The organism is Arenibacter sp. P308M17, from assembly GCF_003426735.1.
GTDB lineage: Bacteria > Bacteroidota > Bacteroidia > Flavobacteriales > Flavobacteriaceae > Arenibacter.
Map to the genome: position 1 here is coordinate 115,343 of NZ_QVON01000008.1, position 57,671 is coordinate 173,013.

Here is a 57,671-nt window from a genome sequence, read left to right on the forward strand (position 1 = left end):
AGCATTTTGTAACCTTCGTGCCATAGAATTAACAGATAGTATTTCAGTAATGAACAATGCCCAGATTAAAAGGGTCTCCGATAAAGCTAGAAATCCCCTGAATAAGGCCAACAAGGAGGAACTTGGATATATCACTACTTTTAAAGAGAAGCTTGCCTCCGGTATTGAAGTAGATCCCATTGTAGTTCCAGGCAACGAAGAAGTAACGGTATATTATCCTATAATTACAAATGCCATGTGCCTTCAATGCCATGGGAAACCCAATGAACAGGTCAGGCCTTCCACAATGGCCACTTTAAGAAAATTATACCCGGAAGATAAGGCTGTCGGTTATAAAGTAAATGAGGTCCGCGGACTATGGGGTGTGGTTTTTGATAAAAATAAGTAGATATTTCTTTTGGTCCTTTAGTTTTATAGATTGAATGTCCTTATTGCCTTGAGAAGAAAATGTACCTAATTTCGATATCGGGCGTAGCGCTATTTAGCAAGAAATAAGAATGTGAAGGCATTTAATGAAAAGAATTTGTTTCACATAAAGCCCATATACTATCCCAAAATATATTTTATAAATGTTTGGAAATAAATTAAATAACAAAGAATTATTGGCATTGTCCTTTTGGAATTAAAAAAATTTGTACATTTATTAACCATTTGGTTAAACTATTTAGTTAATGAAAGATCAGAGCACAGAAGAAAACATATTAAAGGCGGCCATAAGCGTCTTCCAAAAGAAAGGTATGGCAGGAGCCCGTATGCAGGAGATTGCGGATGAGGCAAAAATTAACAAGGCCATGCTGCACTACTATTACAAGAGTAAGCAAAAATTGTTCGAGGCGGTATTTAGGCAGGCCTTTGAAAAGTTTGCTCCCCATATCAACCAGGTCTTTAATTCCGATAAAAGCGTTTTTGAAAAAATAACGGAATTTACAGATAGCTATATTTCCTTTGTCATGGAGAATCCATACCTCCCCAACTTTCTTATTCAGGAAATAAATAACAATCCGGAGTTTGCCGATATATTTTTTGGCTCCGAAATCGCACCCAACCCCTTGCGCTTTAAGAAGCAGATAGCGGAGGAAATTGAGATGGGAATTTTAAGGCCCATAGACCCTAAACAATTGTTGTTAAACCTTTTTTCCTTGACCGCATTTTCATTTGTAGGGACTGGCCTGGTCCGTGGAATATTGAACTTGGACGAAAAAACATTTAAATCCATGATGGAGGAACGTAAGATTTTGATTCCAGAGCTTTTAATTAATTCTATTAAAAAATGAAACATACATGCATAGTTTTAAACGCACGGGGTAAAAGATTATTTGGATGTTGCACCCGCCAGTCCGCCCGTTCCGGTACGGACAGGAATGACTTTGTCGGCCTAGTGCTCCCACTGAAAATCAATAAATAAATACACATGAAAAGACTTTTTTTAATATTAATTTTCACTATACCTCTTGGCGCCTTGGCCCAGCAAACCCTAAGGTTGGAAGAGTGTTTTGAACTTGTTGCGAATAATTATCCTTTAGCCAAACAAACCGGATTATTGGAAAACCAGGTACAATTGGATATTGAAGCCTTAAGAACGGGGTATTTGCCCAAACTGGACCTGAACGCTCAGGCCACCTACCAGTCCGATGTAACAAGTTTGCCGATCCAGCTTCCGAATGTAACCTTAGAACCTCCCAATAAGGACCAATATCGTGCCACCTTGGATGTAAACCAAATGATTTACAACGGGGGTTTGATCAATGCTTCATCCAAGGTGAAGGAGTTAGCCTCAAAGGTAAACCAACAGCAGTTGGAAGTGAGCCTCTACGGATTAAAAAGCCAGGTCAATTCCATTTACTTATCGGTCTTATTGCTACAGGAAAACCAGGCATTGCTCCAAGCCAAGGAAGAGCAATTGAAGGCTCGTTTAGAAGATGTTAAGGCCGGCGTAAAATATGGGACTTTGTTGGGGTCTTCTGAAAAAACACTGGAAGCGGAACTCTTAAAATTAAGACAACAGTTTACGGAGTTGAGGTATAATAAATTGGAGTTGTTACAACGGTTATCCTTGCTTGTTGGTATGGAATTATCGTCCAATGTAAGCCTTGAAAGACCAGCTATTTTTATGTCGGAAACCCAATCCCAACGACCAGAAATTCGGCTTTTCGATCTTCAAAAGGATCAGATAGATTTTTCCTCCAAACTAATTTCAAAGACCAATCTCCCAAAAATCAATGCTTTCGCCCAAGGGGGTTATGGCAATCCGGGGCTGAATATGTTGGACAATTCTTTTAAAACCTTCTATATGGCAGGTTTAAAATTGAATCTGAACATTTTTGACTGGAACAAGACTAGGACCGAGAAAAAATCCCTTGAAATAAACAAGGAAATAATAGATACCCAAAAAGAGACCTTTGAACTGAACAACAATTTGGAATTGGTAAAACTCAAGTCTGAAATTGATAAGATCGATGCCTTGATTTTCACCGATAGGGAGATTATAGTACTACGGGAAGATATTCTAAAAACAGCGGAATCCCAATTGAACAACGGTGTAATTACAGCATCGGCCTATATTACCGAATTTACAAATTTATATGAGGCAAAAAGCAATTTAAATCTACACGAAACACAATTGCTATTGCACAAAATTCAATACGAAATTACTAAAGGAAGCTATTACAATAACTGATATAAACAATACCTGAGTAAAATGAAACATCCATATTTAATATTAACAAGTCTTCTCATAAGCATTTTAGGTTCATGTACCGGCAGTGGGGATAAAGCAGATGGTTACGGTAATTTTGAAGCTACGGAAATAACTATTTCAGCAGAGGCCAATGGAAAAATTTTGTTCCTGGATGCGGAAGAAGGAAATTTGCTGGCCCAGAATAAGGTTGTTGGCGTTATAGACACCGTTCAACTTTCCTTAAAGCGCGACCAATTATTGGCTTCCAAAAACACCATTTTTTCAAAATCCAGAAATGTGCTATCACAAAGGGAAGTGCTTAAAGAACAATTAAAAGTGGTCCAAAATGATAGGACTAGGATAGAGAACCTATTGCAGGCAAAAGCTGCAACTACCAAACAATTGGACGACATTAATGGACAGATCAACATTATCAAAGAACAGATTAAGAGTGTGGAAACTCAAAATTCTCCCATTATCAATGAGATAAAAAGTATAGAAATACAAATACGGCAAATTGAAGACCAGATCAATAAAAGTGTCATTCAGAACCCTGTGAAGGGCACGGTCCTGGTTAAATATGCCGAACCCAATGAAATTACTGCATTTGGGAAACCCTTATATAAAATAGCCAACCTGGAAGACATGATTTTAAGGGTCTATATCAGTGAAAACCAATTGTCCAAACTGAAAATTGGGCAGGAGGTAAGCGTAAAAATTGATGCAGGCGAGGAGATGAAATCTTATCCAGGGGTAGTATCCTGGATCGCGGAAAGCGCAGAATTTACTCCTAAAATTATTCAAACCAAAGAAGAACGTGTCAATCTGGTCTACGCAGTTAAAGTTAAAGTCCGTAATGATGGAAGTTTAAAAATTGGGATGCCTGCAGAAATGTGGATTGTCACAAAAACTAATGAAGAATGAAAACTACCTTGATCATCGCGACCATAGTTGCTAGCCTCATAGGCATCCTATCCGTATTCTCAGGCTCCATGGTCCTTTTGGGACTACGTTCCGTGGATTATAGGGTATTGGATTGGTTGGTGATCTACAACGTTGCCCTTGGAATTATATCCATTTTGGTGGCCTATCAAATAGGTAAGCAACACAGCAGGTCTAAATTAATGATAATGACCATCCTGCTTTTGCACTTTTTGGTATTGGTCTATTTGTACTTTTTTAATGATATGGTAGCTGATGAGAGTATAAAGGCAATGGCCTTTAGGGTAGGCATATGGGCAGCAATACTAATTCTGGTACTTCTAAACCATACAAAAACATTAAGCAACAATATAAAATAATGAACCATGAAATTAACAATCACCTTCCTGATAGTGCTATCCTTAGTTTTTATTGAGCGGTTAAGAAAATGAGCATCATTCTAAACAATATCAGCAAATCGTACAACAAAGTAAAAACTGTGGACGATATTTCCTTTGATGTAAAGCCAGGGGAACTGTTTGGTTTGATCGGTCCGGACGGCGCAGGAAAGACAACACTTTTCCGAATCTTGACCACCTTATTGATTCAGGATAAGGGAAATGCTACCGTTGCCGGATATGATGTTCTAAAGCAATACAAGGATATCAGAAATCACGTGGGTTATATGCCGGGGAGGTTTTCCTTGTACCAAGATCTTACGGTGGAAGAAAACCTTAATTTTTTCGCTACTATTTTTGGAACTACAATAGCGGAGAACTATGATTTGATCAAGGATATTTATGTCCAATTAGAACCATTTAAAGATCGTAGGGCAGGAAAATTATCGGGTGGGATGAAACAAAAACTGGCCCTATGCTGCGCTTTGATCCATAAACCCAAGGTGTTGTTTTTGGATGAGCCTACCACAGGGGTAGATCCCGTTTCCCGTAAAGAGTTTTGGGAGATGTTAAAACGGTTACAGCAAAAGGATATCACTATTTTGGTGTCTACCCCGTACATGGATGAAGCCGAACTTTGTGATAGGATTGCGTTGATCACCAACGGAAAAATATTGCAGATCAATACGCCCAGGGCAATTATCGCATCTTTCCCAAAGAAAATTTTTAAGGTACGTAGTTCCAACACCTATAAATTAATCGAAGACTTGAGAATTTACCCCGATATCCATAGCGCTTATCCATTTGGAGAATATCTTCATTTTACCCCTAAGTCCGAAGCATTTAGGCCAATGGATTTAACTAGGTATTTGGAGGAAAGACAGCATAGGGATATTGAGGTTAAAGAGACGGTGGCAACTATTGAGGATACCTTTATGGATCTATCTAAAGTAAATGAATAGATGACAAAAGATAATATGATACAGGTCGAGAACTTGACCAAAATGTTCGGGGATTTCACCGCTGTAAATAACATCTCATTTGAGGTGGGAAAAGGTGAGGTTTTTGGATTTTTGGGTGCCAATGGGGCCGGAAAGACAACTGCTATGAAAATGTTGATTGGAATATCCGAACCTTCCCACGGTAATGCCACGGTGGCCGGTTATAATGTGCTTACTCAGGCCGAACAGGTAAAAAAGAATATTGGGTATATGAGCCAACGTTTCTCCCTGTACAATGATTTGACCATTAAGGAAAATATTGTCTTTTTTGGAGGTATATATGGCTTGTCATCGGCAGACATCAAAGAAAAATCGCAAGCCATGATCAATGAACTGGGATTGCATGATATGGCCGATTCCCTAGTGGGTTCCCTTCCTTTGGGATGGAAACAAAAAGTAGCCTTTTCCGTTGCCCTGCTCCACAATCCAAAAATTGTTTTTTTGGATGAACCCACTGGAGGAGTAGACCCCATAACCAGGCGCCAATTTTGGGAAATGATCTATAAGCAGGCCAATAGAGGGGTTACCATTTTTGTAACCACCCATTATATGGATGAGGCCGAATATTGTGATCGGGTGTCCATTATGGTGGCCGGAAAGATAGAGGCTTTGGACACGCCAAAGAATCTAAAACATCAGTTTCAAGTGGATTCCATGAATCAGGTATTCCTAAAACTGGCAAGGAACATAGAATAATAAAGGCAAAATGAACAGATTTATAGGATTCATCAAAAAGGAATTTTACCATATTTTAAGGGATAGGCGTTCGCTGTTTATCTTGTTCGGTATGCCTATAGTGCAGGTGATGCTTTTTGGTTTTGCCATTACCAATGAGATCAATAATGTAGATATCGCCATTTTGGATCATTCCAAGGATGTAAATACCAAAGAGATCATAAATAAAATAGCAACTTCAAAATATTTCAGTATCAAAGGGTTTATAAGCCATGAGGATGAGATCGAACCTACCTTTAGAAAAGGCAAAATAAAGGCAGTACTCAATTTTGAAAAGGATTTTAGCAAAAACCTGGTTACCCAAAAAAAAGCTACCGTTCAAATTCTTACGGATGCCACCGATCCGAATACGGCGAATACGATAAGCAATTATATAGGGTCTATTTTACAGAATTACCAACAGGAATTAAATCAAGGACTAAACCTTCCTTACCAAATAATACCAAAAACAAGGATGGTATTTAATCCGGAACTAAAAAGTGTATATATGTTTGTGCCAGGGGTGATGACCATTATCCTAATGCTGGTATCGGCCATGATGACCTCAATATCCATTACCAAGGAAAAGGAATTGGGAACCATGGAAATTTTGCTGGTATCTCCTCTAAACCCGTTCCAAGTTATTGTGGGGAAGGTAGTTCCTTATATTTTGCTGTCCATTATTAACGCCGTGGTGATTATTCTTTTAAGCATTTTTGTTTTTAAAATGCCGGTGCAGGGCAGTTTGTTTTTATTGGGGGCAGAGAGTACTTTATTTATCATAAATGCGCTGTCGTTGGGCATTCTAATCTCCACAATTGCCGCGACCCAACAAGCAGCCATGATGACCTCATTAATGGGACTGATGTTGCCGGTTATATTATTGTCCGGTTTTATTTTTCCTATTTCCAGTATGCCTTTACCATTACAGATGATCAGTAATATAATTCCTGCCAAATGGTTTATAATCATCATAAAGGGAATAATGCTAAAAGGAGTGGGATTGGCCTATGTCTGGAAAGAAACTGTAATATTGATTGGAATGACCATATTTTTTATAGGCTTGAGCGTAAAAAAATATAAAATAAGATTGGAGTGAAGGTAATTTGGCAGGTAGTTAAAGACAATGCAAATGAATTATGGTCAAAAGATAAGGCCTTAAAAATCAATTTAAATTTCATCATCCCAATACTAACTTCTTAATACTTAGTACTTAAAAGTATATGAACATCATCCGCTATATCATCCAAAAGGAGTTTAAACAGATCTTTAGAAATAAGGCGATGTTGCCCATTATTTTTGTCTTGCCGTTGATACAACTGATCATTCTGTCCAACGCCGCCACCTTTGAAGTAAAAAATATAAAGTTTGCCTTTGTTGATAATGATAAAACTTCGCTTTCAAGAGAGTTGGTGGAAAAATTTGAAGCCTCGACCTATTTCAACGTGGTGGCCCAATTTCCATCGGCTAAACAGGCAGGTATGGCAATGCTGGAGGGCAATGTGGATGTAATTCTAGAGATTCCCTCTTATTTTGAAAGGCAGCTTCTTAAAAATGAAAAAGCAGATCTGTCGGTTATAATCAATGCTATTGATGGAGCAGCTGCGGGGGTGGAAAATGTGTATATCAATCAGATTGTGCAACAGTTCAATAAAAAGGCACTGGTAGAATTATCCCTTTTTAACAGGTCGGGGAACCAGCCGATGAATATTGAAACCATCCCGTCTTTCTGGTACAATGAGACCTTGAATTACAAAACCTTTATGGTACCAGGAATATTGGTCCTCTTGGTGACCATGATTACCCTTTTTCTATCTGGAATGAATATTGTTCGGGAAAAAGAAATTGGTACTTTGGAACAAATTAACGTTACCCCCATAAAAAAACACCAGTTTATTATTGGAAAATTATTTCCTTTTTTGGTTTTGGGTATGGTCTTGTTGACAGTGGGTCTCATTATTTCTAAACTATTGTTCCACATTCCAATAGTCGGAAGCATAACCTTAATGTATCTCTATACCATTATCTACATTTTGGTGATTTTGGGCATGGGTCTCTTTATTTCCAATTTTACGGATACCCAACAGCAGGCCATGTTTATAGCCTGGTTTTTTATGGTTATTTTTATTCTTATGAGCGGTTTGTTTACCCCTATAGAAAGTATGCCGCAATGGGCACAGCTGTTAACGGAATTCAATCCTATTAAATATTTTGTACAGGTAATGCGAATGGTCATGTTAAAAGGGGCCGGCCTTTCCGATATTTACCCCCAAGTATTGAAAACATTGGTATTTGCCATAGTCATGAATGCTTTGGCAGTGATGAGTTATAAAAAAGTAAGTTAATGGAAAATAACCACAACAACAACCGTTTACAACCAGAAGAGTCACGTTTTCTAAGTGGGCCGCGCTCCAGGTTTAAAGAACTGTTTTTTACTTTTAGGGTACAATACAGTTTTATCAGGGCATTTAGAAAAATGCACTTTATTGGCCCCTGCGTAACGGTTTTTGGATCGGCCAGATTTGACAAGACCAATCCATTTTACAAAAAGGCCGAACAGGTTGGTGCCGCCTTGGCCAATATGGGGTTTACGGTGATGACGGGCGGGGGTCCCGGCATTATGGAAGCCGCCAATAAAGGGGCTTATGAAGCGGGAGGTTATTCCGTAGGCTGCAATATAATACTGCCCTTTGAACAAAAACCGAACCCCTATCTCCACAAATGGATCAACATTAGGTATTTTTTTGTACGAAAGTTCCTGTTGATCAAATATTCGTATGCCTTTGTGGTTATGCCCGGCGGCATGGGTACATTGGACGAGCTTTTTGAATCCATTACCCTGATACAAACCAAGATGATCCAAAATTTTCCAGTAGTCATTTTCGGGTCCGAGTACCATAAAGAGCTCTGTGAACACATAAGGATTATGGCGGAGAATGAAAGTATAAGCCCTAAGGACATGGAGTTGTTGTTCGTAACCGACTCTGTGGAGGAGATGGCAGCGCACATAAAGACCCATGCTATTGAAAGGTTTAAATTGGTTAAAAAACCTCAAAGACCTAATTGGTTGTTTGGGGAAAAATAGGCATCGCAGGATTGAGCTATAAAAGATTTATTTTACATGGCCTTAGGTTCTTCAATTAGGGGTCACTTCCTTTTCTTATAGAAAATATATGTAACTCTGGAATCATGTTTATTTGGCATCTGTTAGTTTAGGCTCATAATTGGTTTTTTTAAAACGCCAATTATTGAAATGGTTTTATAATGTCTCTGTAACAAATGTTGCTGTGGAAATAATTTTAAAGTCTCAAATTTATATTCGCAATAATATTTAACATGCTGATAATAATCATATTAAGTGTTTGGGCGAAGCATTAAATTTATCTTTAATAAATCCGATCGCAATGTCAAAAATAGTCATTCTGGGTGCTGGAATCTCAGGTCATGTGGCCGCAGCGCACCTCCGTAGAAAACTATCCAAGGAACACGAAGTTTTAGTGGTCTCCCCCAATAGCAATTACCAATGGATCCCTTCCAATATTTGGATAGGAATTGGAAGAATGGAACCAAAGGATATTATCTTTCCTTTGGCCCCACTTTACAAAAAGAAAAAAATAGGGTATATGCAGGCAAAGGTGGTCACTTTTCATCCCGAAGGGGATAAGGAAGTGGAAAAACCTTTTGTTATGGTGGAATATGTTACGGAGGACCAAAAAGGGAAACAGGAAAAGGTTACCTACGATTATCTGATCAATGCAACAGGTCCCAAACTGGCCTTTGATATGACGGAGGGTCTGGTACCTGGCACCAACAAGGCCTATTCTGTTTGTACCTACCATCACGCCAACCAGGCTTGGAAAGCTCTTGATGATTTGATACAGCAGATGAAACAAGGTAAAAAGGCCAAAATATTGATTGGTACCGGCCATGCCAAGTCTACCTGCCAAGGTGCTGCTTTTGAGTACATTTTAAATGTAGAACAAGAATTAAGACGGCATAAGGTCCGGGATATGGCAGAATTGGTCTGGATTGCCAACGAGCCGCAATTGGGGGATTTTGGAATGGATGGGATGCTTTTGAGCTACGGCAACAACATCATGAAGTCGAGCGAAATGGTAGAAATGGTTTTTGAAGACCGTGGCATAAAATGGATCATTGGTGCCGGGGTAAATAAAATTGAAGATGGATTGGCTCACTATGAAACCTTGGATGGGGAATACCATAGGGAAACATACGATTTTGCGATGTTGATTCCTGCTTTTTCGGGCCATGGCTTTAAGGCCTTTGATAAGAGTGGCCAAGATATTACGGAAAAATTGTTCAAAGGTTTTATGATCGTAGATGCCGACTATACCCCTAAACCCTATGAGGAATGGTCCGTTCAGGATTGGCCGGAGACCTATCAAAATCCTTCCTATCCCAATATATTTGCCCCGGGCATAGCTTTTGCGCCCCCGCATGCCATATCAAAACCCAGGGTAAGCAAAAATGGTACGGCTATTTCTCCATCGCCTCCACGAACGGGGATGCCGTCCGGCATAACCGCAAAGTTGGTGGCCGACAATATTATAGATACCATAAAGAATGGCAAGACCTCCCTACATCACCGGGGCTCCATGGGCAATATGGGTGCCGCATGTATAGCCTCTGCAGGTTATGGGATGACCAAGGGAAGCGGTATTAGTATAACCACTTTTCCCATAGTCCCGGATTATAATAAGTATCCCGATACCCAAGGACGGCAATTGGGGAAAACCTTCGGAGAAATTGGTTTGGCGGGCCATTGGCTTAAGTTGGCTTTACACTATGCCTTTTTGTATAAGGCCAAAATGAAACCTTTTTGGTGGTTGATTCCGGAATAAAAGCTGTTTCCAATAACGATAGGGACGCCATATGGCAATTACAAAACCCATTAACCCAAAAATCAAGAATATGACACGCAGAATATCAAAATCCAAGCGCTTTTATATGATGAACCCTATTGTCCAATTTTTTAAATTCATTTGGTTGGGCATAAAAATAATGTTGATCGTAGCAGGTGGTCATGGGGGCACCCGAAAAGCAGCATAGTAGCGTATCTCCACAACAGAAAGATACAAAGGCACTTTGTATAGGAAAGTGCCTTTTTTTGTCGGTAACATTAGTTACTGTGCAATCTTTTTTCTCCCCCTAATTTTGTCCTAAATAATTAAAGCGATGAAGAATATCATTTATATACTGTCTTTTTTGGGAACCTTGTCCTTGGTTCACGCTCAGGAAAGGGTATTGATCAGCAAGGAAGAAGTGTTGGCCAAAGTGAGGGAAAACAACAATACCATTAAAATGTCCCAACAGGATGTGTTGGCCGCCAAAGGAGATTTTAATCAGTCCAATGCAGTGATATTGCCCAATTTAAGCGTCTCCCATACCGCTATGGCTACCACCAACCCCCTAATGGCATTTGGTTCCAAATTGAACCAGGAAATTTTGATCCAAGCGGATTTTAATCCCCTTTTATTAAACAACCCTAGTCAGATCGAGGATTACGCCACGCGCATAGTTGTGCAGCAGCCTTTGGTAAATCTGGACGGAATTTTTCAGCGTAAGGCGGCAAAAGCCAAATTAAATGCTGTGGAATTAAAAGCCGATAGGACCAATGACTATATGGAGTTGGAGGTAGAAAAGACTTATATGCAGTTACAATTGGCCTATAAGTCCGTAAACGTTTTGGAGGAGGCAAAAAAGGCGGCATTGGAAAATAAACGTTTGGCAGACAATAGTTTTAAACAGGGGTATCTTCAAAAATCGGATGTGTTGGCCGTAGCCGTTAGGCTAACCGAAATAGACAATCAGTTGCAGTGCGCCAGGAGCAATATCCACAATGTTTCCAATTACCTATCCGTCTTGATGAACGATAACAGTTATGCTGTTTTACAACCATCGGATTCCTTGACCCTTGTGGTCACCAACATTTATACGGAAGGATTGCCAGAAAATAGAAAGGACCTGCAGGCCATGACCTTGTCCACCGAGGCATACCAACAAATGTACAGGGCCGATAAAATGGGTTTTCTTCCCAGCCTTAATGCTTTTGGAACCTATGAATTGCACGATGACCACCTTTTTCAGGGCAATGCCAATGGATATTTGATAGGGGCAGAATTAAAATGGAACATTTTTGAAGGCAGCAAACGTTTTGGAAAGCTGCAAAAGAGTAGGGCCGAATTTGAAAAATCCAAGCTGGAAATGAATCAATATAAAGCCGAAAGTCAGGTGGAGTTGAATAGGGCCATGCGTTTGCTTCAAGACGCCAAAAACAATTTGGAGCTTACCTCTTTAGCATTGCAACAGTCGGAAGAATCCCTCCGTATCCGGACCAATAGATTTAAGCAAGGCTTGGAAAGAACAACCGATCTATTAAATACCGAAACCCAATTTTCACAAAAGAAATTGGAATATTACACAACTATTTTCAATTATAATTACGCCTTGGCCTATGTAAGGTTTTTGACCAAGGAATAGCCACATACCGTTAACAATATAAGAAACCATAAAAAGGAACACTTGCAATCAACACTAAAAATTAAACGAAAAACATGGAATGGGCATAACCGAAAACTGGTCGCAAACACGATTGAAGATTTGCGAATTACACCCGCCTGTCCGCCCGTTCCGGTACGGACGGGAACGAAGAAGTCGGGCAGGTCTAACCATTGAAAAACAATAAATATCTAGATATGAAAACAAAATTATACATAGCAACACTCTTCATCCTCGCCATAACGATTGGTAGTTGTGGGAACGATGATAAAATTGTAGCGGAGAATGCTCCTGCCGTAGCCGTTGAAGTGGGTAAGGTTTCTGAAGGAAACAGCAGTCCTTTCCTATCCGCCAGTGGAAAGATAGAGGCGGTAAACAGTGCCAATATTAGTACCCGAATGATGGGTTACGTAGATAAAATCTACGTGCAGGTAGGGGATAAAGTTAATAAAGGGCAGCAATTGATAAGTATCAATAATGCAGATATATCTGCCAAATTGGCCCAGGTAGATGCTGGGATTACCGAAGCAATGGTTGCTTTCAACAATGCTGAAAAGGATTACAATAGATTTACGATCTTGTTTAATGAGAACAGTGCTTCCCAAAAGGAGGTGGATGATATTACGGCCAATTACAACATGGCCAAGGCCAGATTGGAAGGGGCCAAACAAATGAAGAACGAGGTAAACGCCCAATTTTCCTATAGTAATATACGTGCTCCTTTTAATGGCGTGGTCACTAACAAATTTATAAAGGTCGGAGACATGGCAAGCCCTGGGATGCCCTTAATGGAAGTAGAAATCCCGGGGAATTTTCAGGTTGTGGCCATGGTACCCGAATCGGATATCCTACAGATTCAACCGGGATCCGAAGTGGAAGTAGTGATTAAGACCTTGGACGAATCCTTAAAAGGAACTGTAGCGGAAGTGAGTACATCTGCCAAAAATACTGGAGGACAATATATGGTTAAGGTAATGTTGGACGAATCAAAGTCCAATTTACTTTCTGGTATGTACGCCACGGTACAATTTCCAACAGCTAAAAAAGCGAATACCAATAGCGTGCTTATTCCTGTAAAGGCACTAGTGAACAACGGACAGTTATCCGGGGTGTATACGGTTAGTGAGAGCAATACGGCACTTTTGCGCTGGTTGCGGTTGGGCAGGACTAATGGCGATAGCGTAGAGGTATTGTCAGGACTTTCCACCGAGGAACAATATATAATATCGGCAGAGGGGAAATTGTATAACGGGGCCAAAATCAGTATTCAGTAACTCGAGATTGAATATTCGGGTAGGCGTTGGGCCTGCCTACGACTGTCAGGGATTGAAGCGTTTACCCCAAGACTTTTAGCGGATTTAGGCTAAAAAGGGAGTTGAAACAAAAGGAGAGCGTCATAGCGGAGCAATGCTGTAAGGTCTCCAAGACCTCCATTCCTGCAAGGTCTCCAAGACCTCCATTCCTGCAAGGTCTCCAAGACCTCCATTCCTGCAAGGTCTCCAAGACCTTGTAGGAATAAGAAAATAGGAACAGGGTCATTCAAGAATAAGCGAAGGTAACGCCCAAAAACATTAACAACATATAAAGATGAAAGAAGGATTAGCAGGCAAAATTGCCAAAGCATTTATAGGATCTAAATTAACGGTGCTTCTAATGATCGTTTTCATGGTCATTGGGGTATACAGTTCGTTCCTGATTCCAAGGGAGGAAGAGCCACAGATAGATGTACCCATGGCGGATATCTTTGTAGGCTACCCAGGGGCTAGTCCTACCGAAGTGGAGAGCAGGGTAACCAAACCCCTTGAAAAGTTAATTTCCAATATTAAGGGCGTAGAGTATGTGTATTCTACTTCCATGGAGGAACAGGGAATGGTTATAGTGCAGTTTTATGTAGGTGAGGATATTGAACGATCGTTTGTGAAACTCCAGAACGAGATCAATAAGCATATGGACGAAATGCCGGAAGGCGTTACCTTCCCTTTGATAAAAACCAGGGCTATAGATGATGTTCCTATGTTGGGACTTACCTTATGGAGTGAAAGTTATGACGATTACCAACTAAAGCAAATTGCCCAGGAACTTACGGATGAAATTGAAAAAGTAAACGATGTGTCCGCCACCCAAAGAATTGGTGGGCGAAACAGGCAATTAAGGGTGGTATTGGACAAGGATAAATTGGCGGAAAGCGGATTGGATTTTCTATCCGTAGCCCAAATGATCAAAGCCAATAACCAACAAATCAGTGGAGGTACTTTTGTTAAGAATGATACCGAGTTTATGGTGACCACCGGTAAATTCTTGGAAACTGCTGCCGATGTGGAAAATTTGGTGGTAGGCGTACAACAGAACCGTCCCATTTATTTGAAGCAGATTGCCAGTATACAGGATGGTCCCGAAATTCCCAAGGAATACGTATCCCTAGGTTTTGGACGGGGAAGTGAAAAGGGGGAAACCTATAAATCCGAATATCCTGCCGTAACCATTTCTATAGCCAAGCGAAAAGGGGCGGACGCCATGAATATTTCGGATATTATTTTGGAGAAAGTAGCTCATTTAAAAAAGAACCTTATTCCGGACGATGTGCATGTGGAGGTGACCCGCAACTACGGGGAAACGGCTTCCCATAAAGTATCGGAATTGTTGATGCACCTCATCGGCGCCATAATAGCCGTAACTTTAGTGGTAATGTTGGCCATGGGATGGCGTGGAGGATTGGTAGTGTTTCTTTCCGTACCCATCACCTTTGCCCTGACTTTGTTGAGCTATTATTTGTTGGACTATACCCTGAACCGTATTACCTTATTTGCATTGGTTTTCGTAACAGGTATTGTGGTGGACGACTCCATTATTATTGCGGAAAACATGCACCGGCATTTTAAAATGAAACGCTTGCCCTTTAAACAGGCGGCCTTGTATGCCATTAATGAAGTGGGGAATCCTACTATACTGGCCACTTTTACGGTAATTGCTTCCGTATTGCCCATGGCATTTGTCTCCGGTCTAATGGGACCTTATATGTCACCGATGCCCATTGGCGCTTCCATTGCCATGTTGTTGTCCCTTTTTGTGGCCTTGACGATCACGCCTTATTTGGGATATATATTTCTTAGGGAGAAGGATAAAAAGGGAGGGAAAAAGGTAGAAAAGCCTTTGGAAGAAACCTTAATCTATAGAATGTACCAAAAGTTCGAAAATCCTTTGCTTGAAAACAAGAAAAGACGTTGGTTGTTTTTGGGAATAACCTTCTTGTTGTTATTGGGATCCATTGGGATGTTCTTTACCAAATCCGTAGCTGTAAAAATGTTGCCGTTCGATAATAAAAACGAATTTCAGGTGGTCATAGATATGCCCGAGGGGACTACTTTGGAGCGTACGGCAGTGGTGGCCAAGGAGATTGCACAATATCTGAATACCCGTCCGGAAGTGGTCAACTACCAAAGTTATGTGGGTACTTCCGCACCAATTACCTTTAACGGACTTGTACGTCATTACGATATGCGTGGTGGAAGTAATATGGCCGATATTCAGGTGAATTTGTTGGATAAGGGAGATCGAACCGCCCAAAGTCATGGGATAGCCAGTTTATTACGTCCAGAAATACAACGTATTGGGAACAAATATAATGCCAACGTAAAGATTGTTGAGGTACCGCCGGGACCTCCCGTTCTTTCTACCATTGTGGGGGAAATATACGGTCCGGATTACGATACGCAAATAGATATTGCCAATCAGGTGCAGCAGATTTTGAAAAATACCCCGGACGTGGTGGATGTGGATTGGATGGTGGAGGCCGAACAGGTGGAATATAAGTTTATCATAGACAAGGAAAAAGCAATGCTTTATGGTGTGGCACCAGAGCAAATTGCACATACTATGAATATGGCCTTGTCAGAAAGGGCGGTGACCAACCTGTACGACGAAAATGCTTCCGATCAAATAGGGTTGATTTTGGCCTTGGAGGAAAAGGAAAAATCCACTATCCAGGATATTGCCCAATTGAAGCTGAAATCCCAGTTAGGGAATATGGTCCCTATAGCGGATTTGGTAACCATAGAGCAAACCACAAGGGCCAAGAGCATTTATAGAAAAAACCAAAAGAGGGTGGTCTATGTACTGGCCGATATGGCCGGGGAACTGGAAAGTCCGGTGTATGCCATTTTGGGCATGACCGATAAGTTAAAGGCAATGAATTTGCCAAAGGGCTATTCCATAGATGAACTGTATATAAAGCAACCCGATTTCGAAGATAATTATACTGTAAAATGGGATGGGGAATGGCAGATTACCTTGGAGGTATTCCGGGATCTGGGATTGGCTTTCTTAGGGGTAATTTTCATCATATATATATTGATCGTGGGTTGGTTCCAGAATTTTAAGGCCCCTGTAGTAATGATGGTGGCCATACCACTTTCCTTAATAGGGATTGTATTGGGGCATTGGCTGTTGGATGCGTTTTTTACAGCAACCTCCTTTATAGGAATGATTGCCTTGGCGGGGATAATGGTACGGAATTCGGTGTTGTTGATAGATTTTATCAATCTGCGATTGGCTGAAGGTATTCCTCTGAAGCTGGCGGTAATAGAGGCTGGTGCCGTAAGGACTACCCCTATTCTGTTAACAGCGGGAACCGTGGTAATTGGGGCATTTGTAATCCTGTTCGATCCCATTTTCCAAGGACTGGCCATTTCTTTGATGGGTGGTACCATTGTATCCACGATACTTACATTGTTGGTAGTGCCTTTGGTGTACTATATGATAGAAAGGAAGAACTTTAAATAATTGGAATTTAATAATATATGTAATTATGAAATTACTCATAGTAACCGTTGTGGAAGAGTACGCCAAGGAAATGCTACAACTTTTTAAAAAAGCCAATATTGAAAGCTTCAGTGGTTCCGATATTGATGGGTATAAAAACCCTGCTTCCGTGTTAATGGCAGCAAATTGGTTCCCAACTGAAAAAGGAGGAGTAGGATCCACTATGTTTTTCTCCTTTACCACAGAAGAGAGTATTGAGGTGCTTTTTCAACTTATCTCCAAATTCAACAATAATTTGGAAACCAACAATCCCATAAGGGCTGTTGTGGTTCCCATAGAAAAGTATATTTAATAACCTTTAAAAAATAAGATTATGATGAACAGATATATCAGGGCAATAGCCGGAGCTTTTGTAGTTGTTAGTGTTCTTTTGGCCGTATACGTAGACATAAATTGGTTGTGGTTTACCGCTTTTGTTGGGGTAAACCTTTTCCAATCGGCCTTTACCGAATGGTGTCTTATGGAAAAGATTTTATTTAAACTGGGGGTAAAAAAGGAAGGCGATAGCTGTACTGTTAAGGAGTAATGGAACAAACCTTACGGAACCTTCCTTGATACTTGGATCAATGGTAGCATAAATTAGGAAAAAAAAATACCCCGGGCTGTGTTTCCCAGGGTATTTCAAAACTAACTAAACTCAATTTTTAATTACCAAGGTTTATCTACTCCTTGCAATATCCATGGTTTGGACCATGGTGTGTCGTTTTCGTATTTTCCGGGCACATCGTTGGTGTAGCTCGTTGTTTCCAGGGTAGATAATGCCGCATTGTAATTGGCTTCATTAATGTTCCTTTCTTCATCCGGATACTGAAAACGAACCGGGATTACGGCAGATAGGGCAAATGGTCCGGTCTGTAGATCTGGAAGTCCGGTGCGTCTCCAATCCAAATAGGACTCAGAAGCGGTAGCAAAGTTGGCAATCCATTTTTGTTCCATAATCTGGGCCAAGGTACCGTTATAAGCAACTTCGGCATTATCTATATAATCTGCATATTCACCCCCAATTCCCCAGGTTTCCAAAGATGCTTGTACCCCTTTGTTATAATTTCCTTCTGCATCGGAGCCCCAACCTTTTAGAGCGGCTTCGGCCTTTAAGAAACAAACCTCTGCATAAGACATTACCCTGGCCTTTAAAAACTCACCACTGGCGTCTTTAAACTGATCGTTCATCAAGGAAACATGTACATTGCCACCCCCTTGTACCGGATTAGGGTTCAGGTTATAGCTATATGGTTCCGATCCTTGATAGGAAACGGGAATACCTACATAAGTACTACTGGTATCTATTAAACTTAACCCGGCCAAACGATCGGCTTTCCAGGTATTTTTGTCATATATCTTTAGACCGTTGTCGGCAAGGGTCTCTTCATTGATATAACGTACGCCATCCACTACTACATCATCTTCCCCACCAGGAACGTCTGCGGCAGCCACAACTTTAATTGGAATTGCAACAGGTGCAAACCAAATGTTGGCTCTTGGGTCATTCAGTTCCCGTAATCTATCGGTAAAAGTAGTACAGGGCTTAACACGATTGAAGGCGGATGGTCCTCCTATTGCGCTGTTACTTGGTTGGGCAGTTTCATTGGATATACCTGTATAGGCCAAAGCACACTCCTCATCCACACTGCTGATCAAAGGTTTTGCCAAGGTGGCCGTTACGCCCGCTTGTGCATAAGAGGGGTCTTTCTCTGACAAGCGCATGTAATAACGTAGGGCCAAGGAGTTGGCATATTTCATCCATTTTTCGGCATCGCCTCCAAAGAAAATATCCTGACTTGGACTAATGGACTCCAAATTGCTCATATTGTTCGAAATGGAGGCAGCAGCGGCGACAAAATCGGCAATAGCCCCTTTATAAACGGCTTCTTGGGAATCGTATGTTGGTAAAATAACATCTTCGTCAGCTTGTATGGCATTAGAATAAGGTACATCTCCATAGTAATCTGCCAAGGTAACAAAGTTCTGCGCCATTAATATTTGGGCAATGGCCTCATGTAAAGTATACCCTAATTCTTGAGACCGTTGTAGGGCCAGTTTGGCACTACGCAAGTTTCCGTAGTAGGTGTTCCATCCGTTACCGTCCCAATCGTAATTGTTATTGCCCCAAGAATCCTTTTGGGTGTATTGCACAAAGGCAGACAGTTCTCCACTATAGCCTTTATTACCCACGTCCAAAGCGGTATTCACCATCACTTGCGTTAGTAGAAAACTTGGATTGCCTTGGCTAGGATCTACCCCGTTAGGGTTTTGGTTTATTTCTGTAAGCTCATTGTCGCAAGAAGTAGCGGACAGTAGACAAACTACAAGAAATAGTTTAAATATCTTATTTATTTTACTCATGATTTTTTGTTTTTTGTTTAAAGTGCCTAATTAGAAACTTACGTTAAGTTTGAAACCTACTGGGATGGTAAAAGGACTTATGTTAAAGCGCTCTATACCTTGCTTAAATTGGATACCACTTCCTCCTTGTGTACTTGATTCCTGCTGGAAAGCCATCTCAGGATCGATTCCTATATCGGCCTTGGTCCATAGGATAATATTTCGGCTAAATAGGGAGATATTTAGATTTTGAAGCCCTATTTGCTTTATATGTTTACTTGGCACGGAATAAGTAAGGGAAATTTCCCTTAGTTTTAAGAAATCGGAATCAAAAGTTGCATTTCTGGTAAAGTCCCATCCGTAGTGATCTTGGTATCTTGTATATACAGTACCAGGGCCACCAAGGTTTTCAGCAGTGGCCACAAAGTTGCCGTTATCGTCATATTCTCCTTGAACCCCAGGCATAAACACCCCATCGTTTAAAGTAATGCCTCCTTCAGTAACAGGAAAACCACCATCTGCTGCGGTAGGGCCACCTACCAATACATAGAATTCACCATCTTCTGATAAGAATTGGTCTGCATTTTCCCTTAAGTACGCAGGAATATCGGAAATGTCGTTAAAATTATACAGTTTATCGAGCCATCGTTGGGTGTGTAGGTCAGACTCCCCGTATCTGTGGGTCTGGGAAACAAACTGTCCGCCTTTTCTCCAGTCAAAATTCATGGAGATGCTCCAGTTCTTATAGGAAGCAGATGTTGTCATCCCTAAAGTGAAATCGGGGTTAAAGTTACCAATTATTGGGGCAACCCTATTTCCGTCTGCATCTTCCCTTGTTCTATCACTGTTCTCGAAACCGGAATCATCAATAATGGGCCAACCATGATAGGGAGAGTTGGGATCATCAACACGCACTAGGGCGGCATCAAAAATATTTCCTATTTCTTCACCCACCCAGGTAATGGCACCACCACGTGCATCGGTCCATAACGTAATGGAATTCATCCCTTCGGCCAATTCAACCACCTTGGTTCGGTTTCTGTTGAATACGAAGCCCATATCCCAACGCCAATCATTGGAGTTTATAATGGTAGCATTTAAACCCGCTTCTATACCTGTACTTCTTAATAGACCGGCATTGGTGTTTTTAGAGCTATATCCTGAGGAGATAGGAAGCGCAATTCCAAAAATTTGATTTTCGTTATCGGCGGTGTAATAAGTAAAATCCATACTTAACCTATTGTTAAAGAAGGCCAAATCAGCTCCCGCTTCCCAAGAGGAAATACTTTCTGGTTTTAAATCCGGGTTAAGTAGCGTAGAAGGCACGGATAACAAAGATCCCGATCCCCATGAAGAGCCACCATTTAAAGTAGGTTGTAGGTTGTACGCCCCAGTATCGTTCCCTACTTCGGCATAACCTGCACGAAGTTTAAATAAGGATACCCCATTGCCGAAACCAAGAAGCCTATTCACCAATAAACTGGTAGATACGGAAGGGTAAAAATAGGAATTGTTATTATCCGGTAAGGTGCTGGACCAATCATTTCTTCCCGTAACATCTACATAGAACATATCTTTAATTCCAATACTGGCCATTCCGTACAAGCTGTTTACTTGTTTTTCGTAACGGTTGTAAGAGTAAATCAAATTGTCGTTGGCTATATTGGATAAGGAGAACAGACCTGGTGTTAATAGTCCAGATCCTCTAGGTATTGTGGAGTTTAATAAATTATTTCCTTTTAAAACCCTTTTGTTACCACCTCCGGATATGGAGAAATCCCATCCTTCCAGTCTTTTGGCATACGTTAGTAAGAAATCGATATTGGTTTCATTGGTAAAAATTTTGTTGATACCATAGGCCCCGTTCATGTCTTCAGTATATCCTTTAGACAATTTGGTTTCTCGCGTTTCGTTAATTTCATCCATATTATAACGAACCATACCCGTTAGATCATCGGTGATTTTCCACTCTCCTTTTACATTACCATAAAACCTATTTCTTTCAAAACCATTATTATTCTCGTAAGCTAAGAAATAAGGGTTGTTCCATTCAGTTGCTGTTGGATCGTCCCCAAAATTATAAGGTGAATTTTGGAAGATATCTTCGTATCCTGGCAACCAATAATCCTTCATTTGGCGCACATCAATATGTGGGTTCAATTCGTAAACTGCCTGCATTGCGTTGGCACCGCGGTTACCAACAGGTCTGTTGTCCGCACCGGATTTTGTATAGTTAAGACTGGTACTGACCGTAAATTTTTCGTTTAGCTTTATCGCTGAATTTAAACTGATGCTATGTTTGTTTAAATCCGTATTAGGGATATTCCCTTTGTTCTTTAAATCCGAATAGGACAACCTGTAATTAATTTTTTCATTACTATCTTGGATAGAAATGTTATTGGTGGTTGTAATAGCCGTTTGAAAGAAATTCTTTGGATTGTTGTACGACTTCAATTCCCTTGGAACAGGAACACCACTAGCTATTTCTTCTGCGCTATACGGCCATTGGATGGCCATGATGCCTTTGTCCAGCTCAGGACCTGCCCAGGCTGAAGAAGTTTCGCCGATGACAATAGCTCCATAGGAATTGGCAGGAAAGTTATCTTCGGTATACGGCCTGGAGCCTGTAGCAAACCTCCTATGGGTATCCAAGAAACGACTGGGAATATCAAAAACTGTACTGGAATTAATAGTTACCCCCATTCCTTTTTTTGATTTTCCGGACTTGGTTGTAATTAATACGACCCCGTTACCAGCCCTGGAACCATAAAGTGCGGCCGCACTAGCTCCTTTTAGGACAGTAATGCTGGCAATATCGTCTGCATTGAGATCGGAAATGGCATTACCATAATCCACTTTGTTATCCCTACCTATCTCTGTAATGTTGTTGGCGGTATTGATAACAGGGGAACCATCGATCACGAATAAAGGTTGGTTATCACTGGATAACGAAGCTGCACCCCTTATATTGATGTTTACGGTAGAACCGGCCCCACCGGTAGAGTTGATGTTGACCCCGGATACCTTGCCCGAAAGTGCGTTTACCACATTTTCTTGAGGCACATTGTCCAATGCATCACCGCCTACCTCACTTACCGAGTACCCCAAGGATTTCTTTTCCCTGGAAATACCCAAAGCGGTTACGACCACTTCATCCAACTGTTCGGAGGAGGTAGATAAGGTAACATTAAGGGTAGTTTGGTTGCCAACGGAAACTTCCTTGGTTTCCATTCCCAAATAGGAAAATACCAAAACGGCACTACTGTTGGGAACGGAAATACTATAGATTCCATCAAAATCAGAGGTGACACCGGTGGTTGTTCCCTTCACTACCACGGACACCCCTGGGAGCAATTCGCCATCATCACTGCTGACGACTCCGGTTACGCCTTGTTGTGCCAACATGATTCCGGAAACCATGCTGAACAAAAGGAAAGTCATAAATTTCAAGCTGCTTTTTTTCATATTTATTTTTATTAATAGGTTGAGTAATTAGCACTTCGTTAACAAAACTATTGTAAAATAATCGACCAAAAGCATGGTATTTTATTAGATACCTATTAAATTTTAACCCTAATGCGTTAAATATTAAGATATTGAAAATTTTAGGTTAAGATATGTTTGGTTTTTGGCAAGAATGTTTATTAACCGTAAACAGGGCCAGCTTTGAACCCAATTATTTAGGGTCTATTTATAGTTAAACCAAATAGGGATGGTATTATATATATAGGTATGGACAGGCCTTGACATTAGTAATCGCTTAATATTTCACACGCAGCAAAACTGCTGTAATTTTAACTTAATTATCAATAAATATGTCAAAAAACTAGGTCTTATGTCAATATACTATGCAAATGCAATAAGATTTACTTATTCAATCACTTCTATTTGGATTTAATTTGTAGTTAATTAACCAAAATGCCAAACTATGTTAGCAGGGATAGATTATTTTATAGTGATAGCTTATATAATAGGAATGTTGTTATTGGGGCTATATTTTAAAAAATTTGTCAGTAGTTCCGAAGACTATTTTTTAGGAGGCAAAAGCTTGCCTTTTTGGGCTATTGGTATGTCTATTGTTGTATCGGACATAGGGGCATTGGATTTTGTAGGGGTGTCCGGGCAAGCATATAGATATGGTATATCTGTAGGCAACTTTGATTGGGTAGGTTCCGTTCCGGCCATGTTGTTGGCGGCATTTATTTTTATACCCTATTTCTGGAGAGGGGGTATGTACACCATTCCGGAATATTTGGGCAGAAGGTATAACCAAAAGGTAAGGACCATTGCCTCCGTAACCTGGATTTTGTTCTTTGCCCTGGATTTGGGAGTACTTTTTTGGGCCAGTGCGGTGCTATTAAATGTACTTATGGGGTGGCCCATTTGGATTTCGATAGTTGCTACAGCGGGCGTGGTTGGTCTATACACCTATTTTGGGGGGATTACCGCTGTAATAATGACCGATGTTGTGCAATTTATAATCATGTTCATAGGAGGTTTTGCGCTGGTTTTTCTTAGCCTATACGAAGTGGGAGGATGGGATAATATGGTAGATAAAATCGCGACCATGGGACCGGAGTATCGCAATCATTTCGACATTATTCAACCCCAGGATACGAAATCGCCCTTTCCATGGACCGGAATTCTCTTTGGTCTAACCTTTGTTATGGCCAATGCCTATATGATAGGGAACCAGTCCATTGTACAGCGCTGCCTTACCGCCAAGAACGAATGGCACGCCAAGGCAAGTATGATTTTTGGATCTGCCCTTAAAATGTTTATCCCAATTTTGGTCTTGTTTCCGGGGCTTATGGCCGTAGTGGTCCATCCCGGGTTGGCAGATGGGGACCAGGCACTTCCAATGATGATCAAATCTATCATGCCTCCCGGTTTGGTGGGACTTATGTTCGCCGCATTTTTTGCGGGACTCATGTCCAGCGTGGATTCCTTGTTGAATTCTACGGCCACTTTATTTACAAAGGATATCTACGAACCGTTTATTAAAAAAGGGGCGGATGACAAACACTATTTAAAGGTGGGACAGATCACTACCCTGGTGCTGTTGCTCATAGGAGTCGCTACCTCACCTATTAGCAGTGATTTCCCTGGAATTTATGTGGCCATACAAACCTTTATGTCCTATTTCCAAGGTCCATTGTTCGCCATTCTCCTTTTGGGGATATTCTGGAAAAGGACTACGGAATGGGGAGGACTTTCGGCCTTGGTCATAGGGATAGGGTTTGCCATTTACCTAAATGTATTCAAGGAGCAATTCTTCACCATAGAGGATCCGTTTCTTTATATTTCCTGGTGGTCCTTCCTATTAGGGTTTATCATTAATGTAGTAGTAAGTCTGCTCACCAAGAAGCATACCGAAGAACAACTTAAGGGCTTGGTGTTTAGTTCAAAAATTTTAGTGGAAAATAAAAAACTGTAATATGTTCAATTTTGACTGGCTCTCCGGTGTTTCGCAAGAAACTGCAAAAATGATATTTCTTTCTTTGTATGCATTAATAGGTATTTTGGTGCTGATATTGCCTACAGAGTATGTTTACCAGGGTATTGCCAAGGAAGATCGGCACTGGTGGAACAATTTAAAACTATGGTCTATTGCCGTGCTTTGTATTTTGGCATCGATCTATAATCATTTTTAACCCCTTAATTAGAATAATATGGAGACAAATGAAATAAATGCGCGCCTGAAGGCCGCTCAAATTAACAATGCTCTTGGGGTTTTTATTATGGTTTTTGGGTGTATTGTACTTTTTGCAATGATCTATACGGAAACTTTTATAGGACATATGACCGACATGGTTGCCGGTTTAATACTAATATCCATTGGAGGTGGAATGATATGGAAGGCAAAGAGTACCATAAAGAAATTAAAGTCCAAGAAGGAATAATAAATTAATATTGTTGTCCGATAAAATATTTATGAATCATCATAAGTCCATTAATAAGAATTATTTAGAGTCATTGACGTCTTTTTTCTTAATAAAAAGGGATGCTTTAAATCAGCTGGTTGTGATCGGATCTTTGGTCTTAAGTCTTGCAACGAAGTGGTCTTTTGTCTTTAATCGGACACTACTGATAAAATATATATAATGCATAAGTCCTTCCAGATAAAGTTATCGGATAATTGGAGAATCCAGAGTGCAAATGAGGTTTCGGAAAAGGGGAGTGTAATTTCAACCGATCCCTCTATTTCCAAAAATTGGTTGCCTGCGGTAGTACCATCAACGGTTTTGAGCACTTTGGTGGCCAACAAGGTTTACGAAAACCCCTATTTTGGGGAGAATTTAAAGACCATTCCAACAGAATTATTTAAAGTATCCTGGTGGTATGCAACCAGTTTTGAACTTACAAAGGAGCAATCCAATGAATTTGCCAGTTTACAGTTTGAGGGTATAAACTATAAGGCCAACGTATGGTTAAACGGGCTGTTAATAGCCGATGATACTGTCATAGATGGGGCATTTCGCATTACCAACTTTGATGTAAGTACTCATATTAAAGATGGATCAAATATCTTGGCCATTGAGGTAGTCCCCCCCCGACCCGGCGATTTTAGTATAGGCTTTGTAGATTGGAATCCAGCCCCGCCAGACGGGAATATGGGAATTTTTAGACCTGTCAGCCTGTATCTTCATGGTGGGGTACGGATTGAAAATCCCTTTGTAAGGACCAAAGTAAATCTTGATACCTTGAAAGAGGCCGATATTGCTGTTTCTGCGGAACTGACCAATTGTTCCAATACTACAATTTCTGGAGATTTAATAGGTAAAATAGGTAAGGTAGTATTCAAGAAAAGTATCAGCCTGGCTCCAAAGGATAAAGAGTTGGTCACCTTTAACAGTAAGGAATTTGTAGGACTCCATTTTAAGCAACCTAAACTTTGGTGGCCCATAAATCTGGGCAATCCCGATCTTTACGATCTGGATTTAAAATTTGTTGCCAGGGAGGAGGTTTTGGATGCCACCCAGCTGAGATTTGGCATTCGCGATATAGAGGATTATTGGTTAAACGATATTCACCGGGGGTATAAGGTAAATGGCCAAAAAGTATTGATCAAAGGTGGCGGATGGACAGATGATATGCTTTTAATGGATACGGACGAAGGCATCGAGGCACAGGTGAAATATGTAAAACAAATGAACCTGAATTGTATTCGTTTGGAAGGCTTTTGGGGAAAGGATCACAAATTGTACGACCTCTGCGATGAAAACGGTATATTGTTGATGGTAGGTTGGAGTTGCCATTGGGAACATGAGATCCATATGGGGGTACCCGTTAATGAACGCTTTGGAGGTGTATATAAACCCGAGCATATAACCCATGTTGCCCAGGCCTGGGAAGATCAGGTAATATGGCTGCGCAACCATCCGAGCATCTTTGTATGGACCGTAGCCAGTGACAAGGTGCCGATTACGGAATTGGAACAAAAATATATAGACACCTTTGCCAAATATGACCCTACAAGGCCCTATTTAAATTCTACAGGGGGAGTGGGAAGCGACCAGCACGTTATAGGTAGTGAGGATGTTATTAGCGAGATCAGCGGGTCGTCCGGGGTAAAAATGTTGGGCCCTTATGCCTATACTGCCCCGGTATATTGGTTTACAGATACTAAGTTTGGTGGGGCCTATGGGTTCAACACCGAAACGGGTCCAGGAGCCCAGGTACCCCAATTGGAAAGTTTAAAAAAAATGATTCCTCAGCAGCAATTATGGCCCATTGGGGAAACCTGGAACTTTCATTGCGGACGGTATGAGTTTGCCGATCTAAGTAGATTTACCAAGGCCATTGAGGAAAAATACGGGGCTCCAAGTTCTTTGGAGGAGTTCGATAAAAAGGCCCAGGCAATGAACTATGAGCTTATGAGGCCCATGTTCGAAGCCTTTCAGGTAAATAAAAGGAAATCCACCGGTATTATCCAATGGATGTTGAATGCGGCCTGGCCCAAGATGTATTGGCAGCTGTACGATTATTACCTAAACCCAACAGCTGCGTTTTATGCCACTCAAAAGGCATGTTTGCCCTTAAGTCTTATCTACAATTATGGCGATAAAAACATTTATGCCATTAATGATTACCTAAGACCGGCAGAAAATTTGTCTGCCCATATTAGGGTATATTCCATAGGGTCCGAAAAGTTGTTAGATGAGAAGGTGAACTTTACTCTGGATCCGGATTCATCAAAATCCATTTTCGAATTGGGAGATCTCAAAGGGCTTACGACTACCTATTTTGTAGACCTTCGTTTGTTGGATATAACAGGCTCAGAGATCAGCAATAATTTTTATTGGTTATCCACTAAGGAAGAGGTATTGGACTACGAGGCCGATTTGGGGCCTTTTGCGTTTCATACCCCTAGCAAGGTGTATGCGGACTTTACACAGTTGAACGGGCTACCTATAATTCAATTGGGGCACTCACATTATTTTGAACGGGACGGGGAACAACAAAATATCAAAGTAGCACTTAAAAACCACAGTGATCATATAGCATTTTTGGTCAACCTAAAGGTAGTGGATAAATGGACAGGAGAACTTATATTGCCCATTTTCTGGGAAGATAATTTTATGAACTTACTACCAGGGGAGGAACGTATGATCAGTGCCAATTTTAAAGGAACTTCCGAGGCAATATTGAAGGTGGAGGGATGGAATTTGAAATAGTCCCAAGACATATTTATTTCTTTGATTAGAAGACTTTTAATAACCGATATTATGAGAATTTGGATAAAACATTTAGTTGCAATAGCCCTTTTAATATCGATAGGGTCTTGTAAGGAAAAGGGGAAAGAAAGTGGATCTGAAATATTGGGAAAGCATCCTGCCATAAGCCTTGAAGAATACATTTACCCAATAGGGCAAGGGCCAACACCTCAATGTCACGCCCCAACTATTGATATCAGCAACGGCATCTTGGTGGCTTCCTGGTTCGGGGGAACAGAAGAAAAAAACAATGATGTAGGGATTTGGGTTTCAAGAAAAATAGGCGATATATGGACAAGCCCGGTTGAAGTAGCCAATGGGGTGGAGGATGATGGAGTTCGATATCCATGTTGGAACCCAGTTCTTTTTAAACCTAAAAATAAACCTTTGATACTTTTTTACAAAGTGGGTCCCGATCCATTATATTGGTGGGGAATGTATAGGACATCTGAAGATGACGGATTTACTTGGTCTGCCCCTACAAGACTTCCAGAAGGAATATTGGGCCCCATTAAAAATAGACCTGTTACCCTTTCCAACGGGGATATTTTGTCTCCTTCCAGTACTGAGAGCGAAACGGGGGGTCATAAAATTCATTTGGAAAGGAGTCCGGATTTTGGCCAAACCTGGACCAAAACGGCCCCTTTGAACGATGGTATAAAATTTAAGGCCATTCAACCTGCCATCCTGGATCACGGTAACGATACCCTCCAATTATTGAGTAGAACCTATGAGGGGACAATAGGGCAAAATTGGTCTTATGACGGTGGACTTAACTGGAGTGAAATGACTGCTACCGAACTTCCCAACCCTGATTCCGGGATTGATGCAATTACCTTAAGGGATGGGCGACACGTACTGATCTACAATCCTACCACCATAGCATCCGAAGATAGGGTTCCATTGAGCGTAGGCCTGTCCCAAGATGGCAAAACATGGAAGAGAGTGTTGGATTTGGAACCCCTAACGGCAATCACGGATAAAAAGGGAGAGGAATATTCCTATCCTACCCTGATACAAACCCCGGACGGAATGATACATATCGTGTATACATGGAATAGAAAGACGGTAAAACACCTAGTATTGGATCCTGAAAAATTATAAATAGAATTACCATATAACAACCATTGACAATGAAACATCCTTGACTAAAGATTTTGTCACACGGCGAAATGATTATTTGGATGTTACATGTGACATTTGAAAAGCAATAAATATAAACACATGAAAAAACTAGCAATACATGGAGGCACCCCTAGTCGAGATACCAATAAGAATCCCTGGCCTAAATGGCCGGTTTGGGGGAAAGAGGAAGAAGTTGCTTTAATTGAGGTATTACATAGTGGGGTTTGGTCCTACAATGGGCCAAAGGAAATGGAGTTCAATAGACTTTTTGCAGAATTTACAGGGGTAAAACATGCCATATGTGCCGTAAACGGTACCATAACCTTACAGATTGCCCTGGAAGCCCTTGGTATAGGTGTAGGTGATGAGGTTATCGTTCCTGGACTAACCTGGCAAGCTACCGCTGCCACTGTAATCGACGTAAATGCCACTCCCATATTGGTAGATATTTGTGAAGATACCTGGTGTATAGATCCAAAGGAAATTGAAAAGGCCATAACGCCAAGAACAAAGGCTATTATTCCTGTACATCTCTATGGCGCTTTTGCGGATATGGATGCCATAATGGCCATTGCCAAGAAACATAATCTTTATGTTATTGAGGATTGCGCCCATAAACATGGAGGCGAATGGAAGGGCAAAAAAGCGGGAAGCATCGGAAACGTTGGTAGCTTCAGCTTTCAATTATCAAAACATTTAACCGCTGGCGAGGGGGGTTCCGTTACTACCAATGACACCGATTTGGCCGAAAAAATGGATGCCCTGAGAAATGTGGGTCGAAGACCTGAAGGGGATTCGCTCATCGGTGCGGACAAGGGGATTGGGGATTATGGTGATGACGGTAATTTTATTCAGTCAGGCAACTACCGGATTACCGAATTTCAAGCAGCAATACTGGTTGAGGGCTTAAAAAGATTGCCGGAACAAAATGCAAATAGGGACGCCAATGGGGCTTATTTAAATACGTTGCTAAATGAAATAGAAGGAGTTACACCTTTAAAAAGGGATGATAGGGAAACCAAAAAGGCCTATTTCAATTTTGCTTTTCGCTACGATACCGGTAAGTTCAAGAATTTACCGGTAGAGAAGTTTAGGGCTGCCCTTGAAGCGGAATTGGGCATAGTTGTGGATGCATGTTATGAACCTTTAAATAATTGCTCATTATACGTGCCACATACAAAACCTTCCAGACATAAATTAAATGATGCCTATTGGAAGGCCATAGATCCCAAGCGGTTTTCATTACCGGTCTGTGAACGTATTTTTAAGGAAGAATCCGTTTGTGTCCACCACAAGGTATTAATGGGAACAAAGGCCGATATGGATCTGGTGGCCGCTGCCATAAAAAAGATTTATACCCATGCCGAGGAATTGTTGGACTAAGGAAGTGTCGGTAACACTACAGCTGCCATTTTTGGAAGCAAGGCGATAATTATCGGGACAAAATAATTAAATTTTTATTACCCCTTTTCAACTTAATAAAAATTTTTAAATAGATGAAAATTAAAATAGCCCTTATAGGTGCCGGATTTATTTCGGATTACCACGCTCGTGGATTACAAACACTGGCCAATGTTAAAATTGTGGCCGTGGTGTCCAAAAACCTTGAAAATGCCAAGAAGTTTGCCCTTAAGTACCATATTAAAGAGGCGTTGACCGATATTTCATCATTGGTAAAAAGGGATGATCTGGATGCCGTAATTATAAGCACCCCCAATCAATTTCACGCGCCCTATGCCATAGCCTTTTTGCAAAATGGCAAGGATGTTTTTCTTGAAAAACCCATGGGGATGAGTGGTGATGAAGGTAAACAAATTGCTGAGGCGGCAAACAAGTACAACCAATTGGTGATGGTGGGGCATATGTGGCGTTTTGATGCGGATACCTGTTATATAAGGGATACTGTAGCCTCGGGAACAATAGGAAGGGTATTTAAGACCAAAGGCTACGGAATACATGAAAATTGGGGACCCTCCGGTTGGTTTACCCAAAAGGAAATGGCAGGCGGCGGAGCCTTGGCGGATATGGGTGTCCATGCCATTGACGCCGTTAGGTATATCTTGGGAGATCCAAATCCGATAAAAGTCTATGCCAGAATTTCTACGGAGTTTGGAGATTATGATGTGGACGATAGCGCAATCCTGGTCATTACATGGGACAATGGTACCGAAAGTATTATTGAAAGTGGATGGTGGCATCCCCATATGGACGGACCCGAGGCCAGTACCAGTCTGTTCGGGACAAAAGGCTATGCCAATCTGTTTCCCACATTTTTGAAAATGAAGGAAGGCGAAGGTACGGTAACCACAGTGCCAGAGCTTCCAAAAAGGGAGGATCACTGCGACCAAATCATCTATACCCGCCAAATGGAGTATTTTGTGGAATGTATAAAAACCAGGCAACCACCCGTTCCGGGAATCGTGGAAGGACAAATGGTGTTGGACATTGTGGATGCGGCCTATAGATCGGCAGAAACAGGAGAGGTAGTCAATTTAGTTTAGTATTCGTAACTTTTAAAAAATGGCACTGAGCGGATTAAAGGACACTATTGAAAACATCATTTTTGACCTGGACGGTACCCTTTGGGACCCTATGCCCATGAGCATTAAGGCATGGTATACCGCATTGAATGGGTATGATTGTATTAAGGACCCTATTTCCGAGGAAGATATTCAAGGTATTTTGGGAATGCAGCACAACCTGGTAGGGAAGAAACTGTTCCCATATCTAAGTGAAGAGCAGCAATTGGCGGTTATGGGCAGTTGTTATGAACAGGAGGTGAACGACATTAAGGAGTCCGGAGGGATTTTGTACCATGGACTGGAAGAAACCTTGGATACCTTGGACAAAAAGTACGATCTGTATATAGTCAGTAATTGTCAGGCCGGTTATATCGAGGCCTTTTATGAATACCATGGCTTGAACGCTTATTTTAAAGATTTTGAATGTTCCGGAAATACCGGTCTGTCCAAAACCGAAAATATAAAGATGATCATGAAAAGGAACAAACTTTCCAAGCCCATTTATATTGGGGATACCCTAGGGGACTACACGGCTGCTAATGGGAACAGTATCCCTTTTGTTTTTGCCAAATACGGCTTTGGCCATGTCCCCAAAGCAGATTATACCATTAATAAAATTGGGGATTTAAAAGAGTTGCTCACATAGAGGGAATATGGTACAATCCACCCATTTTCTTTGCTGCATTGCGGGCAACTACATTATCATTGCTTCATGGATTGGAAAACACCTCGGACCAAAATTAAAATCTGTAATAGTCAGTATTTTTCTTCTCATTAATTATCCCTACTTTAGGGTGCTGTGCCTACCAATTATCAAAGAGGACAGCACAATAAGTATTGATTCCCGCAATTTTAATAGTTGGTTTTAAGGTTTTGGATCTCTATATTTGATAATGGCTATAAAATTTTGACAATGTTTTTTCGTGGAACTAAAGTTTTGGTCCTAGTTGGTACGCTGGGAGTTTTGGGGATTTCCTGTGACCGAACGGAAAAATTCTCCGAACCGCTACCTAAGGTGGTCGACTTTAATTTTCACGTAAAACCTATATTGGTTCAGAATTGTTATTTGTGCCATGGCCCGGATCCCAGTAGCAGGAAAGCGGAATTGCGATTGGATACCTACGAGGGTGCCGTAGCCGCCCTTAAGGAAGGTGGCCATGCCATAGTGCCCGGAAAGACATCAAAAAGTGAACTGCTAAAGCGAATCTACAATGAAGATCCCGGCAAGATCATGCCCCCTCCTGAAACCAATCTTAAACTTACAGAGAGGGAAAAAGCCCTTTTGGACAAATGGATAGACCAAGGTGCCCAATGGAAAGAACACTGGTCCTTTATTAAGCCTGCAACCAAAATGGATTTGGACGACCCCAATGCCATCGATATATTGATAGACCGGCAATTGGAAGGGAAGGGACTGGAAAAAGTTCCGATGGCCAATAAAAATTCCCTTATCCGCAGAGTATCCTATTTGCTTACCGGCCTACCTCCAAACCCAAATGAAGTTCAGGAATTTATTTCCGATACCAGTACTGTGGCTTATGAAAAATTGGTGGATCGATATCTTAATTCCCCGGCCTATGGGGAAAGATGGGCACGGCATTGGATGGATCTGGTACGTTATGCCGAAACAAAGGGCCACGAATTTGATTACACCATAACCGGTGCCTGGAAGTACCGGGATTATTTGATCAGGGCATTTAACGGGGATGTGCCATATGATCAATTATTGAAGGAACATATTGCAGGCGACTTATTGGAGAATGTTAGGGAAAATAAGGAAACCGGCGTTTCCGAATCTAGGCTGGGGACTACTTTTTATGTTATGGGCGAAGGAACCCATAGCCCTGTGGATGTGCGCCAGGACGAGGCAGATCGGATCGATAATATGATAGACGTTACTACCAAGACCTTTCAGGGGTTGACGGTTTCCTGTGCAAAATGTCACGATCATAAGTTCGACCCCATTACAGCTGCCGATTATTATGCACTCTACGGGGTCATGGAGAGTACGAGGTTTTCCCCTATCCCCTCCAATACCGCTAAGGAAACAGAGATCACTGTCAGGGAAATAGAACACCTAAATTCCTATATGAGAAAGTTGGTTGCCAGTAAATGGGACACGGCCAAAAGCGACTATGGAAATACCGATCTAGCTCATAATACGGTAGTAGGCAAAGAGCAAAATAGCTATACCGTCATCGGCGATTTTAGAGGTAGGGATTTTGATGGCTGGAAAAGTGATGGCCATGGCTTTGGAAAGCGCACCACCCTTGGCGATCCCATATTGGACCAAACTTCGGGCAAATTATTGGGATTACAGCAAGGGAAGGCCTCCAGTAAGTTGATGGGAACGGGAATTTTTGGAGCGCTACGATCTCCCAATATACTTTTGGAAAAAGATTTTATTGGCGTTAGGGCACTTGGACAAAGCAGTAGTATCAGAATAATTATAGACAATTTTCAATTGATCCAAAATCCTATTTACGGGGGAATGGACCAAAAGGTGAACACGGGGAACTGGAATAATTTTGTATTTAACGTGGCTCCATGGAAAGGCAGGAAGGCGTATATTGAAATTATACCCGGGGGATATGAGGGCCACATATACAATTTACCGGAGGACGCTTTTATAGAGGCGGAATATGCCGTGACTTACGATGGGGAATGGCCGTCCAATTTGGAAAACGAACTTAGCTCCGTACAGGGCAAGGATAATTGGGCCAGCTTGGATATCCCACCAAATAAAGTAAAGGCACTAAATGAAGATTTGAGGATGGGGAAATTACCTGCCCGCTTCCCGGAATTGAAATCGGTGATAGACAGTAGTCAACAGTTGGCCAAAAAATTAAAAACCGATACTTTTTTTAATGGAGTATACGATGGATATGCAGTAAACAGTCCGGTTTTCAATAGGGGAAATTATAAGGAACCATCTGAAGAACGTATTCCCAGGAGGTATTTATCGGCACTGTCATTAGGGGATTCCCTATTTAAATCTGACGGAAGTGGGCGGCTGGAATTGGCAAGGGCCATGTTGAACAATGACAATCCCTTGACATCCCGGGTAATGGTAAATCGAATTTGGCATCATTTGTTCGGCAGGGGAATAGTGGAGACGGTAGACAATTTTGGCCTTCAGGGAAAATTGCCCTCACATCCCGAACTTTTGGATTATTTGGCCGTTAAGTTTCAAAATGACGGCTGGTCCATAAAAAGTATGATTAGGGCTATAGTCACCTCCGAAACTTTTAAACGGAGTACCTTGAAAAGTGATGCCCTTGCCAGCAAGGATCCCAATAATATTTATTTGGCCTCATTTCCGGTAAGAAGGTTGGAGGCAGAGGCCATTCGCGACGGGATACTGATGGTTACCGAAAGTTTGGATGCTACCATGTACGGGGTGCCGGTGGCTACCCATCTCACGGACTTTATGCAGGGACGGGGTAGGCCAGGGAAATCCGGACCTATAGACGGGGATGGTCGGAGAAGTATTTATTTGGAGGTGAGGAGGAATTTCTTGGAACCAATGATGACCACTTTTGATCGTCCAATACCCTTTAGCACTTTTGGCAGTAGGAACGTTACCAATGTGCCATCGCAATCCTTGATTTTAATGAACGATCCGTTGGTTGCGCAACAGGCGGAAATTATGGCGGAAAAATTATTGGAAAAAGGATTGGGCAGTTTTGAGGAAAAAGTACAGTGGATCTATATGCAGGCCTTTTCACGTTTGGCAACTTCGGAAGAACTTAAGAAAGCTTCCAATTTTTTTGAAATGCTGAGAACAATGGAGGGGAAGGACATTACCGGAGCCGATAAAGAAATAGTAGTATGGAAAGAGTATTGCCATAGTATTTTTAATTTAAAAGAATTTATATACCTCATATAATGGGCCATCATCACCATACCAAACCTAGGGTTATTTCCCGTCGCGAAATGTTGGGCCTATCGGCCGGTGGTTTCGGGTCGTTGGCTTTTATGGGCTTGTTCGGGACATTGCCTTTTGGTTGCAAAAGGGCAGGTCACCTAGAAACTGCCTCCAATCTTTATTTGGGGCCACATTATTTGCCCAAAGCGAAAAACGTCATCTTTCTATATATGGATGGCGGGGTCTCCCAAGTGGACTCTTTTGACCCCAAACCCCGACTTGCCAAGGAGAATGGTGAGGATCCAAGAAAGAAATTTAAGGTAGATGCCACACAGTTCGATAATGTGGGAAAAATATTAAAAAGCCCCTGGGATTTTAAGCAATACGGAGAATGTGGTATGCCGGTGAGCGATCTTTTTCCACATATTGCAACTTGCGTAGACGATATTGCTTTGATACGGTCCATGGTTTCCAACTTTCCGGAACATACCAATGCCAATTATTTTTTACATACGGGCAGCGGACTACAGGGACGCCCAAGTATGGGTGCTTGGATGAATTATGGCCTGGGAAGTGAAAACAATAATATTCCCGGTTATGTAGTATTGGATGGGGGTTTAATACCTCCGGGAGGCTTGGACAATTTTAAGAACGGATTCTTGCCGGCATCGTATCAGGCTTCCGTTTTTAAGGCAGGGCCCGAACCTGTGGCCAATATCAACCCTAGGGAAGATATTAAAAACCTTCAGGAGGAGAAACTACAGTTTATCAAGCAAATGGACGATAGTCTGATCGGAAAAATAGGGAAGGCCGACGCCGTGGAATCTGCCATTTCCAACTATGAACTTGCCTATAAAATGCAGTCTTCCATTCCAGAGCTTACCGAGTTTAAAGAGGAAACCGAGGCCACCAAAAAATTATATGGACTGGATTCCGATGACCCGCACCTTAGGGGATACGCCTCCCAATGTATTTTAGCCCGTAGGTTGATAGAGCGTGGCGTTAGGTTTGTGGAACTCACTTGCCCGAACGTAGGGGCCGATAGGTGGGACCAGCACAGTAACTTAAAGGTAGGCCACGAAAGAAATGCCCATGCCGTTGATCAACCTATTGCCGGATTGCTAAAGGATTTAAAATCCCGTGGACTCTTGGAGGAAACTTTGGTGGTTTGGACAGGAGAGTTTGGAAGAACGCCCTTCGCTCAGGGATCCGATGGAAGGGACCACAACCCATCGGCATTTAGCATGTGGATGGCAGGAGCTGGTGTAAAGGGGGGTACTATCTTCGGAAAAACGGATGAATACGGCTATCGGGTAATAGAAAATGAAGTAACGGTACATGACCTGCATGCCACCATTATGCATTTATTGGGGTTGGACCACAAACAATTGACCTTCCGATTTGGGGGCCGGGACATGAGGTTGACAGATGTCCATGGAAACCTCGTAAAGGATATTTTGGCCTAAATTAAATATTAATTCCAATACACGCACATGAATATGATTAGCAAAGGAATCCTTTTTTTAATGATGTCTCCCCTGTTCTTTGTAGATATATCCGTTACCTTGAAATCCGATCAATTGCCAATCAAGAATAAGGAAATTACACATTCTTTTTTTGTGGCGGGACCTAATTTTACAGGTATCATAGGAGAGGACGGAGAGGAAATCTGGAATTCCGGAAAAGAAGGTGCCAGGGATGGTTATGTCTTAAAAAATGGAAACATTCTTATATGTTGGGCAGATGAAGTGCGGGAGTACAATAAGCAAAAAAGGATAGTTTTTACCTATGCCAGGGCAGAGAAGTCAATGGAACTGGGTACCGCGGTACGTTTGTCCAATGGCAATACCATGATTACAGAATCCGGTTCCCATCCCAGGATAGTCGAGGTAAACAAAAAGGGGGAGGTCGTAAAGAGCGTACCCCTTAAACCGGATACCGATAATATCCATATGCAGACACGAATGGCCAGAAAATTGCCCAATGGCAATTATTTGGTGCCCCATTTATTGGCCTTTGCCGTAAAGGAATACCGGCCGGACGGAACTGTGGTACATGTTTTTAGAACCGATTTGGCAGATTTGGGAGGAAGGGAAGCGGAAAATTGGCCCTTTACCGCCATTCGCTTGGAGAATGGCAACACCCTAATTAGCTTAACCCATGGTAACAAGGTAATCGAAATCGATTCCAACGGGAAGGTGGTCTGGAAAATAAGCAATGCCGACATAAAAGAATCTCCCTTTGCCGATCCCTGTGGAGCCCAAAGATTGCCCAATGGCAATACCGTAATAGCCAGTTATGGGGCCCAAAACGGCATAAAACTGTTTGAGGTGTCCCCCGATAAAGCTATGGTCTGGAGTTACGACGGACATAGGGTACATCACTTTCAAATTTTGACCACCAATGGAAAGCCCTTGAAAGGGACACCTCTTAAATAACATACATGGGTTCAGTTTTGTTATTGATTGGAGGTATTTTGGACAATCCGCCAGATATTCTTCTGTTTTTGGGAAGGTTTCACCCTGTAGTGGTACATCTGCCCATTGGGTTTTTAATTATGGCTTTTTTGATACAGCTGGCTTCCCGCTGGCGAAAATTCAATCCTTTAGGGGTTTATATCCCCTTAGCATGGTTAATGGGAGCTGTAAGTGCAGTTGTTGCCGTAGTTTTTGGGTACTTACTTTCCCTTAGTGGGGAATATGATAAGGAAACCCTGTTCTGGCATCAATGGGCCGGAATTGCTTTAACACTATTATCGTTTGCTTGTTATTTTGTTCATAAGCAATGGAACAATTCCCCATCTATTATTAAATGGATAATAGGGCTCATGGGGTGTTTTTTGCTTATGCTCACAGGCCATTTGGGGGGCAATCTCACCCACGGGTCTAATTATTTATTGCAATATGCGCCAAATTCCTTTCGAAATATGGCCGGCTTGCCCTCCAAGATGGAGCCACGTAAAAAAGTGGCCGTACTGGATTCGGCCGATGTCTTTCTGGATTTGGTGATGCCGATGATGCAATCCAAATGTGTTGGTTGTCATAATGAAGGGAAAAGAAAAGGGGAGCTTTTGCTGAACACCTATGAAAATATGATGCTCGGAGGGAAAAGCGATAATACCATTGTACCGGGAGATGCCCTGAAAAGTGAGCTGGTACGGCGTATTACCCTACCCATGGAGCATGAAGATTTTATGCCTTCTGAAGGCAAGCTGCCGTTGACCGATCAAGAAGTAGTGTTGATCAAATGGTGGATCAAATCCGGGGCGCCGTCCAAGGGCTTTGTAACCCAACTAGATACGGAAAATACAATTGGCCCCATAGTAAGCAATTATCTGGGGTTGGATAAGAACAATCTTTTTAACAAAAGGGTTTCTCCTCCCAATCAAGGAGTGGTCGACACCTTGATCAGCCATGGATTTGTAATTAATCCCTTAATGAAGGATAATTATTTTTTGGAAGCCAATTTTAGTTTAAGTGAAGCAGACCTTAAAGCTTCCGATCTGGACGCCCTATTGGAATTAAGGGAGCAATTGGTTTGGCTTAACCTTGGAAATTCAAACCTTGAGGATAGCTATCTCGAAAAAATTGGCAGTTTGCAAAACTTGGTAAAGCTAGATCTTAGCGGAAATGCAATAACGGACACTGGAATAAAGCATTTATCGAAACTGGAGAATTTGGAATCCCTAAACCTATATGGAACCAATGTTTCAAAAGGGGTATTGGAGCTTGTGCCAAAACTTTCCAGGCTGAAGAAAATCTACCTTTGGCAGACCCAGGTAACAAAAACGGATATAACCCAATTAAAAAAAGAGAACCCCGGGCTTATAATAATAGCTCAACGGGAATAATCTTGGTAATCTGTTTTATATCAATAGAATTCCTCGAGGCATTAGCGTTATAGGTAGTCACGATGTACGGCATTGGATTATTTTGTCTTGTATCTTGGTTCTTGTAACGTAGAGGTCTTGATTCCAATACCTCATAAGCCCTGCGCCGAGGTAGTTCATTTTTAACTCCATTAAAAAATATTACTTTAAGGATTGACAATGGTATTCGACTAAGGTATTTCCAATGCATTCAATAATTCAGGAAATATGACGCATAAGAGCAATAATAATTTTGGGAACATAAAATTCTCGGTTTTGGATTTGGTTCCTATTGCCGAAGGGTCCAGCCCCCTACAATCCATGAACAAAAGTCTGGAATTGGCCCAACATGTCGAAAATTTGGGTTTTGAGCGGTTTTGGATTTCCGAACATCATAATATGGAAAGCTTGGTAAGTTCTGCCACCCCCATTCTAATAGGATATATTGCCCAAGGGACCAAGACCATTAGGGTAGGTTCTGGAGGAGTTATGTTGCCCAATCACGCCCCATTAATTGTAGCGGAACAATTTGGTACCTTGGAGACACTATATCCGGGGAGAGTGGATCTGGGTCTGGGTAGGGCCCCGGGAACCGATCAACTAACTGCCAAAGCCTTAAGAAGGGACCGTACCGAAACTGTTCACGACTTTCCAAGGGATATAGTAGAATTACAGACCTATTTTTCTAAAGAAAATAGACATGCTGCAGTGCGGGCCATACCGGGAGAAGGCTTGGATATCCCTATATATTTATTGGGCTCAAGTACCTTTAGTGCACAATTGGCGGGAGCAAAGGGATTGCCCTATGCTTTTGCCAGTCATTTTGCACCGACCCATTTGCACGACGCTCTTAGGCTTTACCATCAAAACTTTGAACCTTCAAAACAATGCATAGCTCCTTACACTATTGCCTGTGTAAATGTAATTGCCGCAGAAACCGATGAAAAGGCCAGATTTTTGGAGACCAGTCTTCAGCAATTGGCCTTGGGAATTATAAGGAATACCAGAAAACCATTGCCGCCACCGGTAAAGAGCATGGATGGGTTATGGCATGAAATGGAAAAAGTTCAAATTGGGAAGATGATGCACTATAGTTTTGTGGGATCTAAAGAAACTGTAAAAACACAACTTGCCAATTTTATAGAAGCTACCCAAGTCAATGAAATAATGGCGGTATCCCATATTTATGATCATAAGGACCGCTTAAATTCCTATGAAATTTTGAGCAGCCTTTTTAATGGGGAGTAATGCTTTTGGATAAAATTCTATACGTTTCCATGTTTAAATAAGTTCTTTTTAACAACATGAAGTACGGATGACAAATTTTAACTAATTTGTAACTTCATTAGCCTTGTTGTATATGTGGAAAAGGAAATTTATAATATGGTGCCTATTCGGTATTATGATGGCTTACAAATCTGAAATATATAGTCAGGAAAAAATGCTGATAGTTAAAGAAATAGAATTTAATGGACAACTTGGTCTGGAACAGGTATCCCAACTTTTGGAGGAACATACCGAATTACAGGCTATCGACATAATCAATTGGGACCAATTTTCTTATAGGCCAAGTGTGGCTTTTAGAATAGCGCATAGCAATAATGCTATTTGGTTAAAATATTATGTAAGGGAAAAGAATATTCTTGCCAGTGTTGGGGATACCAATGGCCCAGTGGCCCGTGATAGCTGTGTGGAATTTTTCTTTGACCCCCTGGGGGATGGAAATTATTATAATTTTGAATTCAATTGCATAGGTACCGTCCATTTGGCCTATGGGCCAGGAAGAGGTCAGCGGCAATTCGTTGACCCAAATACTATTGGAAACTTGATCGAAGTTCAAAGCTCTTTGGGATCACAGACCTTCACGGAAAGAACTGGCGATTTCTCCTGGGAAATGACTATAATAATTCCCGCTGCAATCTTGACACAAAATCCTGAAATAATAATAAAGGGTTTAAACAGTAATGCAAATTTTTATAAATGTGGCGACGCTACTTCCCAACGCCATTATGTAACCTGGAATCCGGTTGGATCCGAAAAGCCAGACTACCATAGACCCGAATTTTTTGGCAAACTACTTTTTCAGTAGTTCTCTAAAGTAACGGGGTTCGTAATAGCATATTTTTAATGGTTATTTTGGATAATCTTCTATCTTGAATGGGATATATTTTCTTTTCATTAAAAAAAATGTTAAATATTATCAACAAATGCACATATTGTTTTAAAGTATTGTTAAATTTAAGATGGGCTCGAACACATTCTGAAGATTTACGGAGAATTTAAAATGTTGTATTAAGACCAACTAATACTTTTTAAAAATGAAAAATATTTTAAAAAATCGGAATGGGGTCATTTTATGGCTTTTGGTAACTAGCTTTTTGACCGCACAGGACTACGATATCTTGGTGAAGGGAGGGCATGTGGTAGACACAAAAAATAATTTGGACCAAGTAATGGACGTAGCCATAAAAGATGGTTTAATTGCAAAAGTCGATTCTAAAATTCCCGAAAATCAGGCCAGGACAGTCATAGATGCAAAGGGGTTCATAGTGGCTCCCGGACTCCTTGATATACACGGACATAATTTTTTTGGAACAGAGGAGGATTCGTATTTGAGCAATAGTTTTACCAGTTTACCTCCGGACGGGTTTACTTTTAGAAGTGGCGTTACCACTATTGTAGATGTAGGGGGCGCAGGGTGGAAGAATTTTAGCATCTTTAAGAAGCAGACCATAGATAATTCCAAAACAAGGGTATTGTCTTTCTTAAATATTATAGGATCGGGCATGAAGGGAGGTGCCATAGAACAAAACATAGAGGATATGAACCCTAAAATGACCGCTTATGTTGCCAAGCAGTACAAGGGGACCATAGTTGGAGTGAAATTGGCCCATTACAGCGGTTTTGATTGGGAACCCGTTAATAGGGTGGTTGCAGCGGGGACTATGGCCAATATTCCGGTTATGATCGATTTTGGAGGTAGTGAGCCTGAGTTGTCCTTGGAAACATTGCTCATGGAAAAGCTTCGGCCCGGGGACATTTTTACCCATGCCTATGCCAATGTAAAAGGAAGGACTCCTGTGGTAGATGAAAATGGTAGGGTAAGGGAGTATGTTTTTGAGGCCCAAAAAAGAGGGATTGTTTTTGATGTGGGCCATGGCGGTGGCAGCTTTGTATATGAGCAAGCCATTCCGGCCGTGAACCAGGGGTTTTTACCCAATTCCGTAAGTACGGATCTGCATACGGGAAGTATGAACGCGGGAATGAAGGACATTCTTAATATAATGTCGAAATTTATCAATATGGGCATGTCCGCCAAACAGGTCATTGAATGTGCTACCTGGAATCCGGCACAATATATTAAGCGTACGGATTTGGGGCATCTGACAGTTGGGGCCGCGGCAGACCTAACCATTTTAAATCTTAGAAAAGGGAACTTTGGGTTTATTGATTCACAGGGGAAGAAAATGATAGGCGATCAAAAATTGGAATGTGAGCTAACCCTAAGGGAGGGGGTTGTGGTCTGGGACCTTAATGGCATTTCCAAACCTATGTGGAATGCGAAATAAACCCGCTTTCCGAAAGAGATGAAACATTAAAAATAAAATATGCTAAGCAGAAGAAAATTATTAAAAACCTTATCCAGCGTACCTGTGGTGGGCGGACTGTTAGGTACTGGATTATTAACACCACAATTGCTTGGTGCTGCGGTTACCAATCCGGCAAAAAGAAATTTATTCAAGGAGCTGGGGGTGCGTACATTTATCAATGCTGCGGGAACCTATACTTCCATGACCGCTTCTTTAATGGCCGATGAGGTTACCTCGGCAATTGTATATGGGGCAACGGAATATGTGGATCTGGATGAGCTTCAGGACAAGGTTGGTGAAAGAATAGCGGAATTGTTACAGTGCGAATATGCCACGGTATCCTCGGGGGCATTTGGGGCCATCTCCATTGGCCTTGCAGGAGTTATTTCCGGAATGGATTCCAATATAGCGGCCCAACTTCCAGATACAACAGGGCTAAGGCACGAGGTAATAATTCAGGAAGGCCATAATATTGGTTATACACATGCCCTTTTAAATGTTGGTGCTAAAATAGTCACCGTAAAAACAAAGCAGGAAATGGAAAGGGCCATTAACAAGAATACGGCAATGCTCTGGTTTTTGAATGCCAATACGGACCTTGGGGAAATTAAGTACGACGAATTCATAGCCCTAGGAAAAAAGCACAACATCCCAACTTTTATTGATTGTGCCGCAGACGTACCCCCAGTGGAGAACCTTTTTAAATTTACCAAAATGGGGTTTGATCTAGTGGCGTTTTCTGGAGGAAAGGGAATAAGGGGGCCTCAGAGTGCCGGATTATTGTTGGGCAAAAGGGAACTCATCAAGGCGGCCAGAATACATACCCCTCCCCGCGGAAGCACTATTGGTAGGGGGATGAAAGTAAACAAGGAAGAGGTTCTGGGGATGCTGGTGGCTTTGGAAATGTATTTGGCCAAAGATCATGAAAAGGAATGGGAGCTATGGGAAAATCAAATAAAATTAATTAGTGACTCTGCCTTATCCGTAAAAGGGGTGCAGACAGAAATATATGTCCCGCCTTATGCCAATCATGTTCCCTCGTTACGGATTAAATGGGATAGCAATTTGGTTAAGATCAGCCCTGGGGAAGCTAGGAAAAAGTTAATGGAAGGCCATCCTGCAATAGCTACGGTGGGCGACAATGAAACTATAGGGATCACCACCTGGATGATGGATCCCGGACAGGAAAGAATTGTTGCCAAACGCCTTAAGGAAGTGTTGGAAAATGTGTAAATAATAAAGAACAATCTAAAGGTAAATCCTATGAAGTTTAAATTTATTTTTGGTCTCCTACTGTTCGTGATGGCCCTTTCTTGCAATACAAAGAAGGAAGATGTAGTAAATCCAATCACAATAGAGTCTCCAATTGTTCCGGCCGATTACAATCCTGAGAAAAATCTTGGGGAATTGAATATAACCTTGTCAGAACCAAGTTCTCCCGTAGCCAATTATGTAAATGCCGTTCGTTCCGGAAATTTAATTTTTCTATCGGGAAAAGGACCGCTCCAGAGTAACGGGGAAAATATTGAGGGCAAGGTGGGGACAGATTTAACCATAGAGGAGGGCTATGAGGCTGCCCGAATTACTGGGGTCAATCAATTATCCGTCTTAAAATCGGAATTGGGCAATTTAAACAAGGTAGTCAGGGTGGTCAAGGTCTTGGGGATGGTAAATGCGGCTCCTGATTTTTCCGACCATCCCAAGGTGATCAATGGATATTCTGATTTAATGGTGGCCGTATTTGGCGAGAGGGGGAAACATGCCCGTGCTGCCGTAGGTATGGGATCCCTTCCCGGTAATATTGCCGTGGAGATCGAAATGATCGTAGAGGTAATGCCGGATTGAATTTGATGTTATTATTATGTATTACTTCTTTTCTACCCTCACAATGTAAATTCCCATGGAGTTTGGTCAATAGCTGATAATGTACATGTAGAAGTGGCAGATAATATTCCTTTTCTTTTGTAACCAACAAACTAAGAATGTAAATGAATTCCCCTTCCAAAGCTTGGAAGGGGAACATTGTTCTATTTATTTATGATAGTTTTGTGGTAAAGTCCACAACTAAAGGTGGAGCTTAAGCCAAATGTCAATTTTTAACAGATGAAAAAACTCCTCATCAAAAATATGGTTTGTGATAGATGTAAAACCCTTTTGGCACAGGAGTTTTCCAAGGCCGGGATTGTAATTGTATCCCTAAAATTAGGAGAGATCGTTTATGAGGAAAACGCGGACAATGAGGATGATATAATAGAAGGCATTTTGAAAAATAACGGCTTCGAATGGGTTAAGGATACGGTGGATATGCTCATTGAAAACATTAAGATCGAATTAATCAAGACGATCAACAATGGGGAAAATGACATTGTAGGGAACATGTCCACCTACCTGTCCGAAAAACTACATAAAGATTACACTTTCCTAAGTAAAATGTTCAGTAAAAAGGAAGGTACGACCATAGAGAAATACTACATCGATCTAAAGATAGAAAGGGCAAAGGAACTCATCCAAATGAACGAACTCAATTTTTCTGAAATAGGGTATGCCTTAAATTATAGGAACAGTAGCCATTTGGCCTCCCAGTTTAAGTCGGTCACCGGCATGTCCATGGGAGCGTATAAAAAATTACAACAATGGGATAGAAAACCGCTGGACAAAATTATGTAAAGAATCACCATAATTCCAAAAAGCGTTCCTTATCAATATGACTATTTTTACTTACGAATTAAAAATGCTTGGAGATGAGACACACCTATAAGATACAAGGGATGACCTGCAATGGCTGTAGGTCGCATGTAGAGCATACCTTAAATGCGGTGGAGGGGGTTACCCAGGCGACCGTGGATTTGGAAAAAGCCGAAGCTATTATTGAAATGGACGGCCATATTCCTTTATCTACCTTTAAAAAGGCTTTGGAAGATGATGGCGGTGCTTATGGCATTTCTATGCCAGGGGAAGAACACCAACATCATCACCCTAATAAACAAAAACCCAATGGGAAGGGTACAGGAACCTTTTATTGTCCCATGCATTGTGAGGGGGATAAGACCTATGATCGGCCTGGCGATTGTCCGGTTTGTGGAATGGATCTGGTAGAAGAGGTAAAGGCGAATATTGGTGGGGATACCCAATATACCTGTCCCATGCACCCGGAGATTATTGAAGATGGACCAGGATCCTGTCCTATTTGCGGAATGGACCTGGTGCCTTTAAAGGCAAATGTTTCGGCAGAGGAAAAGAACTATAAAAAACTTTTAAATAAATTTTGGTTGGCCCTTGCCTTTACCTTGCCCATTTTTATTATTGCCATGTCCGAGATGGTGCCCAATAACCCATTATATAGGTTTTTGGATATGAAATATTGGAACTGGATCCAATTTGGACTTTCCTTTCCCGTAGTCTTCCATGCCACTTGGATGTTTTTTGAAAGGGCTTATCGGTCCATAAGGACATGGAATTTAAATATGTTTACGCTTATTGGCATCGGGTCTGGGGTTGCTTGGCTTTTTAGTGTGTTCGGGATGCTTTTTCCTGACATTTTTCCTCCCCAATTTAAAACCCATCACGGTACGGTACATGTTTATTTTGAGGCCGCTACCGTAATATTGACCCTAGTTTTATTGGGACAACTTTTGGAGGCCCGGGCCCATAGTAAGACCAATAATGCAGTGAAGGAGCTGTTAAAACTGGCACCCAATAAGGCGATTAAGGTGGTAGATGGAAAAGAAGAAGTCATAGCCATCGATAAAATTAGGATTGGCGATCTGCTCAGGGTTAAACCAGGGGATAAAATTCCTGTGGATGGGGTCGTTCATGAAGGAGAAAGCTCCATAGATGAATCCATGATTACAGGAGAACCTATACCGGTAGATAAAAAGAAAGGTGACCATGTCAGTTCAGGAACTATAAATGGAAACCAATCCTTTGAGATGGAGGCGGAAAAAGTGGGCGCTGACACTTTATTGGCACAGATTATAGACATGGTCAATAAGGCGAGTCGTAGTCAGGCCCCCATTCAGAAATTGGCGGATAGGATTTCGGGATATTTTGTTCCCGTTGTGGTTTTGGTGGCCGTTATCACCTTCATTGTTTGGGCAATTTTTGGCCCCGAACCCAAATATGTCTATGCTTTGGTAAATGCCATTGCCGTTTTGATCATAGCCTGTCCCTGTGCCTTGGGATTGGCCACACCCATGTCTGTCATGGTAGGCATAGGTAAAGGGGCCCAATCCGGGGTATTGGTAAAGAACGCAGAGGCTTTGGAGAAGATGAACAAAATTGATACTCTTATTATTGATAAGACGGGAACAATTACTGCTGGAAAGCCATCCTTAGAAAAAGTAGTGGTTACTTCCAATGAATACCCCGAGGGAGAAGTGTTGCAGTACATGGTATCGCTCAATCAAATGAGCAAACACCCCTTGGCGGAGGCAACGGTTGCATACGGGAAGGAGCAGGGAACGGAAATATTGAAGGTGTCGGAATTTAATTCGGTCACAGGAAAAGGGGTCACCGGAATTGTTAATGGGAAAAAGCTGGCCTTGGGGAACGATAGAATGATGGAGGAAGTCAAAGCTATAATGTCCCAGGAGTTGATAAAAAAGGTTAAATCACAACAACAGCTCGGTAAAACGGTTTCCATAATTTCTGTGGACACTACTGCGGTGGGATTTGTGGTGATTACCGATAAAATAAAAGAAACTAGCAAAAGGGCCATTGCGGAATTGCAATCTTTGGGAATATCCGTAGTGATGTTGACAGGGGACAACTATGATACGGCAAAGGCCGTGGCGGAAGAGCTGGACCTTACCGATTTTAAGGCAGGGATGCTTCCTCAGGACAAGTTAAATGAAGTTGAAAATCTTCAGCAGCAGGGCAAAAAAGTTGCGGTGGCTGGTGACGGGATAAACGATGCCCCTGCTTTGGCGAAGAGCGAAGTGGGGATTGCCATGGGAACAGGTACCGATGTGGCTATTGAAAGCGCCTCCATTACTTTGGTAAAAGGAGATTTACAAGGTATTGTAAAGGCCAGGAACCTAAGTGTAAAAGTGATGGGAAATATTAAACAAAATCTGTTTTTTGCACTGGTATACAATACGCTTGGCGTACCTATAGCCGCTGGGGTCCTGTATCCATTTTTTGGAATCCTATTATCGCCCATGATCGCGGCTTTGGCCATGAGCTTTAGTTCGGTTTCCGTAATTGCGAATGCCCTTAGATTGAGAAATACCGATATTTCTTAATCTAAAGATTCTCATACGCTTGGGACGGATCTGCATGGTTCGTCAGACGGGGCTTCCAATCTACCGGTGCCGGTTCGGACTGGCCCGCCCGAACGGCACGGGCGGGTTTACCTCTCCTTGGGAGAGGTCGGTACTGCCTTTTCGGCAGTTCCGGGTGAGGCAGCAAATTATACCGTGGTTTATTCCATTAATCTTTAGATAACGATCTAATAACTTTAAAAAATTCATTTACATCTGAAAAAGGGGGAATATTGCCTTTTAATATTTATCTTTTGAGAAATTTCACACCAAACTGCCAACATTTTTGAAGCTAGTAAAAAAAGATATTTCGTTTTTGCTATATGGGGCATTTGCCTCATTTGGCACTTATTTCTGTATGTATGCTTTTCGCAAACCCTTTACCGTAGCCACATTTGAAGATCTGTCCTTTGCGGGAGTGGACTATAAGATAATTTTGATCATTGCGCAAGTACTGGGCTACTTGCTTTCTAAATTTATTGGGATTAAAGTAATTTCTGAGCTGCAGCCCAACAAGAGGATATACTATCTCTTGGGCCTAATCCTGGCTGCCGAGGCCAGCCTACTTTTGTTCGCCCTAACCCCTGCCCCCTATAATTTTATATTTATGTTTTTAAATGGCCTTCCTTTAGGGATGGTATGGGGAATTGTATTTTCCTATTTGGAAGGCAGAAAATTTACCGAATTTTTGGGAGTGGCCTTATGCTCCAGTTTTATCGTATCCAGTGGTGCCGTAAAGTCGGTTGGACTTTTGGTAATGGAAAACTGGCAGGTGTCCCAATTTTGGATGCCATCGGTTACTGGAGGTGTTTTTTTAGTTCCTTTTGTATTTTTTGCCTGGTTATTGAATAGAATTCCCCAGCCTTCAGAGGAGGATAAGAAACTTAGAACAGAACGGAAACCTATGAACGGAAAGGATAGAAAAAGGGTTTTTCTGGCGTTCCTGTTCCCGATTATAATTCTAATACTCTTCTACACTTTTTTAACCGCATTGCGCGATTTTAGGGATAATTTTTCAAGGGAGATCTGGGATGCCCTAGGTTTCGAGGGGGATGCTGCCATATATACGATATCCGAACTGCCCATTGCCTTCTTGGTATTGGTGATCATTGGTTTTTTAGGGGTGATCAAGAACAATTATAAAGCGTTTCTTTCCTATCATTATTTATTACTTTTTGGTACTATTGGCATTGGCCTTTCTACCCTATTGTTTCAAATGGGCATAATTTCTCCAATATTTTGGATGATAAGCGTTGGTTTTGGACTCTATATTTGTTATGTGCCCTTTAACTGTATTTTTTTTGATCGTATGATCGCCACTTTCCGTATAAAGGGAAATGCGGGTTACCTAATATATCTTGCCGATGCTTTTGGTTACTTAGGTAGTATGGGGGTCCTTCTTTATAAGAATTTTGGCCAGAACAAGCTTTCATGGCTCCATTTTTTTATGACCAGTACTTATTTAATTGCCGCTTTGGGTACCATTATTACTTTGGTCTCACTGTTCTACTTTAAAATGAAGTACAAGCGGAATACCTTAGTGGAAAAGTCGGAAATACAATTGGCCGAAGCATAGGATTTCTTCAGTTTATTTCAATTTACTATTTGGTTATATCTACACAGGCCAGTTTTACCTAGGCCTATCTTAGACACTATGCCCTTCATTTTTTGTTCTATTCCGCGAGGTTAACATTGTATTAACAATTAAGCAAATATCATTGCAATCTTTTAATATTAATTGAGGGTTTGGTTAACCTATGCCAAGGATATTTGCGCTCACCAAATAATTAAAAAATAAAGAATGAACAAAAGAAGTATTGTTATGGTATTTGCCTTTTTTGCATTTATCATGGGCTATTCCCAAGGAGTGTTTACGGGAAGGGTTTTGGATGGGAACAATGCGCCTTTACCTGGGGCATCAGTGGTTATTAAAGGTAGTTCCAAAGGCGTAGCTACCGATTTTGACGGGAATTTTCAAATTGAGTTAAATTCAGTAAACGATATTCTCCTAGTTACCTATATAGGATATATTCCAACGGAATTTGCCACCTCTGGCAAAACATCGGCAGAAATAGTGCTTCTTCCCGATTCGGAAAAATTGAACGAGGTAGTGGTAACCGCCTTGGGGATTACCAGAGCGGAGAAAAAGATCGGTTATGCCACACAAAAGATGGATGTGGAGATCATAGAGGAGATCAATGCCCCCAATGTAGGGAACCTGTTCACCGGCCAGGTTGCGGGCCTTAGTGTAAGCAATCCTACTGGCTTATTTCAAAAGCCTTCGTTTTCCCTGCGGGGCAAATCGCCCTTGATCGTAATTGACGGGATACCTGTCGAGACCGACTTTTATGATGTTTCTGCCAATAATATTGCCAATGTAAATGTCTTGAAGGGAACAACGGCTTCTGCACTTTATGGGTCCAGAGGAAGAAATGGGGCCATATTAATTACTACCAAGAATGCCAATGTAGACGGATTGGAAATTTCGGTTTCCCATAATACCATGGTCTCCGCCGGCTTTACCGTTTTTCCAGAAACCCAGACGGAGTACGGTAACGGGTCCAACGGTAAATATGAATTTTGGGACGGTAAGGACGGTGGTATTTCCGATGGGGATATGATCTGGGGTCCCAAGTTTGAGCCAGGGGTTATGGTCTCCCAATGGAACAGTCCCATATTGGATAACGTTTCGGGGGAGACCATTCCATGGTGGGGCGATGTATATGGTACCCAGTATGATGATAAATCCCGCTATTCCAGGGTGCCGACGCCTTGGGAATATCACAACAACCTAAAGGATTTTATGGGAACGGGATATATTTCGAGTACGGATTTTTCGATAGCTAGCAAATCTGAAAAAGGGTCGTTCCGTTTGTCAGGAAATTATTCCGACCAAAAGGACAGGGTTCCCAATTCCGGCCTTAAAACAGGGGGGCTGACCTTTAAATCTACTACCAATTTGTCCAAGTCGCTTACCTTGGATAGTAAATTGTCCTATAATAAAGTGTACTCACCAAATTACCCGCGACACGGATATGGACCAAAGAACCATATGTACACTATCCTGATCTGGATGGGGGACGACGTTGACGGTCAGGACTTAAAAGAGCACATGTACGTTCCAGGACAGGAAGGTTATAGACAGGCTAATTATAACTATGCTTGGTATAACAATGTGTATTTTGCGGCCAATGAATTGAACCAAAAATACGATGCCGATCTGATCAATGCACAGATGGTGCTTAAGTACAATATAGCCGAGGGTTTGAATTTGCAGGGAAGGGGCTCGGCCGTAATACAGGATATTTTCGAGGACAGACAGAGCCCAAAGACCTATTTGAATTACGGTGATGCCAGGGAAGGGGACTATAAGACCTGGAATTCAAAGAGATTGACCGTAGATTACGATATTTTGGCCTCCTATACCAAATCCCTGACCGAGGATATCTCTTTTGACGTGAATGTGGGCGCTTCTACCTTTTATAGAAAATATCAACAGGAATATAACTCCACGGATGGCCTTGTGGTTCCCTTTGTCTATAGCCTTAACAATACCAGTGGCAATGTGGCCGCAACTACATATTTCGAGGAAAGGGCCACCAATAGTGTCTATGCCACATTGGGTTTGGATCTTTACAATGCGGTGTTCTTAACGGCAGCTGCAAGAAATGACTGGTCCTCTACCCTTCCAAAGGAAAATCGATCCTATTTCTATCCATCGGTATCCTTAAGTACGGTGGTGTCCAATTTTGTAAGCATGCCCGTAGCTGTAGATTATTTAAAGTTGTATGGGTCATGGGCACAGGTTTCCAGTGATCTGAACCCCTATAGCACGGAATCCTATTACACCAATAACGGTGTTTTTGGTGGAAATGTAAAGTTACAATATCCCAACGGTCTGGTAAATTCCAATATAGAGCCTGAAAGTTCCGACTCGTTCGAGCTAGGTCTAAGCTCCGCTTTTTTAAAGAATAGGCTTGCGTTAGACCTTACTTATTACAATGTTGTTGATAGCAATCAAATTATCGATTTGCCAATTTCAAATACATCAGGGTTTGAAAACAGAAAGGTAAACGGGAACGAATATACTACCAATGGTCTGGAAGTGGTACTTAATGCCAAACCGATGCTTACGGATAATTTTAGTTGGAACCTAATTGCCAACTGGAGCAGAAAAGTAAAAAGAATCACAGAAATATATGGGGACAATACCACTTATAACAACCTAAGGTTAAACGATAGGGCGGACAGCTACTATGCAACGGTATGGCAGAAGTCTGCGGATGGGGATTTGATTTTGGGCGCCAATGGATTGCCTATCAGGGATAATTTTCCACAACTATTGGGACATAACGATCAAGATTGGACCCTTGGACTTCAGAATAGTTTTAAGTATAAGAACCTGACCGTAAACGTTGGTATAGACGGTGGATGGGGCGGTCTGATCCGTTCCCTGACCGTTGAAAAAATGTGGTGGGGAGGTAAGCACCCTTATTCTACCGAATTTAGGGATGCGGAGTACGCTGCCGGGGTGCCGGTGTATGTACCGGATGGGGTACAGGTAACGGGAGGAGACCTGGTGCAGGACGTAAGCGGGGATGTTATTTCCGATACCAGAACGTACGCCCAGAATACCACTGCGGTGAGCTGGCAGACCTGGTCACAGAACTATCCATATAGGGCTGCGGTGACCTACAAGGAAAGTGGGAAGTTTGCCAATATCTTTGATCGCAGCTTTTTTAAATTAAGAACGCTTTCCTTTAAATATGATGTCACCGAACTGGCCAATATCAACGGTGTGAAAAATCTCGATATAACCCTTAGCGGCTATAACCTGTTGGTATGGAAGAAAGCGGATATCATTGACCCGGATTTCGGAAACGACGATAATTTACAGGATCCTTCCACTAGGTACATTGGTATGGGCGTTAATGTTAAATTTTAGAAAAGAAACAAAATGAAAAAAATAAGAATTTTAATCGGACTAATAGTATTGATATCCCTAGGCGGATGTCAAGACCTTACAGAATTGAACGACAACCCTAATAATGTTAGTGAAACGCACCCACAATTGTTATTGACCAATATTGCAAGCAATGCATTTAGGGTCAATGGTACCGGGGCCTTATACGCCTCACGTATCTTGGTGCAGACCGATGGGGAGAACAGTGGCCAATATTACAGTTGGGACCGTGCTAGTTTTGATGACTATAATTTGCTGGGAGAGGTCACCAAAATGATGCAGGAGGCAGAGCGTATAGAAAGTGATGAATATATGGCCCTGTCCAAATTTTTTAGGGCATATTACTTTTATAACCTGACCCTTACATTTGGCGATATTCCTTATAGTGAAGCCCTTAAAGGGGAAATTGGGGGGCAGTATTTGCCCAAGTATGATACCCAAAAAGAAGTGTTTGTGGGTATCTTGAAGGAATTGTCGGAAGCCAATGATCTTTTGGAGGGGAATACCAACATTATTGCCGGGGATATTATTTTTGGCGGGAATACGGCCAAATGGCAAAAATTGGTCAATTCCTTTAGGTTAAAGGTGCTGATGACCCTTTCAAAAAAGGAGGGAGATACGGACTTGAACATTATAAGTTCCTTCAACGGTATATACAATAATGACCCAATAATGATGTCCAATGAGGACAATGGCCAGCTGGTCTTTTTGGACGAGGAGGGAAGTAGGTATACCGAATTCAATTCCAGCGGTTATGGTTCAGGAATGTACATGTCCTCAACTTTCATAGAAATGCTTCAGGACAGACAGGACCCAAGGTTGTTCGTTTATTGTGGACAGACCAAAAACGCCAAGGAAGCAGGCTTGGCCCTGGACGATTTTATGGCATATGAAGGTGGGGATCCCTTGGCACCTTATGCCGAGGTAAACGACAAGGCGGCCGCAGGGGATGTTTCCAAGGTAAACTTGAGATATACTACAGACCCTACCACCGAGCCACATAATCTAATGGGGTATTGGGAACTGGAATTCATATTGGCCGAGGCGTCCGTCCGTGGATGGATCACTACCGAGGCTAAAGCACACTATGAGAATGGGGTAAAATCCTCTTTCGATTTTTATAATACCTATGCCAAGAATTTTGAGGCTTTTGTGGAGCCTGCGGACGCCGACACCTATCTTTTGGGGGCAGAGGTGGTATTTGATAATGGCATGACCACTGAAGAGAAATTGGAGCTAATTTTGACCCAGAAATACTTTACTTCCTTTTTGCAGACAGGATGGAGGGCTTATTTTGATCACCTAAGGACAGGCTATCCGGCATTTGCACAATTACCGGGGGCCACACCCCCAACCCGATGGATCTATCCTAATTCTGAGTACAACAATAATGCTTCAAATGTAGCCACTGCCATTGAAAGACAATTTGGGGCAGGGAACGATAAGATCCGGGAAATTACCTGGTGGTTGGAATAATTTTCGGTATTGAACAGATTTTGGAGGCCTATTGCCTATTTTGATCAGTAATACAGAAACTCAGCTGTTATAAAATTTGTCCAAGGCCATAGCAGAAATTTGCTGTGGCCTTGTTTTTTAGGTTTACTAAGTAGAATTAATTATGATAGTAAGGAATATACTTTGTACGGTATCGGCAATTTTTTTTCATTAATAAATTATAGTTATAGTTACAAAAATTTAATATTATTAACTTTTTAACTTAACTTAGTCACATGATATTTACATTGGATAATAAACTTAAAATAGCCTAAGAGTATGTGCAAAACAAATTTTGTATCAAAAACCACCACTTTTAATACCATTGCGGCCACTTTTCAAATGGCTTTCGCCAGAATGTCAATGCCTCGCACTATAATTACAGTGCTTGCCATATGTTCTTTATGGTCGTGCAATAATAAGGAACAGGAGCAGGGACCCAAAGTAAAACATGTAGTAGTCATAGGGTTTGACGGATTGAGTCCCAATGGTTTGCAGAAGGCGATTACCCCTACCTTTGATAAGATTATCAGCGAAGGGGCCTCTACCATGCATGCCAGGGCCGTATTGCCCACCAGTTCAAGTACCAATTGGGCGACCATGATAATGGGTGCAGGTCCGGAGCAGCATGGAATTACTTCCAATAGCTGGGAAAAGAACAATTTTGTATTGCCGACAATTACCCAAAGTGAGGATTTTCTTTTTCCTACCATCTTTCAACTGATAAATGACCAAAAGGAAAATGCGGAAATCGGTGCTATTTATCATTGGTCGGGATTTGGACGGTTGTTTGAAAAAGGTGCGGTGGATTATGATATAAATTCAAAATCTGAAGATGAAACTGCCGCCTTGGCCAGTGCCTATATCAAAGAGAAAAAACCTACCTTCACTTTTATCCATTTTGATCATGTGGATCATGGCGGACACGAATACGGTCATGGCAGTCCGGAATATTATAAATCCGTGGAAAAAGCGGATGCCATGCTAGCGGAAGTAATGGCAGCTATCAAGGCATCCGGAATGGTCGATGAAACATTGGTAATTATAAGCGCAGACCACGGTGGATTGGGCAAAGGACATGGAGGGGAATCTTTACAGGAAATAGAAATTCCTTTTATCTTATGGGGAAAATCGGTCAAGAAGAACCATATGCTTAAATTTCCGGTATATCAATATGACAATGCAGCTACGGTGGCCTTTGCCTTAGGAATAAAAACGCCTATGGCGTGGATTGGCAGACCTGTAAAAAATGCCTTTGAAGGTTTTGAACTTGGAGATGATTATCCAATTGCGGAAAGGCTGGAACAACCTACTATTCTACCTGCGGCCGAACTCAATAAAAAGGCGGGAGGCCTATTTGATGACAGCACGACCATTATTATGGAGAATACCAACAGGGCGGGTGAGATAAGGTATACCTTGGATGGTTCCATGCCCAGCGCAAATTCCACTTTATATACCGAGGCTGTCGGGACTACTGAAAATGTGGTTGTTAAAGGTGCTATTTTTAGAAACGGAAAAATTGCGAGTATGGTCTCTGAGGCCTTTTTTAGAATAAAAAATAAGACCATGGCACCTCCCATTTCATATGAGTTATTCTATTTGGAAAACCTGACCAGCATTCCCAGTTTGGAAAATAAAAAACCGGATGCCAAGGGAACTTGTTTTGAAATTACTTCTGACGAGGTTAAGGAGGAAATTAAAAGTAATACCGCGGTAAGATTCAGTACTACAATTCAGGTAGAAAAGGAAGAGCGGTTTACCTTTTACACCAATTCTGACGATGGTAGTAAACTATGGGTAGATAATAAATTGGTAGTGGATAATGATGGGGATCACGGGGTAGTTGAAAAGAGTGGCAGTATTACCCTAAAACCGGGAAGCTATCCGTTGGTAGTAGTTTGGTTTAACGGGGGCGGAAGCGGATGGTTGAATGTGGATTATCAAACTGGGAACACTCCCAAACAAGTACTTTCCACCACCATTTTAAAGTAATTGAAATGTGTATAACAAAATTTTTAAACCACTTCAGATAAAAATAACAGTAAACAGATAGTCAATGAAACTGATATTCTTTTTTTTGTCCATGATGGTGGTAGCAGCCCAAGACAAAGGTGGGCAATTACCTCCTTGGGAAGAGGGGATGTTGGATATTCACCATATAAATACCGGTCGTGGGGATGCCGCTTTTTTTGTTTTTCCCGATGCTACCACTCTTTTGTTGGATGCAGGGGACATGTCCGAAACCCATCCAAGAACCCTGTCTGCCAGAAATGCTGTTCAAAAACCTGATAATTCCAAAACGGCTCCGGAATGGATCGTGGATTATGTACATCAATTTTTTCCAGAAAATAAAGCTTTACAATTGGATTATGGGGTAATTACCCATTACCATGACGATCATTTTGGTGAAATGGATGTTAAAAGGAAAAGACATCCCAAAGGGGGCTATGGATTAACGGGAATGATGGAAGTAGGGAGTTTATTGCCCATCAAAACCCACTTGGACCGTGGTAGCGATTATCCAATCGATTTAAAGAACACATTGGTGCAAAAGGAAATAAAGGCCAATGATTCCTATAGTATTATAGAGACCTTGCAAGAATATTGGAGGTATATGGAATATCATATCAAGGAGGATGGTATGATATACGAAACCATAAAACCTGGGGCTATGAATCAAATCCATTTAAAAAAATCACCTAATAAATATCCCAATTTTGAAGTTCGTAATATTGCCGTTAATGGAGATATATGGACAGGAGTTAAAGAGGATTACTTTTCTTTATTTTCCAAAGGGGAGTATCCCGGAGAGAACCCCTTAAGTGTATGTCTTAAAATCACCTATGGAGGGTTCGATTATTTTACCGGGGGAGATATAAGCGGAGTGGAT

Annotated in this window: 44 protein-coding genes (2 of these 44 running past the window's edge); 41 read left to right on the forward strand and 3 right to left on the reverse strand. The window is 41.6% G+C overall.

Annotated features, from left to right (window positions below; genetic code table 11):
* The 14 genes from D0S24_RS17675 to D0S24_RS17735 all read left to right on the forward strand — a co-directional run.
* Nucleotides 1–388, forward strand: partial view of a DUF3365 domain-containing protein gene (locus D0S24_RS17675; RefSeq protein WP_258922840.1) — the 3' portion only. The gene continues 674 nt to the left of window position 1, outside the view; 388 of the gene's 1,062 nt are visible here — the last part of the coding sequence; the start codon falls outside the window, past its left edge; it ends in the stop codon at nt 386–388.
* Between the two features lie 283 nt (nt 389–671).
* The gene (locus D0S24_RS17680) at nt 672–1,274 is read left to right on the forward strand and encodes a TetR/AcrR family transcriptional regulator (RefSeq protein WP_117021153.1); all 603 of its coding nucleotides are present in this window, start codon (nt 672–674) and stop codon (nt 1,272–1,274) included.
* A 137-nt stretch (nt 1,275–1,411) separates the two neighbouring features.
* On the forward strand, nt 1,412–2,677 hold the full coding sequence (locus D0S24_RS17685) for a TolC family protein (RefSeq protein WP_117021154.1): 1,266 nt from the start codon (nt 1,412–1,414) through the stop codon (nt 2,675–2,677).
* Between the two features lie 21 nt (nt 2,678–2,698).
* Nucleotides 2,699–3,601, forward strand: a complete 903-nt coding sequence (locus D0S24_RS17690; protein WP_117021155.1) for an HlyD family secretion protein — start codon at nt 2,699–2,701, stop codon at nt 3,599–3,601.
* Entirely contained in the window at nt 3,598–3,978 is a 381-nt protein-coding gene (locus tag D0S24_RS17695; protein WP_117021156.1) for a hypothetical protein, read from the forward strand. Before D0S24_RS17690 ends, D0S24_RS17695 begins: the two co-directional genes overlap by 4 nt.
* A gap of 68 nt (nt 3,979–4,046) precedes the next feature.
* On the forward strand, nt 4,047–4,958 hold the full coding sequence (locus D0S24_RS17700; protein WP_117021157.1) for an ABC transporter ATP-binding protein: 912 nt from the start codon (nt 4,047–4,049) through the stop codon (nt 4,956–4,958).
* Nucleotides 4,959–5,693, forward strand: a complete 735-nt coding sequence (locus D0S24_RS17705) for an ABC transporter ATP-binding protein (RefSeq protein WP_117021158.1) — start codon at nt 4,959–4,961, stop codon at nt 5,691–5,693.
* Nucleotides 5,694–5,703: 10 nt separating this feature from the next.
* On the forward strand, nt 5,704–6,810 hold the full coding sequence (locus D0S24_RS17710; RefSeq protein WP_117021159.1) for an ABC transporter permease: 1,107 nt from the start codon (nt 5,704–5,706) through the stop codon (nt 6,808–6,810).
* A gap of 124 nt (nt 6,811–6,934) precedes the next feature.
* Entirely contained in the window at nt 6,935–8,056 is a 1,122-nt protein-coding gene (locus tag D0S24_RS17715; RefSeq protein ID WP_117021160.1) for an ABC transporter permease, read from the forward strand.
* On the forward strand, nt 8,056–8,796 hold the full coding sequence (locus tag D0S24_RS17720; RefSeq protein ID WP_117021161.1) for a TIGR00730 family Rossman fold protein: 741 nt from the start codon (nt 8,056–8,058) through the stop codon (nt 8,794–8,796). The genes D0S24_RS17715 and D0S24_RS17720 overlap by 1 nt, the downstream gene beginning before the upstream one ends.
* Nucleotides 8,797–9,115: 319 nt before the next feature.
* Nucleotides 9,116–10,573, forward strand: coding sequence for an NAD(P)/FAD-dependent oxidoreductase (locus D0S24_RS17725; RefSeq protein WP_117021162.1), 1,458 nt, complete (start codon nt 9,116–9,118; stop codon nt 10,571–10,573).
* Nucleotides 10,574–10,643: 70 nt separating this feature from the next.
* Nucleotides 10,644–10,781, forward strand: coding sequence for a hypothetical protein (locus tag D0S24_RS21185; protein ID WP_181938130.1), 138 nt, complete (start codon nt 10,644–10,646; stop codon nt 10,779–10,781).
* Between the two features lie 126 nt (nt 10,782–10,907).
* Nucleotides 10,908–12,212 carry a TolC family protein gene (locus tag D0S24_RS17730; protein ID WP_117021163.1) on the forward strand — a complete coding sequence of 435 codons (1,305 nt, stop codon included), beginning with the start codon at nt 10,908–10,910 and terminating at the stop codon, nt 12,210–12,212.
* A gap of 215 nt (nt 12,213–12,427) precedes the next feature.
* Complete coding sequence (locus tag D0S24_RS17735; RefSeq protein ID WP_117021164.1) at nt 12,428–13,504, forward strand: efflux RND transporter periplasmic adaptor subunit; 1,077 nt, start codon at nt 12,428–12,430, stop codon at nt 13,502–13,504.
* 61 nt (nt 13,505–13,565) lie between these two features.
* Here D0S24_RS17735 and D0S24_RS17740 read toward each other — a convergent pair whose 3' ends face one another.
* Nucleotides 13,566–13,769, reverse strand: coding sequence for a hypothetical protein (locus D0S24_RS17740; RefSeq protein ID WP_117021165.1), 204 nt, complete (start codon nt 13,767–13,769; stop codon nt 13,566–13,568).
* 48 nt (nt 13,770–13,817) lie between these two features.
* Here D0S24_RS17740 and D0S24_RS17745 point away from each other — a divergent pair, with 48 nt between their 5' ends.
* From D0S24_RS17745 to D0S24_RS17755, 3 genes are read left to right on the forward strand one after another with little or no spacing between them, the layout of a single operon-like run.
* Complete coding sequence (locus tag D0S24_RS17745; protein ID WP_117021166.1) at nt 13,818–17,009, forward strand: efflux RND transporter permease subunit; 3,192 nt, start codon at nt 13,818–13,820, stop codon at nt 17,007–17,009.
* 25 nt (nt 17,010–17,034) lie between these two features.
* The gene (locus tag D0S24_RS17750) at nt 17,035–17,340 is read left to right on the forward strand and encodes a hypothetical protein (RefSeq protein WP_117021167.1); all 306 of its coding nucleotides are present in this window, start codon (nt 17,035–17,037) and stop codon (nt 17,338–17,340) included.
* Nucleotides 17,341–17,361: 21 nt separating this feature from the next.
* Nucleotides 17,362–17,574: a DUF2892 domain-containing protein gene (locus D0S24_RS17755; protein WP_117021168.1), complete on the forward strand. Its 213-nt coding sequence runs from the start codon at nt 17,362–17,364 to the stop codon at nt 17,572–17,574.
* A 122-nt stretch (nt 17,575–17,696) separates the two neighbouring features.
* On the opposite strand, the gene D0S24_RS17760 is transcribed toward D0S24_RS17755, so the two are convergent.
* A complete protein-coding gene (locus D0S24_RS17760; protein ID WP_117021169.1) occupies nt 17,697–19,391 on the reverse strand; it encodes a SusD/RagB family nutrient-binding outer membrane lipoprotein in 1,695 nt (564 codons plus the stop codon).
* 30 nt (nt 19,392–19,421) lie between these two features.
* Nucleotides 19,422–22,835 (reverse strand): SusC/RagA family TonB-linked outer membrane protein, encoded by a 3,414-nt coding sequence (locus D0S24_RS17765; protein WP_220377782.1) that lies wholly within the window; start codon nt 22,833–22,835, stop codon nt 19,422–19,424.
* Nucleotides 22,836–23,298: 463 nt separating this feature from the next.
* Here D0S24_RS17765 and D0S24_RS17770 point away from each other — a divergent pair, with 463 nt between their 5' ends.
* The 24 genes from D0S24_RS17770 to D0S24_RS17885 form a co-directional block, all read left to right on the forward strand.
* Nucleotides 23,299–24,807: a sodium:solute symporter family protein gene (locus tag D0S24_RS17770; RefSeq protein ID WP_117021170.1), complete on the forward strand. Its 1,509-nt coding sequence runs from the start codon at nt 23,299–23,301 to the stop codon at nt 24,805–24,807.
* Between the two features lies 1 nt (nt 24,808).
* Nucleotides 24,809–25,024 carry a hypothetical protein gene (locus D0S24_RS17775; RefSeq protein WP_117021171.1) on the forward strand — a complete coding sequence of 72 codons (216 nt, stop codon included), beginning with the start codon at nt 24,809–24,811 and terminating at the stop codon, nt 25,022–25,024.
* An 18-nt stretch (nt 25,025–25,042) separates the two neighbouring features.
* Nucleotides 25,043–25,273 carry a hypothetical protein gene (locus D0S24_RS17780; protein WP_117021172.1) on the forward strand — a complete coding sequence of 77 codons (231 nt, stop codon included), beginning with the start codon at nt 25,043–25,045 and terminating at the stop codon, nt 25,271–25,273.
* Between the two features lie 201 nt (nt 25,274–25,474).
* A complete protein-coding gene (locus D0S24_RS17785; protein WP_117021173.1) occupies nt 25,475–28,048 on the forward strand; it encodes a glycosyl hydrolase 2 galactose-binding domain-containing protein in 2,574 nt (857 codons plus the stop codon).
* 51 nt (nt 28,049–28,099) lie between these two features.
* Nucleotides 28,100–29,191: an exo-alpha-sialidase gene (locus D0S24_RS17790; RefSeq protein ID WP_220377783.1), complete on the forward strand. Its 1,092-nt coding sequence runs from the start codon at nt 28,100–28,102 to the stop codon at nt 29,189–29,191.
* 120 nt (nt 29,192–29,311) lie between these two features.
* Nucleotides 29,312–30,595 carry a DegT/DnrJ/EryC1/StrS aminotransferase family protein gene (locus D0S24_RS17795; protein WP_117021174.1) on the forward strand — a complete coding sequence of 428 codons (1,284 nt, stop codon included), beginning with the start codon at nt 29,312–29,314 and terminating at the stop codon, nt 30,593–30,595.
* Between the two features lie 113 nt (nt 30,596–30,708).
* Nucleotides 30,709–31,713, forward strand: coding sequence for a Gfo/Idh/MocA family protein (locus D0S24_RS17800; protein ID WP_117021175.1), 1,005 nt, complete (start codon nt 30,709–30,711; stop codon nt 31,711–31,713).
* A 19-nt stretch (nt 31,714–31,732) separates the two neighbouring features.
* The gene (locus D0S24_RS17805; protein WP_117021176.1) at nt 31,733–32,380 is read left to right on the forward strand and encodes an HAD family hydrolase; all 648 of its coding nucleotides are present in this window, start codon (nt 31,733–31,735) and stop codon (nt 32,378–32,380) included.
* A gap of 267 nt (nt 32,381–32,647) precedes the next feature.
* On the forward strand, nt 32,648–35,623 hold the full coding sequence (locus D0S24_RS17810) for a PSD1 and planctomycete cytochrome C domain-containing protein (RefSeq protein WP_251795823.1): 2,976 nt from the start codon (nt 32,648–32,650) through the stop codon (nt 35,621–35,623).
* The gene (locus D0S24_RS17815; RefSeq protein WP_251795824.1) at nt 35,623–37,068 is read left to right on the forward strand and encodes a DUF1501 domain-containing protein; all 1,446 of its coding nucleotides are present in this window, start codon (nt 35,623–35,625) and stop codon (nt 37,066–37,068) included. Before D0S24_RS17810 ends, D0S24_RS17815 begins: the two co-directional genes overlap by 1 nt.
* A gap of 27 nt (nt 37,069–37,095) precedes the next feature.
* Nucleotides 37,096–38,040: a hypothetical protein gene (locus D0S24_RS17820; RefSeq protein WP_117021177.1), complete on the forward strand. Its 945-nt coding sequence runs from the start codon at nt 37,096–37,098 to the stop codon at nt 38,038–38,040.
* A gap of 5 nt (nt 38,041–38,045) precedes the next feature.
* Nucleotides 38,046–39,452 (forward strand): DUF2231 domain-containing protein, encoded by a 1,407-nt coding sequence (locus D0S24_RS17825; RefSeq protein WP_117021178.1) that lies wholly within the window; start codon nt 38,046–38,048, stop codon nt 39,450–39,452.
* A 246-nt stretch (nt 39,453–39,698) separates the two neighbouring features.
* Nucleotides 39,699–40,718, forward strand: coding sequence for an LLM class flavin-dependent oxidoreductase (locus tag D0S24_RS17830; protein ID WP_117021179.1), 1,020 nt, complete (start codon nt 39,699–39,701; stop codon nt 40,716–40,718).
* Between the two features lie 193 nt (nt 40,719–40,911).
* Nucleotides 40,912–41,559 (forward strand): carbohydrate-binding family 9-like protein, encoded by a 648-nt coding sequence (locus D0S24_RS17835; RefSeq protein WP_181938131.1) that lies wholly within the window; start codon nt 40,912–40,914, stop codon nt 41,557–41,559.
* Nucleotides 41,560–41,788: 229 nt separating this feature from the next.
* Nucleotides 41,789–43,039: an amidohydrolase/deacetylase family metallohydrolase gene (locus D0S24_RS17840; protein WP_117021181.1), complete on the forward strand. Its 1,251-nt coding sequence runs from the start codon at nt 41,789–41,791 to the stop codon at nt 43,037–43,039.
* A gap of 39 nt (nt 43,040–43,078) precedes the next feature.
* Nucleotides 43,079–44,293 carry an aminotransferase class V-fold PLP-dependent enzyme gene (locus tag D0S24_RS17845; RefSeq protein ID WP_117021182.1) on the forward strand — a complete coding sequence of 405 codons (1,215 nt, stop codon included), beginning with the start codon at nt 43,079–43,081 and terminating at the stop codon, nt 44,291–44,293.
* Nucleotides 44,294–44,323: 30 nt separating this feature from the next.
* Nucleotides 44,324–44,905: a RidA family protein gene (locus D0S24_RS17850; protein WP_220377784.1), complete on the forward strand. Its 582-nt coding sequence runs from the start codon at nt 44,324–44,326 to the stop codon at nt 44,903–44,905.
* Between the two features lie 258 nt (nt 44,906–45,163).
* Complete coding sequence (locus tag D0S24_RS17855; protein ID WP_117021184.1) at nt 45,164–45,727, forward strand: AraC family transcriptional regulator; 564 nt, start codon at nt 45,164–45,166, stop codon at nt 45,725–45,727.
* 74 nt (nt 45,728–45,801) lie between these two features.
* On the forward strand, nt 45,802–48,303 hold the full coding sequence (locus D0S24_RS17860) for a heavy metal translocating P-type ATPase (protein WP_117021185.1): 2,502 nt from the start codon (nt 45,802–45,804) through the stop codon (nt 48,301–48,303).
* Between the two features lie 304 nt (nt 48,304–48,607).
* Nucleotides 48,608–49,897 (forward strand): DUF5690 family protein, encoded by a 1,290-nt coding sequence (locus D0S24_RS17865; RefSeq protein ID WP_117021186.1) that lies wholly within the window; start codon nt 48,608–48,610, stop codon nt 49,895–49,897.
* Nucleotides 49,898–50,122: 225 nt separating this feature from the next.
* Nucleotides 50,123–53,266 carry a SusC/RagA family TonB-linked outer membrane protein gene (locus D0S24_RS17870; protein WP_117021187.1) on the forward strand — a complete coding sequence of 1,048 codons (3,144 nt, stop codon included), beginning with the start codon at nt 50,123–50,125 and terminating at the stop codon, nt 53,264–53,266.
* 12 nt (nt 53,267–53,278) lie between these two features.
* On the forward strand, nt 53,279–54,760 hold the full coding sequence (locus D0S24_RS17875; protein WP_117021188.1) for a SusD/RagB family nutrient-binding outer membrane lipoprotein: 1,482 nt from the start codon (nt 53,279–53,281) through the stop codon (nt 54,758–54,760).
* A 297-nt stretch (nt 54,761–55,057) separates the two neighbouring features.
* Entirely contained in the window at nt 55,058–56,773 is a 1,716-nt protein-coding gene (locus tag D0S24_RS17880; protein WP_117021189.1) for an alkaline phosphatase family protein, read from the forward strand.
* 64 nt (nt 56,774–56,837) lie between these two features.
* Nucleotides 56,838–57,671 carry the 5' portion of a hypothetical protein gene (locus tag D0S24_RS17885; RefSeq protein ID WP_147321477.1) on the forward strand. It continues 423 nt past the right edge of the window, so the window shows 834 of its 1,257 coding nt (coding positions 1–834); it begins with the start codon at nt 56,838–56,840; its stop codon lies beyond the right edge, outside the window.

Bases quoted from the DNA above. Each gene is read 5' to 3' on its own strand.
- D0S24_RS17680 (WP_117021153.1), top strand. From the start codon at position 672: ATGAAAGATCAGAGCACAGAAGAAAACATATTAAAGGCGGCCATAAGC.
- D0S24_RS17685 (WP_117021154.1), top strand. From the start codon at position 1,412: ATGAAAAGACTTTTTTTAATATTAATTTTCACTATACCTCTTGGCGCC.
- D0S24_RS17690 (WP_117021155.1), top strand. From the start codon at position 2,699: ATGAAACATCCATATTTAATATTAACAAGTCTTCTCATAAGCATTTTA.
- D0S24_RS17695 (WP_117021156.1), top strand. From the start codon at position 3,598: ATGAAAACTACCTTGATCATCGCGACCATAGTTGCTAGCCTCATAGGC.
- D0S24_RS17700 (WP_117021157.1), top strand. From the start codon at position 4,047: ATGAGCATCATTCTAAACAATATCAGCAAATCGTACAACAAAGTAAAA.
- D0S24_RS17705 (WP_117021158.1), top strand. From the start codon at position 4,959: ATGACAAAAGATAATATGATACAGGTCGAGAACTTGACCAAAATGTTC.
- D0S24_RS17710 (WP_117021159.1), top strand. From the start codon at position 5,704: ATGAACAGATTTATAGGATTCATCAAAAAGGAATTTTACCATATTTTA.
- D0S24_RS17715 (WP_117021160.1), top strand. From the start codon at position 6,935: ATGAACATCATCCGCTATATCATCCAAAAGGAGTTTAAACAGATCTTT.
- D0S24_RS17720 (WP_117021161.1), top strand. From the start codon at position 8,056: ATGGAAAATAACCACAACAACAACCGTTTACAACCAGAAGAGTCACGT.
- D0S24_RS17725 (WP_117021162.1), top strand. From the start codon at position 9,116: ATGTCAAAAATAGTCATTCTGGGTGCTGGAATCTCAGGTCATGTGGCC.
- D0S24_RS21185 (WP_181938130.1), top strand. From the start codon at position 10,644: ATGACACGCAGAATATCAAAATCCAAGCGCTTTTATATGATGAACCCT.
- D0S24_RS17730 (WP_117021163.1), top strand. From the start codon at position 10,908: ATGAAGAATATCATTTATATACTGTCTTTTTTGGGAACCTTGTCCTTG.
- D0S24_RS17735 (WP_117021164.1), top strand. From the start codon at position 12,428: ATGAAAACAAAATTATACATAGCAACACTCTTCATCCTCGCCATAACG.
- D0S24_RS17740 (WP_117021165.1), bottom strand. From the start codon at position 13,769: ATGACCCTGTTCCTATTTTCTTATTCCTACAAGGTCTTGGAGACCTTG.
- D0S24_RS17745 (WP_117021166.1), top strand. From the start codon at position 13,818: ATGAAAGAAGGATTAGCAGGCAAAATTGCCAAAGCATTTATAGGATCT.
- D0S24_RS17750 (WP_117021167.1), top strand. From the start codon at position 17,035: ATGAAATTACTCATAGTAACCGTTGTGGAAGAGTACGCCAAGGAAATG.
- D0S24_RS17755 (WP_117021168.1), top strand. From the start codon at position 17,362: ATGATGAACAGATATATCAGGGCAATAGCCGGAGCTTTTGTAGTTGTT.
- D0S24_RS17760 (WP_117021169.1), bottom strand. From the start codon at position 19,391: ATGAGTAAAATAAATAAGATATTTAAACTATTTCTTGTAGTTTGTCTA.
- D0S24_RS17765 (WP_220377782.1), bottom strand. From the start codon at position 22,835: ATGAAAAAAAGCAGCTTGAAATTTATGACTTTCCTTTTGTTCAGCATG.
- D0S24_RS17770 (WP_117021170.1), top strand. From the start codon at position 23,299: ATGTTAGCAGGGATAGATTATTTTATAGTGATAGCTTATATAATAGGA.
- D0S24_RS17775 (WP_117021171.1), top strand. From the start codon at position 24,809: ATGTTCAATTTTGACTGGCTCTCCGGTGTTTCGCAAGAAACTGCAAAA.
- D0S24_RS17780 (WP_117021172.1), top strand. From the start codon at position 25,043: ATGGAGACAAATGAAATAAATGCGCGCCTGAAGGCCGCTCAAATTAAC.
- D0S24_RS17785 (WP_117021173.1), top strand. From the start codon at position 25,475: ATGCATAAGTCCTTCCAGATAAAGTTATCGGATAATTGGAGAATCCAG.
- D0S24_RS17790 (WP_220377783.1), top strand. From the start codon at position 28,100: ATGAGAATTTGGATAAAACATTTAGTTGCAATAGCCCTTTTAATATCG.
- D0S24_RS17795 (WP_117021174.1), top strand. From the start codon at position 29,312: ATGAAAAAACTAGCAATACATGGAGGCACCCCTAGTCGAGATACCAAT.
- D0S24_RS17800 (WP_117021175.1), top strand. From the start codon at position 30,709: ATGAAAATTAAAATAGCCCTTATAGGTGCCGGATTTATTTCGGATTAC.
- D0S24_RS17805 (WP_117021176.1), top strand. From the start codon at position 31,733: ATGGCACTGAGCGGATTAAAGGACACTATTGAAAACATCATTTTTGAC.
- D0S24_RS17810 (WP_251795823.1), top strand. From the start codon at position 32,648: ATGTTTTTTCGTGGAACTAAAGTTTTGGTCCTAGTTGGTACGCTGGGA.
- D0S24_RS17815 (WP_251795824.1), top strand. From the start codon at position 35,623: ATGGGCCATCATCACCATACCAAACCTAGGGTTATTTCCCGTCGCGAA.
- D0S24_RS17820 (WP_117021177.1), top strand. From the start codon at position 37,096: ATGAATATGATTAGCAAAGGAATCCTTTTTTTAATGATGTCTCCCCTG.
- D0S24_RS17825 (WP_117021178.1), top strand. From the start codon at position 38,046: ATGGGTTCAGTTTTGTTATTGATTGGAGGTATTTTGGACAATCCGCCA.
- D0S24_RS17830 (WP_117021179.1), top strand. From the start codon at position 39,699: ATGACGCATAAGAGCAATAATAATTTTGGGAACATAAAATTCTCGGTT.
- D0S24_RS17835 (WP_181938131.1), top strand. From the start codon at position 40,912: ATGCTGATAGTTAAAGAAATAGAATTTAATGGACAACTTGGTCTGGAA.
- D0S24_RS17840 (WP_117021181.1), top strand. From the start codon at position 41,789: ATGAAAAATATTTTAAAAAATCGGAATGGGGTCATTTTATGGCTTTTG.
- D0S24_RS17845 (WP_117021182.1), top strand. From the start codon at position 43,079: ATGCTAAGCAGAAGAAAATTATTAAAAACCTTATCCAGCGTACCTGTG.
- D0S24_RS17850 (WP_220377784.1), top strand. From the start codon at position 44,324: ATGAAGTTTAAATTTATTTTTGGTCTCCTACTGTTCGTGATGGCCCTT.
- D0S24_RS17855 (WP_117021184.1), top strand. From the start codon at position 45,164: ATGAAAAAACTCCTCATCAAAAATATGGTTTGTGATAGATGTAAAACC.
- D0S24_RS17860 (WP_117021185.1), top strand. From the start codon at position 45,802: ATGAGACACACCTATAAGATACAAGGGATGACCTGCAATGGCTGTAGG.
- D0S24_RS17870 (WP_117021187.1), top strand. From the start codon at position 50,123: ATGAACAAAAGAAGTATTGTTATGGTATTTGCCTTTTTTGCATTTATC.
- D0S24_RS17875 (WP_117021188.1), top strand. From the start codon at position 53,279: ATGAAAAAAATAAGAATTTTAATCGGACTAATAGTATTGATATCCCTA.
- D0S24_RS17880 (WP_117021189.1), top strand. From the start codon at position 55,058: ATGTGCAAAACAAATTTTGTATCAAAAACCACCACTTTTAATACCATT.